This window comes from Microvirga sp. (genome assembly GCF_014699075.1).
Classification (GTDB): domain Bacteria; phylum Pseudomonadota; class Alphaproteobacteria; order Rhizobiales; family Beijerinckiaceae; genus Microvirga.
The window spans coordinates 57039-114709 of the sequence record NZ_JACXAB010000002.1 but is presented as its reverse complement, the minus strand read 5'-3'; the positions used below and the strand labels follow the sequence as shown (position 1 = coordinate 114709).

General features: G+C 58.3%; 56 protein-coding genes (2 of these 56 cut by a window edge). 36 read left to right on the top strand and 20 right to left on the bottom strand.

The annotated features are described in order from the left end of the window. The 5 genes from IC232_RS03610 to IC232_RS03590 form a co-directional block, all read left to right on the top strand. Window positions 1-250: the final stretch of a CpaF family protein gene (locus tag IC232_RS03610; RefSeq protein ID WP_190843552.1), read on the top strand. It extends 1265 nt beyond the left edge of the window; 250 of the gene's 1515 nt are visible here — the last part of the coding sequence; the start codon falls outside the window, past its left edge; the stop codon is at window positions 248-250. 13 nt (window positions 251-263) lie between these two features. After that, complete coding sequence (locus tag IC232_RS03605; protein WP_190843551.1) at window positions 264-1238, top strand: type II secretion system F family protein; 975 nt, start codon at window positions 264-266, stop codon at window positions 1236-1238. Window positions 1239-1249: 11 nt separating this feature from the next. Further along, complete coding sequence (locus IC232_RS03600) at window positions 1250-2191, top strand: type II secretion system F family protein (RefSeq protein WP_190843550.1); 942 nt, start codon at window positions 1250-1252, stop codon at window positions 2189-2191. 198 nt (window positions 2192-2389) lie between these two features. After that, window positions 2390-4333, top strand: coding sequence for a TadE/TadG family type IV pilus assembly protein (locus tag IC232_RS03595; protein ID WP_190843549.1), 1944 nt, complete (start codon window positions 2390-2392; stop codon window positions 4331-4333). Between the two features lie 241 nt (window positions 4334-4574). Then, a complete protein-coding gene (locus tag IC232_RS03590) occupies window positions 4575-5129 on the top strand; it encodes a hypothetical protein (RefSeq protein WP_190843548.1) in 555 nt (184 codons plus the stop codon). Window positions 5130-5489: 360 nt separating this feature from the next. Here the strand turns inward: IC232_RS03590 and IC232_RS03585 are convergent, their stop codons facing one another. The 3 genes from IC232_RS03585 to IC232_RS03575 are packed head-to-tail and all read right to left on the bottom strand — an operon-like array spanning window position 5490 to window position 9025. Then, a complete protein-coding gene (locus tag IC232_RS03585; protein WP_190843547.1) occupies window positions 5490-7706 on the bottom strand; it encodes a putative Ig domain-containing protein in 2217 nt (738 codons plus the stop codon). Window positions 7707-7730: 24 nt separating this feature from the next. Next, window positions 7731-8354: a TadE/TadG family type IV pilus assembly protein gene (locus IC232_RS03580; RefSeq protein WP_190843546.1), complete on the bottom strand. Its 624-nt coding sequence runs from the start codon at window positions 8352-8354 to the stop codon at window positions 7731-7733. A gap of 2 nt (window positions 8355-8356) precedes the next feature. Then, window positions 8357-9025 (bottom strand): pilus assembly protein N-terminal domain-containing protein, encoded by a 669-nt coding sequence (locus IC232_RS03575; RefSeq protein WP_190843545.1) that lies wholly within the window; start codon window positions 9023-9025, stop codon window positions 8357-8359. 314 nt (window positions 9026-9339) lie between these two features. Here IC232_RS03575 and IC232_RS03570 point away from each other — a divergent pair, with 314 nt between their 5' ends. The 3 genes from IC232_RS03570 to IC232_RS03560 all read left to right on the top strand — a co-directional run bounded on the left by IC232_RS03570 (window position 9340) and on the right by IC232_RS03560 (window position 10389). Continuing rightward, entirely contained in the window at window positions 9340-9552 is a 213-nt protein-coding gene (locus IC232_RS03570; RefSeq protein WP_190843544.1) for a Flp family type IVb pilin, read from the top strand. 56 nt (window positions 9553-9608) lie between these two features. Further along, window positions 9609-9821, top strand: coding sequence for a Flp family type IVb pilin (locus IC232_RS03565; protein ID WP_190843543.1), 213 nt, complete (start codon window positions 9609-9611; stop codon window positions 9819-9821). 82 nt (window positions 9822-9903) lie between these two features. After that, window positions 9904-10389, top strand: coding sequence for a prepilin peptidase (locus IC232_RS03560; RefSeq protein ID WP_190843542.1), 486 nt, complete (start codon window positions 9904-9906; stop codon window positions 10387-10389). 93 nt (window positions 10390-10482) lie between these two features. Here the strand turns inward: IC232_RS03560 and IC232_RS03555 are convergent, their stop codons facing one another. Together IC232_RS03555 and IC232_RS03550 are read right to left on the bottom strand one after the other, a co-directional pair. Continuing rightward, entirely contained in the window at window positions 10483-11289 is an 807-nt protein-coding gene (locus tag IC232_RS03555; protein WP_190843541.1) for a hypothetical protein, read from the bottom strand. Further along, a complete protein-coding gene (locus IC232_RS03550; protein ID WP_190843540.1) occupies window positions 11289-12146 on the bottom strand; it encodes a hypothetical protein in 858 nt (285 codons plus the stop codon). Before IC232_RS03550 ends, IC232_RS03555 begins: the two co-directional genes overlap by 1 nt. 187 nt (window positions 12147-12333) lie before the next feature. Here IC232_RS03550 and IC232_RS03545 point away from each other — a divergent pair, with 187 nt between their 5' ends. After that, complete coding sequence (locus tag IC232_RS03545; protein WP_190843539.1) at window positions 12334-12774, top strand: hypothetical protein; 441 nt, start codon at window positions 12334-12336, stop codon at window positions 12772-12774. Here the strand turns inward: IC232_RS03545 and IC232_RS03540 are convergent. Continuing rightward, on the bottom strand, window positions 12750-13313 hold the full coding sequence (locus tag IC232_RS03540; RefSeq protein WP_190843538.1) for a PH domain-containing protein: 564 nt from the start codon (window positions 13311-13313) through the stop codon (window positions 12750-12752). The two genes, IC232_RS03545 and IC232_RS03540, sit on opposite strands and share 25 nt — an antisense overlap. Window positions 13314-13439: 126 nt before the next feature. Here IC232_RS03540 and IC232_RS03535 point away from each other — a divergent pair, with 126 nt between their 5' ends. Beyond that, entirely contained in the window at window positions 13440-13826 is a 387-nt protein-coding gene (locus IC232_RS03535; RefSeq protein WP_190843537.1) for a hypothetical protein, read from the top strand. Between the two features lie 272 nt (window positions 13827-14098). On the opposite strand, the gene IC232_RS03530 is transcribed toward IC232_RS03535, so the two are convergent. Continuing rightward, window positions 14099-14875 carry a hypothetical protein gene (locus IC232_RS03530; protein ID WP_190843536.1) on the bottom strand — a complete coding sequence of 259 codons (777 nt, stop codon included), beginning with the start codon at window positions 14873-14875 and terminating at the stop codon, window positions 14099-14101. A gap of 9 nt (window positions 14876-14884) precedes the next feature. Next, window positions 14885-16420: a hypothetical protein gene (locus tag IC232_RS03525; protein WP_190843535.1), complete on the bottom strand. Its 1536-nt coding sequence runs from the start codon at window positions 16418-16420 to the stop codon at window positions 14885-14887. Between the two features lie 247 nt (window positions 16421-16667). On the opposite strand from IC232_RS03525, the gene IC232_RS03520 reads away from it, so the two are divergent. From IC232_RS03520 to IC232_RS03505, 4 genes are all read left to right on the top strand, one after another. Next, window positions 16668-19181: a DEAD/DEAH box helicase gene (locus IC232_RS03520; RefSeq protein WP_190843534.1), complete on the top strand. Its 2514-nt coding sequence runs from the start codon at window positions 16668-16670 to the stop codon at window positions 19179-19181. Between the two features lie 93 nt (window positions 19182-19274). Then, window positions 19275-19967: a YcbK family protein gene (locus IC232_RS03515; protein ID WP_190843533.1), complete on the top strand. Its 693-nt coding sequence runs from the start codon at window positions 19275-19277 to the stop codon at window positions 19965-19967. Window positions 19968-20877: 910 nt separating this feature from the next. After that, window positions 20878-21519, top strand: coding sequence for a hypothetical protein (locus IC232_RS03510; RefSeq protein WP_190843532.1), 642 nt, complete (start codon window positions 20878-20880; stop codon window positions 21517-21519). Between the two features lie 540 nt (window positions 21520-22059). Continuing rightward, window positions 22060-23400 carry a polysaccharide lyase family 7 protein gene (locus IC232_RS03505; RefSeq protein WP_190843531.1) on the top strand — a complete coding sequence of 447 codons (1341 nt, stop codon included), beginning with the start codon at window positions 22060-22062 and terminating at the stop codon, window positions 23398-23400. A 23-nt stretch (window positions 23401-23423) separates the two neighbouring features. On the opposite strand, the gene IC232_RS03500 is transcribed toward IC232_RS03505, so the two are convergent. Next, the gene (locus IC232_RS03500; RefSeq protein ID WP_190843530.1) at window positions 23424-24179 is read right to left on the bottom strand and encodes a hypothetical protein; all 756 of its coding nucleotides are present in this window, start codon (window positions 24177-24179) and stop codon (window positions 23424-23426) included. A gap of 650 nt (window positions 24180-24829) precedes the next feature. Here IC232_RS03500 and IC232_RS03495 point away from each other — a divergent pair. Then, window positions 24830-25999: an Rmf/CrpP family protein gene (locus tag IC232_RS03495; protein WP_190843529.1), complete on the top strand. Its 1170-nt coding sequence runs from the start codon at window positions 24830-24832 to the stop codon at window positions 25997-25999. A 24-nt stretch (window positions 26000-26023) separates the two neighbouring features. Here IC232_RS03495 and IC232_RS03490 read toward each other — a convergent pair whose 3' ends face one another. The 4 genes from IC232_RS03490 to IC232_RS03475 form a co-directional block, all read right to left on the bottom strand. Then, window positions 26024-26422 carry a hypothetical protein gene (locus IC232_RS03490; RefSeq protein ID WP_190843528.1) on the bottom strand — a complete coding sequence of 133 codons (399 nt, stop codon included), beginning with the start codon at window positions 26420-26422 and terminating at the stop codon, window positions 26024-26026. A gap of 151 nt (window positions 26423-26573) precedes the next feature. Continuing rightward, entirely contained in the window at window positions 26574-27455 is an 882-nt protein-coding gene (locus IC232_RS03485) for a hypothetical protein (RefSeq protein ID WP_190843527.1), read from the bottom strand. Between the two features lie 43 nt (window positions 27456-27498). Beyond that, window positions 27499-27900: a hypothetical protein gene (locus IC232_RS03480; protein ID WP_190843526.1), complete on the bottom strand. Its 402-nt coding sequence runs from the start codon at window positions 27898-27900 to the stop codon at window positions 27499-27501. Next, window positions 27897-28313 carry a hypothetical protein gene (locus tag IC232_RS03475; RefSeq protein WP_190843525.1) on the bottom strand — a complete coding sequence of 139 codons (417 nt, stop codon included), beginning with the start codon at window positions 28311-28313 and terminating at the stop codon, window positions 27897-27899. Before IC232_RS03475 ends, IC232_RS03480 begins: the two co-directional genes overlap by 4 nt. Window positions 28314-28482: 169 nt before the next feature. On the opposite strand from IC232_RS03475, the gene IC232_RS03470 reads away from it, so the two are divergent. Next, window positions 28483-28785 (top strand): hypothetical protein, encoded by a 303-nt coding sequence (locus IC232_RS03470; protein WP_190843524.1) that lies wholly within the window; start codon window positions 28483-28485, stop codon window positions 28783-28785. Window positions 28786-28857: 72 nt separating this feature from the next. Here IC232_RS03470 and IC232_RS03465 read toward each other — a convergent pair whose 3' ends face one another. From IC232_RS03465 to IC232_RS03455, 3 genes are all read right to left on the bottom strand, one after another. Continuing rightward, window positions 28858-29445 carry a hypothetical protein gene (locus tag IC232_RS03465; RefSeq protein WP_190843523.1) on the bottom strand — a complete coding sequence of 196 codons (588 nt, stop codon included), beginning with the start codon at window positions 29443-29445 and terminating at the stop codon, window positions 28858-28860. 485 nt (window positions 29446-29930) lie between these two features. Then, a complete protein-coding gene (locus IC232_RS03460; protein WP_190843522.1) occupies window positions 29931-32867 on the bottom strand; it encodes a hypothetical protein in 2937 nt (978 codons plus the stop codon). A 167-nt stretch (window positions 32868-33034) separates the two neighbouring features. Further along, entirely contained in the window at window positions 33035-33415 is a 381-nt protein-coding gene (locus tag IC232_RS03455; RefSeq protein ID WP_190843521.1) for a hypothetical protein, read from the bottom strand. A 906-nt stretch (window positions 33416-34321) separates the two neighbouring features. Here IC232_RS03455 and IC232_RS03450 point away from each other — a divergent pair. Then, window positions 34322-34564: a hypothetical protein gene (locus IC232_RS03450; protein ID WP_190843520.1), complete on the top strand. Its 243-nt coding sequence runs from the start codon at window positions 34322-34324 to the stop codon at window positions 34562-34564. A gap of 65 nt (window positions 34565-34629) precedes the next feature. Here IC232_RS03450 and IC232_RS03445 read toward each other — a convergent pair whose 3' ends face one another. Further along, entirely contained in the window at window positions 34630-35550 is a 921-nt protein-coding gene (locus tag IC232_RS03445) for a helix-turn-helix domain-containing protein (RefSeq protein ID WP_190843519.1), read from the bottom strand. A 730-nt stretch (window positions 35551-36280) separates the two neighbouring features. Between IC232_RS03445 and repC the strand changes: the two genes are divergently transcribed. The 13 genes from repC to IC232_RS03380 all read left to right on the top strand — a co-directional run bounded on the left by repC (window position 36281) and on the right by IC232_RS03380 (window position 49913). Further along, complete coding sequence (repC, locus tag IC232_RS03440) at window positions 36281-37714, top strand: plasmid replication protein RepC (protein ID WP_281413336.1); 1434 nt, start codon at window positions 36281-36283, stop codon at window positions 37712-37714. A 571-nt stretch (window positions 37715-38285) separates the two neighbouring features. Beyond that, window positions 38286-38657, top strand: a complete 372-nt coding sequence (locus IC232_RS03435; protein ID WP_190843517.1) for a hypothetical protein — start codon at window positions 38286-38288, stop codon at window positions 38655-38657. A gap of 60 nt (window positions 38658-38717) precedes the next feature. Further along, a complete protein-coding gene (locus IC232_RS03430; RefSeq protein WP_190843516.1) occupies window positions 38718-39473 on the top strand; it encodes a tetratricopeptide repeat protein in 756 nt (251 codons plus the stop codon). A 112-nt stretch (window positions 39474-39585) separates the two neighbouring features. Continuing rightward, window positions 39586-40857, top strand: a complete 1272-nt coding sequence (locus tag IC232_RS33045; RefSeq protein WP_190843515.1) for a DUF192 domain-containing protein — start codon at window positions 39586-39588, stop codon at window positions 40855-40857. A 344-nt stretch (window positions 40858-41201) separates the two neighbouring features. Further along, on the top strand, window positions 41202-42860 hold the full coding sequence (locus IC232_RS03420) for an AAA family ATPase (protein WP_190843514.1): 1659 nt from the start codon (window positions 41202-41204) through the stop codon (window positions 42858-42860). Between the two features lie 391 nt (window positions 42861-43251). Further along, window positions 43252-44211, top strand: a complete 960-nt coding sequence (locus tag IC232_RS03415) for a GcrA family cell cycle regulator (RefSeq protein ID WP_190843513.1) — start codon at window positions 43252-43254, stop codon at window positions 44209-44211. 96 nt (window positions 44212-44307) lie between these two features. Next, a complete protein-coding gene (ssb, locus tag IC232_RS03410) occupies window positions 44308-44736 on the top strand; it encodes a single-stranded DNA-binding protein (protein WP_190843512.1) in 429 nt (142 codons plus the stop codon). A gap of 101 nt (window positions 44737-44837) precedes the next feature. Beyond that, a complete protein-coding gene (locus IC232_RS03405) occupies window positions 44838-46163 on the top strand; it encodes a site-specific DNA-methyltransferase (protein ID WP_190843511.1) in 1326 nt (441 codons plus the stop codon). 44 nt (window positions 46164-46207) lie between these two features. After that, complete coding sequence (locus IC232_RS03400) at window positions 46208-47479, top strand: hypothetical protein (RefSeq protein WP_190843510.1); 1272 nt, start codon at window positions 46208-46210, stop codon at window positions 47477-47479. Window positions 47480-47509: 30 nt separating this feature from the next. Further along, entirely contained in the window at window positions 47510-48700 is a 1191-nt protein-coding gene (locus tag IC232_RS03395) for a site-specific DNA-methyltransferase (protein ID WP_281413335.1), read from the top strand. A gap of 27 nt (window positions 48701-48727) precedes the next feature. Beyond that, window positions 48728-49207, top strand: a complete 480-nt coding sequence (locus tag IC232_RS03390; RefSeq protein ID WP_190843508.1) for a hypothetical protein — start codon at window positions 48728-48730, stop codon at window positions 49205-49207. Window positions 49208-49228: 21 nt separating this feature from the next. Beyond that, a complete protein-coding gene (locus tag IC232_RS03385) occupies window positions 49229-49603 on the top strand; it encodes a hypothetical protein (RefSeq protein WP_190843507.1) in 375 nt (124 codons plus the stop codon). Further along, window positions 49569-49913, top strand: coding sequence for a hypothetical protein (locus tag IC232_RS03380; protein WP_190843506.1), 345 nt, complete (start codon window positions 49569-49571; stop codon window positions 49911-49913). The genes IC232_RS03385 and IC232_RS03380 overlap by 35 nt, the downstream gene beginning before the upstream one ends. Window positions 49914-49971: 58 nt before the next feature. Here the strand turns inward: IC232_RS03380 and IC232_RS03375 are convergent, their stop codons facing one another. Beyond that, window positions 49972-50529: a dihydrofolate reductase family protein gene (locus tag IC232_RS03375; RefSeq protein ID WP_190843505.1), complete on the bottom strand. Its 558-nt coding sequence runs from the start codon at window positions 50527-50529 to the stop codon at window positions 49972-49974. Between the two features lie 118 nt (window positions 50530-50647). Next, on the bottom strand, window positions 50648-51769 hold the full coding sequence (locus IC232_RS03370) for a calcium-binding protein (RefSeq protein WP_190843504.1): 1122 nt from the start codon (window positions 51767-51769) through the stop codon (window positions 50648-50650). 232 nt (window positions 51770-52001) lie between these two features. Here IC232_RS03370 and IC232_RS03365 point away from each other — a divergent pair, with 232 nt between their 5' ends. The 3 genes from IC232_RS03365 (at window position 52002) to IC232_RS03355 (ending at window position 53808) form a co-directional block, all read left to right on the top strand. Beyond that, window positions 52002-52385, top strand: coding sequence for a hypothetical protein (locus IC232_RS03365; RefSeq protein ID WP_190843503.1), 384 nt, complete (start codon window positions 52002-52004; stop codon window positions 52383-52385). A 391-nt stretch (window positions 52386-52776) separates the two neighbouring features. After that, complete coding sequence (locus IC232_RS03360; protein ID WP_190843502.1) at window positions 52777-53070, top strand: hypothetical protein; 294 nt, start codon at window positions 52777-52779, stop codon at window positions 53068-53070. 177 nt (window positions 53071-53247) lie between these two features. Further along, window positions 53248-53808: a hypothetical protein gene (locus tag IC232_RS03355; RefSeq protein ID WP_190843501.1), complete on the top strand. Its 561-nt coding sequence runs from the start codon at window positions 53248-53250 to the stop codon at window positions 53806-53808. 120 nt (window positions 53809-53928) lie between these two features. Here IC232_RS03355 and IC232_RS03350 read toward each other — a convergent pair whose 3' ends face one another. Continuing rightward, entirely contained in the window at window positions 53929-54819 is an 891-nt protein-coding gene (locus IC232_RS03350) for a hypothetical protein (protein ID WP_190843500.1), read from the bottom strand. A gap of 529 nt (window positions 54820-55348) precedes the next feature. Here IC232_RS03350 and rseP point away from each other — a divergent pair. The 3 genes from rseP to IC232_RS03335 form a co-directional block, all read left to right on the top strand. Further along, window positions 55349-56497: an RIP metalloprotease RseP gene (gene rseP, locus IC232_RS03345; protein WP_190843499.1), complete on the top strand. Its 1149-nt coding sequence runs from the start codon at window positions 55349-55351 to the stop codon at window positions 56495-56497. A 392-nt stretch (window positions 56498-56889) separates the two neighbouring features. Next, a complete protein-coding gene (locus IC232_RS03340; protein ID WP_190843498.1) occupies window positions 56890-57189 on the top strand; it encodes a hypothetical protein in 300 nt (99 codons plus the stop codon). Between the two features lie 293 nt (window positions 57190-57482). Then, window positions 57483-57671 carry the 5' end (the start) of an SAM-dependent methyltransferase gene (locus tag IC232_RS03335; protein WP_190843497.1) on the top strand. It continues 393 nt past the right edge of the window, so 189 of the gene's 582 nt are visible here — the first part of the coding sequence; it begins with the start codon at window positions 57483-57485; its stop codon lies off the right edge, out of view.

The window sequence follows — 57671 nt, the reverse complement described above, 5'->3', positions numbered from 1 at the left end:
GATCGTTCAGGTCAACCGCCTTCCTGACGGCTCGCGCAGGATCACTCACATCACCGAGATTACCGGTATGGAAGGTGACATCATCTCAACCCAGGATCTTCTCCGGTTCAAGGTGACGGGCGAAGACGAGCGGGGCCGCATTGTTGGCCACCACGAGTTCCAGGACATCGTGAAACCTCGCTTCTTCGACAAGGCTGTCTTCTATGGAGAAGGCGACCGGCTCCAGCGCATCCTTTCGCCCCGTTCATAAGATTGAGCCTGTCATGGTCCTCTCCCAACTTCTAATCGGCGTTTGTACCTTCGTGGCCATCGGCACCGGCGCTTATGCCATCTTGGCCCCCAAGATTGCCGACGAAACCGTCTCAAGCCAACGGCTGGCAAAGCTCACGAAGGAAGGTGCAGCAGTCAGCGCCAGGGCCGTCGTCGACCGCAGGAGGCGACGTGCGATTGCTCACAACCTAGAAGACCTCGAGGATGAGGAGAAGAAGCGCAAGAACATTCCAATCGAGGTGCTCATCAAGCAAGCCGGGTTGGATTGGACCAACCAGCGCTACTACCTGATGATGGCAGCTGGCATTGTGATGACATCCATTGCCGTCTATGTGATCTCAATGAGCCTGTTTGCGACAGCCGTTGCCACACTCTTCGCCCCTCTGGTCTGGCCGAAGATGTATGTAGCTCGGGCCCGAGAAAAGCGGATCAACAAGTTCCTTGAGCAGTTCCCGACGGGCTTGGATATTATCATCCGCGGCCTTAAATCCGGTCTGCCGATCCGAGCCTGTTTGCAGACGATCGCCAATGAGGCCGAGGAGCCGATGCGCAGCGAGTTCCAGGCTGTCATGCAGGCTCAGGGCCTCGGACTGACCGTGGCTGATGCAGTGGCGAGGATGCGTCTGACAGTTCCGTCCCCGGAAACCAACTTTTTCATCACCCTGATCGAAGTCCAACAGGCGGCAGGATCGAACCTCGCCGAGACCCTTGCCACCCTCTCCAGCATGATGCGTGCCCGAAAGCAGATGCGTGAGAAGGTTAAGGCGTTGGCAGCCGAACCCAAGCTATCCGCTTACATCATTGGGGCAGTCCCGCTCGTCGTGATGACAGCGATCTACTTCATCTCTCCAGACTACCTGGAGCCGTTGCTCTTCACCACCATGGGTCACGTCGTCATCGGCGGTTGTGTGCTCTGGGCCGGCATGGGCGCTTTGATCATGCAGATGATCATGAAAGTTAAGATTTAAGGGGACGGGCCATGCAACAGTTCATCTTCATTGTCCTGATTACCGTCACCCTGACCTCGGTGGGTATGTACGTCCTGCAGCTTCTGGAACCGGAGAGCGTTGCCAATCTGCGCCGCCGCAGGCTCGAGGAGACGACCCCTGACAAACTTCGGCTGGCGAGCCAGTCAGATGGCCCGGCCAAGGCAAAGTTCATGCCGGGTCGGCAGGTCCGAACGATCGTGACCCGCCTGCAGCTCGCCCGATTCCTGGGCACCACCGATGTCCGGGATAGGCTTGTCCAGGCGGGCTATCGATCATCGGCCCACGAAGTCAGCTTCCTGTTCGCGCGGTTCATCACACCGGTGTCCCTGATCGTCCTCTCGACCGCCTATATGTTTCTCACACGAGCATTTGACGGGAACCTGCTCTTCCAGGTCGCTGCCATCGCCGGAATCGCCTTCCTGGGCCTACGCCTACCGGATGTCCTTCTGAGCAGTGCGATCGATAAGAGGCAGGAGTCCATCCGGATGGCTTGGCCTGACGCTCTCGACCTCCTCAACATCTGTGTCAGGTCCGGTATCTCCATCGAGCAGTCAATCCGTAAGGTCTCTGACAAAATCGGCCATCAGTCCTTCGCCCTGGCAGAAGAATTCCGCATCCTCCTTGCGGAAATGTCGTATCTGGCAACCCGCCGCCAGGCCTACGAGAACCTCCACAAGCGGGTCGATCTTCCTCCGGTCCGGAACTTCGCTTCAACCCTTATCCAGGCCGAATTGAATGGAACTCCCATCGGCGATGCGCTCAAGACCCTTGCCGACGAGGGCCGCACCCAGCGCATGAATGAGGCTGAGCGACGCGCCGCCCAGATGGGTCCAAAGCTAACGATCCCGATGATCCTGGCACTGCTCCCGGTCCTGATCACCCTCATCGTGAGCCCCTTGCTTCTCAAATATATGAGCGGCGGTGGCTTCTAGGCAGCCACTGGCCCAAGCCAGCGGACAACGCCGTCTGATATGCGAACAACCAGAGGGGCCCCGCGCCCCTCTTTTCGCATTAAGAGGGCGAGAATGGGTTTTATAATTCGCTAACCTTGGCTTATAGTCATGGTTGGCGAAATCGCTGGCGAGTGACCTGGCCGGCCGCACCCTCCACTTAACCTCCAGGGAAATCCCATGAGCATCCGCCCGAAAGGTGCGGGTTCGGGAGCCAGTGCTATCCGAACTTTCGCACAAGACAGCCGAGGCAACGTCGCGATCATCTTCGCCCTCAGCCTTTCAGTTCTCATCCCGGCAGCCGGGATCGCGTACGACTACTCCCGCCTTTCCGCTCTCCACAATGACTTGCAAGGGTCAGTTGACTCAATCAGCCAGACGATGAGCCAGCGCATCAACGCCTGCCTCGACACCATCCGGACAGACAACGGGTCGGGCGGCTATACGCTGGATAACGGCTGCCTCAACGCGGGTCAGTATGGCGCGGACCGGCGTGCCTTCAACCCGCAGACCGAAGCGCAGACGCTCCTCGGGACGAATTTTACCCAGAGCGGTTATGATCCGGCGAACCCACCCACGGTGGTTGGTTCGGTCGAGATCGACAAATATACCGGCCGCTACCTCGTCAATGCTCAGGTCGGCTACAAGTGCGTGTTCATGTCCCTGCTGAAGCAGGATTGCACGGTGACGGCCTCCTCTGGAGCTGTGACCTCGAATGCTTTCGCCCAAGCTGATCGGCTTCAATTGACGGGCCCGACCGCTGTCGAGATCTGGGCTGGACGGGCCTCCCCCTCCCTACCGTTTACCCTGACCGCCTCGAAGGGCTGGCCTGGATATACCTATAGCGTAGGCCCGACGCTTCCGAGTGGGCTGACACTCAACGCCGCGACGGGCCAGGTTGCTGGTCAGGCGAACGTCATCCCATGCACAGCGCCGTGCAATCCCCAAGCACTACCGCCTACCCAGTTCGGGGCGACGGACAGCGGCGATCAAAACCGCGGCGGCATCAACAAGCAGACGGCCTACCACAACATCACCTTCACGATCGTCCATCCGTTGGAGCTCACCTACACTGGCGACAACTTCAACACGGTTGTGGGTCCCGGCCAGTACACCTACACCAAGACGCCAGTACGCAGCGGTGGCAAGGGCCCCTACACGTACACCTGCTCCGGGCTGCCGGCAGGGCACCCGAGCAATCCGTTCACCTGCGACGCGAATACCGGTGTCATCAAGGGACAGCCCTACCTCACCAGCGGTCAAACCGCTATCTCGGGAGTGATCACGGTCACGGTCCGTGACGGGCGCGGGATTACCTCTCCCCCTCACCAGATCCCCTATAACTTCAGTCTCCCCGCTCTTAGCGGGCGGGCGCTGAAGGCCGTGACTGGCAAGATGCATACCGCAATCACCCGCACAGGCGTCTTCGAAGGATCCGGCGGCTGGGGAACGCTCCGAGCCTACTGCACCAATCTACCAACAGGCATGAAGTGTGCCGGTGAAGGGCGCGATAGCTACTTCAACGGTACTGTCTACGGTGTTCCCTCGAACGACGCAAAAACCAAGGGCAGTTTCAATGTGACGGTCGTCGATGACACGGAACGAACGGTGACGTTTCCTGTCAGCTATGATTTTACCCCGAACAATGATCCGCCAGAATACGATTGCCGCACCGAAACCTGGATCGCTTACGTCGACACGCTGTACAAGTCCGTTCACGACAAATACGGCAGCGGTTACACCAGGCGGATCTATGTCTCGTGTGGGACCAACTCGGATCTCAACATTTATGCGCCGGGGCCGTACAATACGGACACCGGACCGTTCGGAAAGATCTACGATGTCCGTTATCTGACCGCGGCTCGTTATGACGCTGCTCGTGAGCATGCGAGAGGGATCTGCGATGCTCTTTGGGAGCAGCATATGCAGTGGGACGGTCGCCAGGGCTCATATTGCACCTCAAATCTGGTGTTCAACGACGTCTCCGATCGAGGTGTATTCCCTTCGGTCCCTGCACCACCTGCGCCGCCCTACTGTGCCTGGTGGAAGCGGGACAACGGTTGGGGTATGACACGGGCCCAGGGCGTTCAGTGTTACGACGGCAACGGGAACCCGACGAGCTAAGTGCAGAGAGGGTGTCCGAATTCTCAGATATCCTGACACTGTGCCTCTAGGTTTTCACATATCGTGACACTACGACCAGAAAGGCCGCCCCCGGGCGGCCTTTTTCTATTCTTGTCCCGTCGCCACCGCCGGATCCCTCTCGGGACATCATTGTTGCCGCCCCGGTTGGCCAAGTGGGTGATGCACTGTATAGCCGGTGTCATTACAGGTCCTGGCATACGCTGGACACTGAAAATGAGAATTGTCGCTGAAAGAGGATTATCAGATGCCCAGTTCAGGAGATAAAGAGGGGACCGTATATCTGGGAACCCCGCAAGGGATGTACTTCCAGAAACAACATCGTCGGCCGCTTCCCCAGACCGTGATCGATAATCAAAATCGGACGTGGACGGTTGAGGAAGGTAAAGGCGACAAGGACGAACGAAACTTCGGTCTCTTCGAGAACGACGAGCTCATCGCCCACTTCAAGATCTACTCCGGCGCCGAAGCATCACCGGACTGTCCTACCGACTACTGGTGGACCGGCAAGATTCAACTTCTCGATCGCTTCCATAAGGAGGGGATCGGAACCCGCCTTCACGACGCGATTATGAACATACTGCAGGAACCCCTGGCATCGGACCTCGACCAAAAGATTGCAGGCACCAATCTCTGGAAAAGGCTTATCCGCCAAAACCCTGGGAAAATCGTACTGCTCGACGCGAGTGGGAACACGACGCCGGTTAATTATCAGAACGGCTCTTACCAACCGAACCCCTGGGCCGTCCGCAACACGCGCCTCGTGCGGCTCCCGTGAGATCCAGTGCCCTGCTCCTCTTGGCCGGCGACACTACCAGGCACCCAGCTTGATCAAACGTTGAATGTAAGAGCGCCCTCTCCACAGTCTGATCTATCCTCAAGACAGGAATATCACTGGTCAGGAGCATCCCGCCGGCCATCGGGTTTCTCATCTCCCGCGCAGCGCCATTCTCTTCCCATCTCTCATTCAATTCAGGCCCACTCAGGCGGATCCAGGCTTTAGGGAGCGTCCTGCAAGCTCCTTCCGGTTAGAGGATCAATCACCGAGCGTGTCAGAAAACAAAACAGCGGGCACTCAGCCCGCTGTTTTTCCTTGGTTACCTGGTGAAGACCAATCTATGCCAGTCTGAGGAGTTCCTCAGCACCATTGGAACACACAATCGGACGGCGGCGGCTGCTCCGGCAAGGTTGTCCTAGACCACGTATAAGAGGCACTGTTTGTCAGCCCATTGGCGTCCTTCCAAGTGAAACTAAACGTCCGCGGGTTTCCCGGCGTCGTTGAGGAGAACTGATGGTAGGTGCCGTACCTGTTTTTAACTACACTCACCCGGGAGCTTGACGTACTCACGATCGCCACGTTGTCCCAGAAATACACGCCCAGGTAAGCTGCCGTATGGTCCGCGCCTTCCACCATGGTCCTGATGGTTACTGGGGACACTGCTGGCGTGAAGTTATAGTTGAGACCCCTAACGCTGGTCTGGCCAACCGAGTCTCGGACCGTCACTTGGATCGTCCCCGAGCCTGCTGCTGACGGCCGGCCGGAAATCGTCGCCCGCTCGCCATTCCAGCTCATGCTCATTCCGGCGGGAAGGCCCGAAGCCGAAGCGGTTTTCGCGCCCCAGCCGCCGCTGGAATAGACATACTCTGTGTAGGTTGAGGTGCAGCATACTTGGGTACCGAAGTGGCCACTCGTCGACGTGCTCAAAGGCGGAGCAGTATAGTTGTACCCAACCACCGCCGTCGCTCGCTGACCCGCCTGATCGCCGATCACCACTGTGATGTTTCCAGCCGCTGGGCTCGGCGCGGTGCCGGAGAGCGCCCACTGCCAATATCCTACATGCGACAGCCCAATGCCCGACGGGGCGCCGGAGACACTCACAACCCATAAGTTGCCCCAACCTCCCTGAGCCGCAACGTCACTGCGGACGTATGAGCCGGCTTGACCATTCATGGCGCCCGTCGCCCAAGCGGAGAGAGCCGGAGGCTGAATGTTCCAGCTCATATAAGTTGTCGCGACTTGGCCAGTGGCGTCGCGGAAGGTGATCGTTCCCGTCCCGCTGCCCAACTGCTGTGCCGCACCCGAAACCGCGCCATCGTATGGCGTCGCCTTGCTGGCCGGGCCGCAGGTCAACCCCGCGGGGAATCCGGAGCAGCTAACCGTGATTACACCCCAACCGCCTCGAGCATGGATCCCAACGGCGTGGTTTATACCGCCTACCCCATTGAAGCTGCCGTCGACAAAGGCCGTTAGAGCAGGAGGCTTGACCTCGTAGACCATCCTGTCGTCGGAAACGGTGCTGCCACGCGCATCTCGCAGCGTTACGATGATCTGATCGTAAGTACCGGGTGTCGTCGGCGTTCCAGAGACGATCCCTGTCGTCGCATTGATAGCCAGGCCGGCTGGCTGCCCGGAGATCGAATACGTGTAGCCTGGTTTTCCGCCCTGGCGGTTCGGAGCGGAGCTCTGAAAAGGAGTTCCAACCGTCGCGGTCTCACTGCCCACCGTGAGGCGCAAGCTATGGATCAGGCGGATTTGGAAATTCTTCTGGGCTGAAACGTTCCCGCTGCCAGCCCAAAGGGCACCACTTGAGTCCTGTGCCGCGATCGTTACGTTGAACGTCTCAGGGTTACAGGGGCCCGTGGTGCAGGTCTCCGGGATTACGCCCGACACATCCGCCTGCATCCCGTCTGTGGCGAAGCTCAGATCCGGCGGCAGCGCGGATGCCAGATTGATCTGATACGCGGGAATGCCGTCTTCTGCCTTGACCGTGAAGCTGTTGTGTTCACCGACGACGAACTCCGTCACGGCCGGACCTTCCAGACGCAGCACTCCGGCTGGGCATGTGGTTGCCGGGTTCTTCTTAACTGTGACCCCAGGAGAGGTCATCGTAAAGTTGAACACCGAAGGAACCATCCCCGAGCCGTCGGTCGCACCGGGAGTGTGCGCCGCGACGCTGTTCACGACACCCCAAAAGCCCGTGTTTAGCCCATACCGCGCAGTCGCCCTGACGGTCACTAGGTTATCAACGTCGGGGGCGCTTTCGGTGTACTGGATCATCATCGGCTGCTCGGCAACCGAATAAGGGGCGAGAAACTCACCCATCATCTGTTTGGCACCGCCCGATGCGTGGAAGTTGCGAGCAAACGCTCTATAGCTGCAGTAGTCCCGAGGGTACGGAACGAGGTTATTCACCGCATACGAGGCCGCGTGCAGCTTTTTGTTGAGCGCAGCCAGCGAGGATACGTAGGAGCCGCCCAGATAGATGAATAGCATCGCCGGAAGGATCAGAGCGAACTCAAGTCCGGCGGCTCCCTTTTCCGAGCGCAGGAGTTTGCGTAGGATGCGTTTTACCATGACGAAGACTCTCGGAGCGGCGCGTTAATTAACGGCGTTCGTGTAGTTGTTGAGTTGACGCATGCGGAAGGCAGAAGCCGACATCACAATGCGTTTGCCCGAATCCGCAGCCATTCCAGGGCCAACCCAGGCAAGATTGGGAACCTCCATAGCGGCCCGTATCAGCACGATCTTGCCTGGGACGGCCCCAGGCTGGTCCGCGAACGCACCCGAATTGATGGCCCCGCCCACAACGAGAGAGGGCATCGCGTCCGTCCCATCACCGTTGAGCACCCGAAGGTCGAAAAACAGAGCTCCGGACTTGCACTTGGCTTCGCTGATCAGAACAAGGGGGCTCTGCTCGCAAACCCGGTCTTTCAAGCAAGCTTGATTGTAGGGAGAGACAGCACCAGGCGCAGCACCACACAAGGGCCGCCCCTCGTACATCAACTGAGCAACCTTCTCGAGGCTCTTATCGAGCGTAGCACTGGTCCAGTAGAGAAGGCCGATGTAGATCAGGCCGATGATTGCCATGAAGAACGGAAATGCGACCATCGCGAACTCAACCGCGACAGCCCCATCAGTTCCTCGAATCATGTTTCCCTTGCCGAGGCGCTTCGAAAAACTCTTCATCTTCGACTCCGGTCCTGATCTACCCGACTGCGCCACGCTTATTGTGCCTCTACAGATTGCTCTTCAAACCTGAGCCGGCGCCGGGGCTGGGGAACCTCTTCAACGCCGCCCTCTCCAGCCGGGCGAGACATGCTCGGCTCTGGAGCGCTCGCTGAAGGCGGGGCGGATACAACAGCCGCCGCCACTGGGGCAGAGCCGGCTGATGCCGCTGCGGCTTGCTGAGCCGCGCTGGTGAGCTGGTTGAACTGTCCGCTCAAGCCAGTGAAAGCGCGATCGTCGTCTCCAACCGCTGCCACCGGCTGGCATCTTGGGTCACAGGCAACGGTAACCTTGCCGGAAATCCCCGATTGAACGCTGACCAGTGATTTCCGATCGTCGCTGACCACCAGATCCGTTTCGGCGATAACATCGCCGTTGTCGTCCAAGACGATCATGTTGGTCTCGCCGAAGCTGCGCCCCGAAACGACCGCAAACCCGCTCTTGTCAAAGCTCACGTGAGCAACTGCCGGATTGCCGATGACGATGGTCCGCATTCCGTCGGGCATCCGCACCAGGACGGCTTTATCCAGGGAAGCACGGAGCTTCGGGCCAAGGGCCGCGACCTTCCCTTTCTCCTGCGCGTGCGCTCCGAGTGCCGAAACGCAAATCATGAGAATGCTTGCAACGATTCGAGTATTTGCCCGAGGCTTCGGGAGGTAAGCCTTCATAAGAAAACGCCTTTTCATGCTGGAACCCACTAATGACGCGCTGCTTTCCTGCAGCCGTTAAGCTGAGGGGCAATCTACACGACGAAATATAAGGGGGAAAGGGGAAGGAAAGCGCGAAAAAGCGAAATGAAACGTTAAACAGCCTTGCACCGGCAACGGCCGGAGATTAAAACCGCATGGTGAGCCGGTCACAGGAACCAAGAGCAAGCGCTGCGGCGTGACGGCACCCCACTCCAAGCAAAACCCCAGGGAATGATTCCCGTCGATAACGGGCAATGACTCCCGTCAAAAGCCACATAGGACGTCGTAGAACCATGAAGAATCTCATCACCCGCACTGCTGCTGCCACCAAGCGCTTCACCAACGACGAGAATGGCCTTGCTGCCATGGAATATGGCATTCTCGCAGGCCTTGTCGCCGTCGTGATCATCGGCGCCGTGACCACCCTCGGCTCGAACCTCAAGACCGTCTTCACGACGATCAGCGGCGCTCTCTCGACCGCAACCGCCAGCATGAAGGCGAGCTAATCGCCTTTCACTCCGCCACCTAGAGTGATCTCCATCTAAAAGGACGAGGTACAACAATGAACCTGTCAGTTACTGGTTCTGCCGCAGCAGCGAAGCGCTTTATGAGCGACGAGAACGGTCTCGCGGCCATGGAATACGGAATTCTCGCTGGATTGGTGGCAGTGGTCATCATCGGCGCGGTCACCACCCTAGGGTCCAACCTGAAGACGGTCTTCACGACTGTTGGAACGGCCCTGTCGACGGCAACCGCCAAGATGGTCGCCAACTGACGAGTTCGGCACCGACTACCCAGAGCCCGGTCTTTGAAGAAAGGCCGGGCTTTCTTTTCGAACGCATATGGAGGCTGACGCCATGCTCCAGAACGTCCAGATCGGCACATTTGTGATCTTTATGTGCGCAGCAATCTTCACGGATCTCTACCGGATGAAGATCCCCAACGTTCTGGTCGGCATGTGCCTAGGCGGGTTCTTCGTCTTCGCGATCCTCAACGGCATGGCCTGGTCAGACATTCTCCTGCACGTTGCGGCCGCACTCGTCGTTTTTCTCGTCGCCCTGATCCCCTACAACATCGGCGCCATGGCCGCGGGCGACGTGAAGTTCATTGCCGCGATCGCGCTGTGGTTTGGTTTCGGCGGTGAGCTCATCGCCTTCGTCATTCTGCTCTCCCTCTATGGAGGGCTGCTGGCCTTCGCGATCCTCAGCTATCGCCAGCTCCCGCTGCCGGCCCTTGTGAGAAGCTGGACCTGGGCGGCAAACCTCTACAATCCGGCCAAAGGCGTACCTTACGGGGTTGCCATCGCTGCTGCAGCGATCTCCCTGCGCACTGCTGTTCTATGATTCGAGAAATCAGGGGTGTATCCAGAGGATCTAAACCCCGGAAGCAGTCACAAGCACTAAGGGCGGCCCAGGATCTGGTGCCGCCCTTCTCATTTACTCTGCAGCCGCGGCGTCGACCGCTTCTTGCGGAACCCCGAAGGACTTGCCTTCCATGGACATCAGCCGCTCCTGTACAGTCGGAGGATGATGCTTCGATATCCTCTGGAGCTCCCCGGGCAACAACCGGGTCCGCACTTTGTAATGCTCTGCCGCATAGAGCAGCGCTCGTGCGACATATCCATGCCACCGTTCATTGAGGGCGAACGTGCCTTTGTTCGGGTCAATGACCACGTCGCACCCAGGAACCGGCAGGGTTGGCTTCTCGACTGGCCCAAGCTTGAGCCCATCGAGGGCATCGGCGACCGGTGCCGGCGCAACAAAGACCAAGTGAGGATCGGCGAGGGCCCGCCGGAACTCCGGGTCCTTCCGACACACAGAGATCCCTTCCTTGAAGCAGGGCATCCGGGCCGCCAGGTCCTCCTCGCCTACTAGCCGAACGGCTTTCAGGGTAGACGCAGCTTCGCTCCCGGCCTCGATCACCGGCTTACACTCGAATGGCTGGGCAACCCTCCCCTCCCGGGCATCGATCTGGCATCCGCATGCCATGTCCTTCAGGGAGCCAGTAATGTCTTTGCGCTTCGCAATCCGCTCCATGATAGACAGTGACACCTCGAGGGGGTCCGACGAATAACGCTGGACTCCCTGCCACGCGTCCTTCGGCTTGGGTTGCTGAGCCAGCACCTCAGCGGTGCCCACTGCCGTTGAGAACAGCACGCCGACCAAGGCAAAAGCCCTATGCCTTGCCAATTGCCTCGCACGGGCGGCTTGGCCAATGTCTTTTGTGATCTCCGGCAGGTCCATTATGAACTCCTCTCCATCGAGCCGTCATTGGCCTCAATCTCTGGAAAGAGCATGCGGTAGACCCGCAGATTATCCCGGGCCTCTTGGATCCGGACCTCAAGGTCTCCCACGGCTTCCATCCGGGCCGCCAGAGCCGAGCCGTCGAAGCCCCCAGGCCGGATCAGGGCCTCTCCCCGGCCAACGTAAAGGTTGTCGACCTTGATGCGCGCAGTCAGCTCCCGTGCCATCGGCGCCAGAGCAGGATCGGCGAGAGCCGGAACCCTCGTCAGGTCCACCTCCATCACCGTCTGCACGCCAGGGGCGAGTGCGATCGGCGGCTCATGCCTGACCCGCCCAAAGGCGACTACCTCGCCCTTGCGGTTGATCAGATCGACCGAAACCTCGACTCCGGTCATCGGGACGTCCAGGACATTGAAAATCGAAAAGCCGACATAGGGTTTGCTCTTGGCGGTCTCCGACCAGAAATACCGGGTCCTCAGCAACGCCACCTTCTCAAGTAGGCTTCGCCGGCGTTCGGCATCGAATTGCTGGCTGCTCACGTCCCGGCGTTCCCGCCGACGATACTCCCGGATCCAGTCGAGTTGCTCCTTGAGGGCGCGAGAATCCTGAGCGACGTAAACTGACACAATGGCCGCAGGGCTCATTTGGTCAAACCTGCCCACTGCCTTGAGGACACCGTCCAAGTAGGCCGGAGTGCCAAAAGCCGGCTCCGTACCCCGATCACTGATCAGGCGCAGCCCCTCTTTGCCGTTAAAGTCGTCCGGCGGAGGCTCGAATCCAACTGGATTGGCGGCCCGATAAAGGGCTTTGAGGAAAGCCTGGGCCCGCCCCCTGTCCTCCTTATCGTTGGCGGCCAACTCTTCGATGACCTCATTAACGCTCTTGGAAAGCTCCTCATGATTTGTCCCCGTGATACTGGGATCACCACATCCGCAGAGTATCGCGGAGGTCAAACAAACTGCTAAAAGCCGAATTGCACTGCATGATTTGCGAATCATAAGTGTAGGTCACTTTCATCTGCATCTCTTACATAAGGGCTGTATCATGCGTATTCCGACCAGTCATCGCACACTCACCCGGGTTGCCGGATTTTCCCTTGTGGCGACTACTCTCGCCCTCGGTGGATGCCAGACGAAGACCGTCTCGATCCCGTCCAACGAGCCGCTAGTGACGACCTCCCCCAAGGTTGGGAATATTGGGCAGAGCCAGCTCCCGGCTGTTGCCGCTGCTACGGGCAAGTCAGAGGTAAGTGTTGCGGCGAGTTCCAATTCCTGGGTTCTGCGCCACCTCAACGCTGGGAAGCGCCAGTCACACACAGCCCCTCAGACAGCCGTCCCGCAGATCGCAAAGTCCGAGCCGCAAACGAAAATCGTCGCTCCCGCAGCATCGAAGCCAGCTGCTTCCGGCAAGCGGCTGCGCGATGTATCCCTCGCGGAAGTTCCTCTAATCGATCCGAACCACTATGATCCACGGCGGCTGCGATAACGGAGGGTCTCTCCCCTCCGCTGATCCGCTTCGCTTTTAAGCCTCATCACCAAGTTGACCGCCTCTCTCGCGTCACCAAGCAGCCGCATCCGAATATTCACGACGCCGCTCGTGTCCAGGGCGATGTTTCCGTACCCCATCATACGCCCGTCGATCGACTGATCGAGCTCAGCGCCAATCACCTCACCCAATGAGGCCGATTGAGCGTGCCGGCGGATGAAGCCCGATCTGGCAACTATCCGATCCGGATAGACAATGAACTGGGTTGTGTGCCAGCGGACATAGGCGAGAAGAACCGCAACGGCACCTGCCATCACACACGCACAATAGATCAGGGTCCACGTCCCAGGGCCCAAAAGCCTCCAGGGCTGGGTCAGCGCGTGGGCATAGGTGGCTGCTAGAAGTGAAACACATCCGATAGCAACGGGGCTGAAGAAGATAACTTTCGAGAGCCGATAGTCCCGCAGGGGGCGGCTCGTGTCATGAAACTCCTCATCAACCCCGTATTCCGGGAGTTCTGCATCAGGGTTGTGTTGCATGGAGGTAGGTTCCTATGGAGTTTCGAGCGAGCACCGTTCACAATTCGAACTATAATTCGCGCTGCTTGCTTGTGCGAGTATTATACCGCCTGTTAAATCGGGGACAACATTGAGAGCAGGATTCCAATGACTGTTTTTCCTAAACGCAAATCACGTCGAGGCCTCTACGCCTCACTTCTGGTCCTCGCGCTGACGACCTTCGCCAATGATGCCTCCAGCGTGGAGGTCGCAGCATTCTTCCAGAGCGCTCCGAAAGTCGCTCAGGCTCCGGGTGCGAGCGACAGCCAAACCAAGGTTCCGGCCCGGGCTGTTGATGAGGCGGAGTGCCAGGACGCCTTGAAGCTGTATCTGAGCCTCTCACCGACACACAATAAGGCGCAGCCAGCGGCCGAAGCTCTCATCGAGACGATCTACCGCCACGAAACCATGCAGCGCCTTGTCATGATCGCGGCTGCTGCCGGCTGCAGCATGAGACCGTTCATTGATGAAGAAGTCCGGCGCAACAAGCGCTGATCGGAAGCTCCACTCACTAACTCAGGATCACCCCTCCCCATGCCCCGTCTTCTGACTGCCGCCGCTATTGTCCTTGCCTCTCTAACCCTGTCCGCCTGCGCCGACCGGGTGCAACTTGAAAATCACGCTATCTATGTGCAGTCAGGTCCATACACTGATTACTGCTGGATGTTTGGCCAATGTTACCAGGCTCCCGTGACGAGACAGCGGACGGTCAAACGCACCACGGTCCGCGAGCCGGTTCTCGTCAGGAAAAACTAAAATCGCCGGTTCTATTTCTTTCGGCCAATCAAAAACCGCGACAGGAGTGAGCCCTTCTCCTCCTGTCGCGTTTGCCCGCCGTCCCCAGATCGAACATCAAGCTTGTAGATCACGCCGATCGATGCCCGTTCGTGCACGACCTCATGGATCGGGATGGGTGGCTGTGCCCGGAACACGGGCTTGGGAGCGTCTTTCAGAACGGGCTCGGCTTTAGCCCTATCAGAAGCCGGACGCGTGGCTGGAGCGTCAGTCGTTTTAGGTGGAGCCTCAGGGACTTTAGGCTGCACCGGAGCGGGCCGGTCCTCACGAAAGATGTCCTGCTGCACCCGGTACCCCGACGACAGTCCGGTATCAACCTTATCCTTGCGGTATTGGTCGGAGAACCGCTTTGCGGTTGCGGTGACGTCCTTGCCCATCTCGGCCGCCGTAAAGGCGCGCACGATCAGGTCACTGGCAAAGCGAGGCGTCATCCGGTTCGCCAGGCGGATTACATGCTGGGCATCCGGCTTTCTCACCCGACCCCTGGTAATCCGCAGGTCGGCATCGCTGACAGAGATCGGCTCGACCCCCATCATCTCCGTCCGCCAAAGAAGGGCTGCTTCAACAGCAACCCCGAAGTGGCCAAAAGGCAGGATCGTCAGTCGGGCCGGAGCGACACCCTGACGACGAAGTTCGATCGTCAGGGAAAGGTCCGGGCCGCTCTTCTTGATGTAGTAGGAGGCGCCAGCCGGTTGATCCCGGCACATGGCCAGATCGCCTGTCTGAGTATCGAGGATCCAGTCCCGCATGATCGCCTCTTACCTGATCAGTCGGCCAGCAGCGCCCATGACGGCGGAGCCGCCCATGCTGAGCCCTTTACCGGCCACCGACTTACCCATCTGGGCCTTGTCGTCGAGATCCTTCTCAGCTTCCTGACCGGCGCCCGACAGACCGCCCTGGAACTCGACCAGTTCACCAGCCAGCTGGAATACGATCGTGGCCGCTTTGGTCGCTAAGCCCCAAGCCCCCATCAGATAGAAAAACGACAGCCAATTGGCTTCGCCGCCATTGGAGCCTGCGCCCGTTCCGATGAACCAGTTGAAGCCGCCACCGCCCATAGAATTCATGAATGCCTCACTGGCATTCGACGAGACGCTGCTACCAAGTGCCTTGGCAAACCCATAGTTCATGATCTCATTGCAGATCACAAAGACGAAGCCCGAGGCCGCGAACACGGCCCCCATATACAGGATCGATCGCAGACCCGCATGGGCGATGCTGCGGGTTGATCCAAACACCCAGAAGAACAGGAATACGGGTAGCAGCGCCAACGTTAGACCTGCCCGTACAAGAGCGTCCAGGTAGCGTAGGCCGAAGGTGATCGTGAACCACAGGAAGGCAAGGGTCATCACGAACCCCGCCAGAATTACTGAGATCAAAGCTCCAATGCTTGGATTGTTCATGCTCACGGGAGCCTCAAACATCAGCCATGTTCCAGACGCGATACCAGCCACGCCCATCGAGTGGAACGACCATAAAAGATTACAGGCCGTCTTTAGGTGATCTGTTGCAAAGGATGACAGGCTCCCTGATCCGGTCGTAGGTGCCGCGCAGGTCTTGTTCTGGATCTTCGCCTTGGTGATGGCGCTCGTCTCTTCCACCAGAAGACGCCCAACCTCCGTCCCGAGCATCAATGGCCCGTCTACGAAGAGAACCTTTGCGGGATGTTCGCTGTCACCGGACTTCAAAGCTGAGGCCGTCAAAGGGTTAAGGAACACCAGGAAGACTACGGCCACACGCCCCATGTACTTGAATACGTCGCCGTAGGCTGAGTTGAAGTCCTGGGCTGCAGGGGCGCTGATGATCAGGAAAATTTTGATTACCAGGATTATCGACAGTACCACCACCGCGAGACCTATGATCTCTCGGCTTTCGACAAAATAAGAGAATGTCTCGCCGGCGAGGCCCATAAGGGCCCCGAAAATCGCCACATAAGTGTCGCAAGACCAGCAAGAGTTGTTCAGCTTCTTGACGACCTCAGTAACTTTGCTCCCGACAAGACCCATCCCCTCCTTCAGGCGGTCCGCAGCGATCTGGTCTTTCACCTTTTCAACCGAGCAATCAGCAGCTCCGCTCATCTGGCAGCTGGCCCACCCAGACGCGAAATCCGTCAGATCCTTCCCTTGGCTTGTAAACCAGTCCTTATTCTTCTCGAATTGCTGAGTGAGCCACTCCATTGTTCCGGTTTGCGGTGTCTGAGCAGGCTCATTCGCTGCATATGCGCTAGTGACCCCGGTTGGCCCACTGAGCCCAATGACCAAGGCCACCATTGTCAAAAATCCCCAGAAGGTCATGCGGCGATCCCTGCGGCTACTCCGCATCGTATGAGACGGCATGACGAGATCCTTTCCGGAATGCAAAAACGATTCGATTTTTAAAACGCTTATCCGACCTATAATACATGATCCGCAAAAGCGAGAGAGATAAAGCCACTCCTCCAGACGCTTGCTCCCACCGCGATCGGATCATCCCCAGCCGAATTGGCTGATCTCACTCTGCAGCCGGGCTGATCCCCTCTGGCCCGCAAGGCGCATTTCCTTCATGCCGCAAGCCGCCCTCGACCACATTCAGCATTCTGTCACCCGCGACGCCATCCAGCACGCGCTGGGAGCGCAGGACGATCTGCCTGCCCTCTACTCGGCGACGGAGTGGAAAACCGGTAAAAATTACGGGGCCATTCTGCTGTGCGACGGAAACCCAGAGGACATTACTGCCTGGCGCGTGGTTCTTAAGTCCGTCCGCTTCGCGCCTTTGGCTCAAGCGCTCGGCCTTCGGTTCGATGCCCAGCGAGGGGCATGGCGCATACCAACCCTGCGTGAGGTTGGACTACTCTGTGGCTTTGCCCCTGATGCTGACCGGCAGAAGTTGAAAGTTCGGTGCCCGCAGATCGATGTCCTCGAGGAGCCAATCGCTGCGCCTTGCGTCCACTATATCAAGGAACGCGACCTTTTTATCTTCGTCGGAGGGGTCGGCCATCGCGCCTGGGCGCGGAACACTGGGTGGCAGTTCAGTGAGAGCGGCTCCCTCTGGTACACTGGCTCCGCACTGAAAGCCGCGGGTCTTTATAAGCTTGCCACTCCCCAGGCTCGGACCAAGATTGACGGGGACCTCGCCGATCTGAAGCTTCTCAGCGCCGTAAAGAAGGGCCTGACCTTCGGCCGCCCCTGGATGACCTTTGATGCCCGGAAGGGCCGCCTTGTTGTCCATGCGGATGCGGAGATGGCATTGGCGCTTGAACCCTATGGACTTAAGGCCAGAACCGGTTCCGGGATACGGCAGGACTTCAACGGTCGGTTTACCACTAGAAACCTTGCCGCTGCACGGCTACTGGCTCCACTTGCCGATCCCATCCTCGCCTTAGGGCTGACTGCGATCGAGTCCAAACTGCAATTCCTCGACATCGGCTCTATCGACCTGTCGACGCTGCTTGGCGAGATCGTGTGCACCGACGACAGCCCGCGCAGAAAAAAATCCGAAGCTGATAAGGCGCCGAAGATCGAGCTCCGATACGTCAAAAAGCGGAAACGCTTCTTCACGACACGTGCTGAGGCGGCCAACGATAACGCCTGGACCCCGGCCAATGCCACGGTCTGGAGCACCACTGACCCGATCGCGGCGGCCCGGTACCGAAGATGGGGCGACGACGAAACTGAGATCGCCATCCAGACGCTCATCGCCGAGGAGTATGCCGCTGCAGCGGAAGCCAGAACCCCGCCTCCCGTTCCTTCCCCGTTAAAAGGGCAGAGCTACACCCCGGATCAGATCATCGGCATCAATTTTGCCACCACCCGTCCGTGGGCAATCTTGGCGGACGACATGGGCTACGGGAAGACGATGCAGGCCCTCGGCATCATCGATGTCCTTCGCCCCCGATATGTTCTGATCCTCACCCTTGCTTCTGTCACGCCTTCCTTTGCCAAAGCCGTCAGGGAGTGGGTTTCGTACCAGCCGGGCGTCAACCTGTTCACCAATCTGACCAAGACGCCGGTCAGGCCTGGCGTTACCGTGGCCTCGTACGAGTCTGTTCTCAACAATCCCGAACTCCTCGACTACCCTTGGGACTACGCGGTTTTTGACGAATTCCATAAGCTCAAGAACCAGCAGGCCAAACGGGCAAGGGCGATCATCCAGAACCTGGGCTACAAGCTGCCCGGTGGCCTGTTCCTGTCAGGCACGCCCCTCACCCGCCGGCCGCAGGATCTGTTTACGCCGTTGCATCTGGCGTTGCCGCAGGCCTTTGACGATTTCGGCCGGTTCTCCAAGGTGTATGGCCTGGGCGATCTCGACTCCGACAATGAAGAGCGACGTGAGCGCCGAAAGACCCTCGGACGTATCATCATGGGCAGCATTATGCTGCGGCGCCTTAAAAAAGGGCTCCCGCCCAAGAGGCGATGTTCGATCGAGCTCGACGTCATGGATGCGTCCCTCGTGGACATCCTCAAGGAAGAAAATCTGATTTTCGACTCCTTCAGGAACACGGAGAACAAAGTCGAAAGAAAGAAGATCATGACTAAGCTCAATGCGCTCAGGCGCAACACGGCTTCGTTCAAGATCCCCTATGCGGCCGAATGGGTGATAACCAAGTATGAGCAGGGCGAGCCTGTCCTTGTCTTTGCTCATCACCAGGAGATCATCGACCAGCTGGCCGACGTCATCTCGGCCTTCGGCCCTAAAGTCGCAAAGCTCCACGGAGGCGCCAACACCCCACGTAAGCGGCAAAAGTTGATCGACCAGTTTCAAGCGGGCCAGATCGACGTCATCGTCGCGGGCATTCAGGCCGCGGGGACAGGGTTAACGATGACTAGGGCGGCAGAAGTTCTCTTCTGTGAGCTCGATTGGGATGCATTTGCGCTCCTTCAGGCCGAAGATAGGGCCCACCGTCACGGCCAAACTAGGCCGGTCAATGTCTGGTACATGGTCATCAAAGGCTCAATTGACGCCTACATCTGCAGCGTCGTCGATACGAAGCTCAGGATTGCCAATGACATCTATGGTGATGAGGAGAAAATCCACAGCGCCGTTGGTGACGATTTGGCCATGGCTGCAGCGGCTTAATTGCACCCGAAATAAAACGCTGGTAGTTTCCGGAATAATTCAACAACCAAAAACGGGAACCGAAGTTCTCGAATCATGAAACCAGGACGTTCCATGCTTAGTCGCCGTCAAATGCTGGCTGGCCTCGCAGCTTCCGCCAGCTTGGGTCACAGCTCGCTTGCCCGCGCTCAGGTCGCTTTCCCGGTGGGCACCCAGTTGATCCCACCTCTGGCCGGGCCCGAGCACCTCGAGATGCCCTCCTTCCAGTTCGAGCCCTCGGCGGAGGCGCCCCAACTGTCGAACGATATGAAGAACACCGATCTTGCCTCGATGACGGCAAAAGCCCCATTAACTCAGGCAGGCCTGCCGGCGCACCGCGGCCTCTGGCTGGTCAACTACGACACCAACGAGGAAATAAAGACGGTCTTCTGGAAAGAGGGCGTTTACGACAAACCGGCCTACTCCCAACTCTGCCACATGCTGCGCGACTGGCGAGAAAAGGTCACGATGGCAATGGATCCCAAGCTGTTTCATCTACTCTGGGCGATCCAGCACCGCATCGGTTTTGAACAGCCTATCATTATCACCTCTGGCTTCCGCACCAAGAAGACTAACGACATGCTCCGGGATGAGGGCTCAGCTATCAACTCGCTCCATATGCACTCGCAGGCCTCGGATATCGTTGTGAACAAGGTGCCGGCCGAGACGATCGCCAAATATGCTAAAGCTATAGGCATAGGAGGAATTGGAAAATATAGGAATTTTACCCACGTCGATACGGGCGAAATCCGTAGTTGGGTCGGGTAACATCTCCGAATGATTAACCCAAAAGGGGTATGTGCTTGCAGGCCGCAGGCTCATGCAAGGGAATAACGGCTTCGTTATTAACTCTCTACTGTACAGATTCTGTGTCGCATCTTAGAAGATGTCAACCGACCCGTTTGTTTGCCCCTACAGGTCGCATCTTAGAGCGCCCAGCTGATCAAGCGGGCGCTCTCTTTTTGGGTTCACCGCGCATTGCCAGAATGGTGCTCCTTACGTCCCGAAAGGCCTTTGGGGTTCGGCCCGGCTACGCCAGAGCCGTCCCTCGTCTCGTTCCCACCCACTGCAACCCCAATCGCTCCTCATTGGCGGGGTGCGCGATCTCGACTAGCGTGTTCCTTATCGCCTCTAGGCTGAAGAGCGTTCCGTGAGATCATCGATCCGAATTGCATCCACCATTGCCGCCGCCTCCCTTTTTGCATCCACAGCAGGTGCCGGCGAAACTGCCATGGAGTTGGTGGAGGCGTTCCAGCAAACCCTTCCTGACACACAGACGCAAACCTCCTTAACCAGTGCTGAAGTGCCTCTCATAGGATGTCCTCAGGACGGACAGATGGGCTTGCGTGAGCCGCCTGCCCTTCCAAAAACAGCAAGGCTCCTCATTCCCGGAGGAACGGCTCAGAAACTGGCCTATTACACAGCCAATCCATCGGGCCGTGGCGGCGTTCTCGCCCCAAGAGGCTGGTCCTGCAGAGCCGTGTCAGGGAGTGACGGAGACGCTCTATACGTCACCCCTCCCGACGCCCCTGCGAACTTAGACGACCCCTGGACGGGACCGCAGATCGTCCGACAGTTCTCGGAAGGTGGGACCTCAGGACGCTTTGCCGTCGCTCGGATCGCTGCACGCGTCTTCCCACAGGCCCGCTCATTCGCCGAAGGTGTCAGGGATGAAGGCATGGACGATGCGACCGCCTATGTCTTTGCACCCTGGCCATCAGACCAGGTCCGGCATCTCGCTCAGGATGTGGTGAGCTATACGACTCCGAGCGGACGCAACGGGCTCGGCTCGGGTGGCGACGGACCTGTTTCATCCCTCACTACCCATGGTCTCGTGTTCCTGATCGGAGATCCTGCCGTCGAGCCTTCCGTCCGCCTCCTGAAGGTCCGACTTTCTGGCAACGATGCCGCACTTTACCCAGCCATTGCCGCCGAGATGCTTGCTGGATGGACACCACCGGAGAACCGGGGATCCTCGGCCTCTGAGCCGACGGCGTCCGGATCGGCAACGGCTGTGGGCCTGGTGAGCGAATTCTACGGAGCACTCGAGCGAGGGGATGGTCGAGGAGCGTCGGCTCGAGTGATTGCGGAGAAGCAGGAGAGTGGCCCATTCACAGCTCAAGCCCTGACCAAGTTCTACGGTTCCCTCGACGAGCCACTCAAGCTGCTGTCGGCCGACCAGGCAGGTCCAATGCAGGTGAAGGTCCGGTACCGCTATCGAAGTGGGCGAAAGCCGTGCAATGGCGAGGCAACGGTGAGCGTTGTCCAAACCTCAGAAGGCATCCGGATTGAGAGGATCCGATCCGCGTCTGGATGTTGATAGAAACCTGCATGCCTAGAAAGTTCCACCTGCCCAACCCAAATTGTGGCTTGATTGTGGCGGAGACAAAGCAGATGCTGATCTTGGCCAGCTAGTCTCTCCTGGCACTTTCGCACGTTCACTCCAGCCCTTCAGGTTCAATCTTTATGAAACTCCTCCTCGCCTTTGCCTTCGGAACGGCTTTCATCTTCTCGCCTATCGTGTCCCTCACCCCTGCGAATGCCTGCACGAATTCGTATGATTATGCGAAGGACGGGTCCCGCTGCGGCGGCCGCGCTGCAGGTTGCAAGCAGGGTGGCCGCAGCGGCAACTGCTAATTCGCGCTGCTCTCTCCCTCAACCGAGCCTAACGCACGTTGAAAAGCGCCTTCTAAGAGGCGCTTTTTCTTTGCCGGGCATCGGATCTGAGATTTAGACCACTGGGACGGACTGCTCGACGTGGATAGCGCCCATCCGTGCGCCAGTAACCTTACTCAAGGGAAGGACAGGCTCGCGAAACGCTCATGCCGTAATCTGAATTCAATCAGCATCCGGCGTCACCATGACTCTTAATTCTCAAACTGCTCCTAGCGGGAACTTCGACCTCACGAACTGGAAGATCACCCTTCCCGTGGACTCCACCGGTGGCATTGGCGGCTCCGCTTACGAGGTAAAGAACCTCGCCGGCTATCAGAATGGCAGTTCCTACTTCACCGCATCCGACGGCGCCATGGTCTTCCGGGCCGCGGTCGATGGCGCGACCACCAGCGGATCGAAGTACGCCCGCTCGGAGCTGCGCGAGATGAACAGCACCAGCAATGCAGCCTGGAGCATCGCGACGGGTGGCTTCATGAAGGCGACGCTCGAGATCGACGAGGTGCCGACCCTGTTCAGCGGTGCTCATGGCAAGGTCGTGGTCGGCCAGATCCACGGCAAAAGCGACGAGCTCGCCCGCCTGTACTGGGACAATGGTACCATGTACTTCGTGAACGACATCGCGGGCGCGACAGGCAAGGAAACCAAGTTCTATTTCAAGGACGTCGACGGGAAGCCCCCAAGCGTCTCGCTGAACGAGAAATTCTCCTACAGCATCAACGCCACTGCCGAGAAGATTGTCGTCACGCTTTATGTCGACGGCAAGGTCTACACCGCCTCGGACGCCATCAACAGCGCATGGCTAACCGACACCCTCTACTTCAAGGCAGGCACCTACCTGGGCACGAACGAGACCCAGGGCACGGGTTACGGTCAGACCTCCTTCTACGCCCTGTCGTTCAACCACACGGGCGACACGACGCCCCCGGACTTTGGCGGGTATGTGCCCCCAGTGCAGCAGCTTGACGTGCCGCAGCCTCCCGCCGTCCAGCTCCAGCCGAAAAGCGAGCCGGAGCCTAAAGCCGAACCCCAGCCTAAGCCTGAGGCCGGCAAGGTGCTAAAGGGCACGAACGCCAAGAACACGATCAAGGGCACGGATGGCAACGACACCATCGATGCGCTCCGCGGGAACGACACGGTCAACGGGAAGAGCGGCAACGACAAACTGACGGGCGGCACCGGGTCAGACATCTTCGTGTTTGATACCGTGCTTGCCTCGGCATCGGAGAACAGGTCCTTCAACTTCGACAAGATCGTCGACTACAACGTGAAGAGCGACCGCATTCATCTGGACAACGCCATCTTCACCAAGCTTGTATCCGGCACCGGGTCCAAGCCCGCCCAGTTGAAGAAGGAGTTCTTTGTCGTCGGATCCCGGGCGCAAGATAAGAACGACTACATCGTCTATAACAAGAAGACGGGTGTGCTCTCCTATGACTGTGACGGCTCGGGTTCCAAGCTTGCTGTCGAATTTGCCCAAGTCACCAAGGGTCTGGCCCTGACGCACAAGGACTTCTTCGTCATCTGAGAACGGGAGGGCAGGCTCCTGCCCTACCCCTGACACCCGTGTGGAATGAACTGATATTCCTTCAGCGGGCCGCCTGTCAGCTCCTTCACGATCGGCATATCGTTCTTGAGGTCGATGACGAACATCGATGCGTTTGCCTTAGTTACGAACGGCAACTCACCCGCCGGAAGGACGGCATCATCAGGATCCTGCGGGTTCGTCTCACGGGAGGCTGTCCCCTCGGCGGGACTGCCATCCATCCAGTGGCGGACGACCGTATACGACTTCCCATCCAGTTGCCCCCTCACTGAAACCCAGCCGACGACATTGGGGCTGCCCTCCTTCAGTGGCCGAGGCTTGGTCTCCACCGTCTCGTCTGTCGGATCGAGGTAGACGAACACAAATTCGAAATTCCCCCCGGTTGCCTTCAACTGCTTGCCGCTCTCGGGATCTCTAAAAATCATTCGATCCAGGCGGCATCGGAACCCGGCTGGGAGGTCCAACTCGGCCGGAGGTTCATCAAAACACGGGACGCCCGTCAGGAGATGCTCGGCATATTCGAAGGGCTTTGGGGCATAGCCTTCAAGTTCCGCCGGATAGGGCTGGTCGAAGAACGCTCGCTTCTCGTCCTTACGCTTCTCTGCCTCTTCAAAATTCAGTTTGTGCAACTCACAGGTTGCCTCCACCCACCCTGGTTTATAGCGGATCCTGCTCTCTGTGCCCGGCGCTGACACGCCCTGTGCGTTCGCGGTGGCAACGAAGAGGAGAAAAGCGGCACTAGCCGCGAGCGCGGTGTTCATGGAGGAGCCCTAACGGAAACCTTGCCATTTAAGCTCTTAGCCAAAGGATTTCAAACCGGCCGAGTCCCACGGAGGGCACGAAAGAGCCTGCTAGCGCCGTCGCCAAAACCTGTTCCGCAGAACAGCAATCACGCCAAAAGCGAACGCACCCCCGGCAGCACCTATCACCATATCGGTCTCTAGCGCCCCGGTTATCTGGCGGAGACCTCTATTCGTGAGAATTCCACAGGCATGGTAGATTCCGATAGCGATGCCGGCCGCTACTGCGCCGACGACAGCGGCAATCCACGAATTCCAGGAATCGTCTTCCGGGCCCTTGTTGTGCATGGTGGAATCCGAAGTAAGTGCCTTAAGCTTAGGCATACTCCTTAATTCGGGTTACTTAAAGCCTAATTCCGCGAATTACGGGCAACGGCTCAGTCCGCATTTCAGCACGTTGCAGGCCGGAGATCTCATACTCTACACCGGCCGTAGCGAGGCAAAACTCAAAAGATTTCTCCTGAATTCAACTGAATATGACCAGAGCAAACCCCTGAAGCGCTTTGGCTCTTCTGCGAGTTTCAACTCGGGAGCAGGCGTAGGCAAATCCCCTTTCCTAAGCTCACTGCACGTAGCGAATTCTCTCAATCCCCAAAACTAGGGAGTAACACATGAATAAAGACATCCTGGCTCTTGTCTCGCAGGGTGAACAGTCTCACATCGCCGTCCTGTTGGCCCAGAGGCATCTGGATCGCCTCCAGCGCGAGGTTGCAGCGGCTCAAAGCAATCTGGCGAGCGCCGAGCACAGCTATTCTGAGCTTGCGCTTTCCGTGACGACCACAACTGGCCTCGCCCGTCCGGCTTTCGACGATCTCATCCAGAAGCGAGTGACGGTGCTTGTCGACCTTGGGCTCATCGGCGACATCGAGATCACCACAACCGATCTCCCCTCCGCACAACCAACCGCTATCACTGGCGAGGCTTCATCCACCGCTCGCGTTTCGGCGACCCCGGCCCCGAACAACCCCTACGGGGAGGACCAGCCCCGTTCCCGCAGCGCCTATCAGAAGGGTTACGATGACGGAATCGCCGGCCAGGAGCCGGACCTGAACCTGTATAAGCGCCCTTCCGCCCAGGAAGCCTACCTCAAGGGGCACAAGGCTGGCGTTGAGGGCACTGCCGAGGAGACCAGCGGGACGGCTGACGCTCCCGCTGACTCGGTCGGCTCCGTCACTTCTCCGGTTCAGGATGCCGTTGTGTCCACGGGCGATGTCTCTGCGAAGGAAGCTCAGATCCCCACCGCCGTTCCGCCGGCCGAGGACGCTCCTCTGTCGGCTGCCCCAGCCGAGCTTACCTCTGACACCTCGAGCGACGTCGCCGATTTCAATTCCCCTGATGAAGAACTCGGCTCAACCACTGCGCCTGCTCAGGACGAGGCGCCCTCCTTCTCCCCTGACGGGATTTTCATGCAGAAGGCGCGTGCCGAAGGTGCGCAGACGGCACTTGCCGGTGAACCCCTCACCGCTTGCCCTTATGTTGAGGGGCCGCTTCGCCAGGCCTGGGAGGGTGGCTATCATGGCGCCCTCGATCAGCGCCTTGAGCAGATGACGTCTCCCGAGACAGAGCTGCTCGCTGCCGATCACGGAACTGTGGTTGTTCTTGAGACGGCCTCAAGCCTCTCGGCCACTAATTTCGCACAGTCGGGCCAGCCGGACGCAAGCATCTTTGACGACGAAGATCCATTCGGTCCTGCAGCGCAGATCGCGGATCACGTGACGATCGTCAGCCAGGACAACCTTGAGATTCCGCCCTTCCTGCGTCGCGAGAGCGGCGTTCACTGACCGGAACGAGAAGAGCCGGAGCCTTCAACAGGTTCCGGCTCCTTTTTTTAACCGTATGTACCAAAACCACAGCTGTCTTCGGACCAGCAGCCCAAGGATGGCCAAAAGTCCCCTCTTTTCGGCTGCCGCCCGGGCGCGGGCCGATACCAAGCCTCTCGCCCCCGTAATACTGCCTTTCTGAGCCAGCTTGACGAGATCGGGAAGACTGATCGGGAACCTATTGGGTTCCGGTGTTCCTGGGTCTTCGACGGCATCCCGAGCTTGTCGAATAATCTCGATTGCGCGGAATGCAGCTCCCAAATCCAATCCCGGACCTGGTGCGGCCCGCGCGGTCGTGGCGGTCAGCCTAGAGAGGAGATCGGGAAAACGCTCGACTAAGATTTCCCGATCTTCCTCGGCCAGTTCCTGGATGACGGCCGCCACTCGTGGCCCCCCGCCCTCCAGCACGGCCTGCTCTAGGAGATGAAGCAGGGATCGTTCCCGTTCCCTGCACATCTGCTCATGCCGGGTCGCTGCCTCCTGATGATCCCGAGCTAGATCGTCGAAGAATTTGTGTCCTCGATCCATGGAGGCGCTAGGCAAATACGCTGACTTCACCTTGGCTGGCCGACGCCTTCCCACCATGGGCCGGAATGAGCTTGGCCTCGAGGAATGCGTCCTGGGTTGCCAGGAGCCAGCCGGTAAAATCTTTCTCGGCCGCAGAAGCCATGAAGGAACTGAGCCCAAAACGGCTGCCATACTCCCGGAAACCCAACTTCCTCATCGCCGTGAGGGAAATGTAATTCCCCTGAATCTTCGACCAAACGGAGGTCTTGCAGCGCTCGAGTTTGACCTTTGTGGTGTTCTCCGCCTCCAGCAGGCTCATCAGGTCCTGGTACTCGGCGGTGTCTTCCAGCGTTGCGAACTTCCCCTCCTGCTCATTGAACACGACGTAGTAGTGCGCGATTGGCAAGTAACTGCGGTTCTTCTCAGCAAGCCGGATCAGATCCGCTGCATCAACCAAGCTCTGTGCCTGTGCGGTGACGGGGATAACAAGCCAGATCGGCGGCGCCTCTTCGAAAACACGTCCGGCATCAATCTCGACTGCCCAGTTCCAGATAGACGGAAGAACATTCGCCCCCACATCGACAAGAACGTTCCCTCCCTCAAGCGCGCGGCCAAGAGGATCCCAGTATTGAAGTGCTGCCGTTGCATCGGAGCGAATGGAGTTGATCTTTACGCCGATGCCCAATTCCTCGACGGTATCCTCACCTTCGAGGAAGCGGCCGAGTTTCGACTTTGTGGCGCTACCCTCTTCGCCAGCTGTGTCGGCGGCCATAACCCTTAGAGAAGCGCCTGTTCCTCTGATCAGGTGATGGAGAACTTGCGATACGAGGGTTTTACCCTGCCCGCCTGTACGGGTCCCTACGATGATCGAGCGGTTGGAGGATTCATTCTTGAAAGCAAGGGTATCCATATTAGGCCTTTCTGAGTGATTGGGGTTACTCGCGCCGGGTAGGCTATTCTTCGTCGACCCATGCAATGAGGTTCTGGAACTGGAGGGGATCTTTCGTTTGGTTGTAGATCAGCACATCGAGGAACTCGTGTACCCGGCAGACCTCCAGGAGTTCGGGCTTCGGATCGGGACACTCGGCGATCAGGACGATTGCCTCGTCGTACGTCTCGTCAACGTAGTGGCGGACAAAGATCCGCACCCGTCCGGGTGATGGCGTGAGCACAAGCCGGCCGCCTAACAACGTCTCCAGCGGGATGTACTCACCGAAGAGCACAATCATGAATCGCCCATCGACACGGGTTTGGATCTCAACACGGTTCGTCACCGGATAGGGAGCAAACTCCCGGCTCAACAGTGATCCGACGACACTGACACCCACTTCACTGGCAACAGCATCGGCCTTCATTGTGGCCCTCCACTCGCCTGCTGAGCCTGTGACGGGACGCGAATTCGTGAGCTCCCGAGACGTACCATCCTCTCGACATGCATCCGCTGACGCAGCGCCAGAACGGCCTCATGGGCGCGATCTCGGACATCCTTCCAAAGACGGCGGCAGCGGATATCGGACGGTTCCTCCGCCTCGGAGGACGCCACGTGCACAAGAGCCATGAAGTCGGAGTTCATCCCTCCCTCGATTGCAGCTTCAGGCAGTGCTCCAAGGGAGAAGTGCTTCGGTATCTCCGAACTCTTCTGATGTCGTGACAGCGGTGTGGCATAGATCCGATACATATCGGGGCGGCTCAGGCAGCCTTCGAACATCTGCACCAGGCGGCTGCGCCTCACTTCCAAGGCCTGCATCGTTTCTGGCGTCATCAACATCCACGCTCTCCAAATTCTCGAATCGTGCAAAGTTCGGTTCTTGAAACACACTGCATTCTAACCCGTGTTACCGTGCTTTAAAGCGGTAAAGAAGTGCTTCATCTCGCAAATTGCTAAACCGTCCACTCTGGTCTAATCCATAGACAGCAACCATAGGAGCCTTAAGACCATGCCCTGCTTCCTTATCCAGCCGACCGGCGAGAGAACGCCCTTGGAAGCCGCGCCCCGGAACCTTGATGAAGCGTGCGCTGCGTTGAATGCAGCTGGAATCGAGTTCGTGAGCGGTGTCGACCACTACGAGGGCCAGGCCGCGCAAATGATCGTTGACGAGGATCATGCACTGAAGAACCTGCCCCTTAACAATGTCGCCATCGCCGTTCGGGATACGGCTTATGCCGCGCAAGGCATCTCCTCCGCCGATCCCATCTTCGGCCCTGCCCTTATCCTGACGGGCGCTGATCAACTCCGCTAACGACGTCCGGGCAATAAAAAAGGAGGCGCCAGATCTCTCTGGACGCCCCCTATTGCCGGGAAGAGAAGCCTTTTAGGCGGCCATGCCTTGCTTGGACTGCTGCTGCGAACGCTGGAGAGCTTGGATCTCAGCGAACTTGAGCCTGGTCGAGTCGATCGCATCCTGCAGAGCAGAGGCCATCGCATCCCGCTGCGGGGCCTTCGTGAGAACCTTGACGTTCTCCTGAAGAACCTTCGCGTCGAAATACACGACACCGTCCTTATCCTGGACAGCATCCTTGCCGGCCTTGCTTTCCGTGCGATTGACCGCTGCATTCATGTTGAAGGCCAGGAAACGAACCTTCGAGGTGGGCTTCACCCCTTCAGGAACGCTCCGATCCTGAAGCTGTTTGGCCAGCTCCACTTCGGACTTCGCGTAATGCAGCTTGAGGTCACCCTCCTTGGTCATGACCGACTGGAAACCCGCAAGACCCTTCACGCCAGCAGCACCCTTAAAGTCCCGCTGATAGTCGAGCTTCTCGCTGATGGCTTTCGCCACAGCTTTCCGCCCCTCGAGGCCTTCCGGATTACGGTCCGACATCAGCGCAGCGTGCGAGGTCGCACCTTCGAGGATCTCGGAAACCGTCAGCTTCTTCACTTCCGTGTTCTGGTTGTCAGCCATTGCTGGACACCTTTTCGGCTAGAACCGAGCATCTGGCCCGGTATGTTGCGCAGGACGCACCCAGCGGACGAACCTCCACACCAGGCGTACAAGCGCGCTCGTCAGTGACGAGCAAGGGAAGCGTAGCATAAGAAATTAGAATTACAATTGCCAAAAGCGCAGTTTAATTCTCTTGACAGTTCGTTGTCGGTCACGTGGAGCCCTTTGTTCAGCACAAACCACCGGCGCGCTCGATCGCGTGACGCCTTACGCGCGACCAGATCCGGTCTGCTCTGACTTTCGTAACGGCCCTCCCCTGCCTTGCCTGACGGAGGATGCGCAGGTGAACGTTGCGGAGCCGGATAGGGATCTCCCTCCAGTGCACGGCGCACATCCATTCATCCCATCGCTTCTCGTCCGCCTTTGCCTTGCTCACCGTGCGACGGCAATGAGGAACGCAGCACAGAATACGGTCGGCCTCTCGGCCGACCGCCTTGCCCCCAATGTCAGGCATTCGCCGCAATCGCCACTGGCGTGCCAACATCGTCGTTCGCCTGCAGTCGCTCCAGGCCTCGGTCCAGCTCGCTCGACCTGAGGAGCGTATCCGGGCGTTCAAGCGCCTGCTTTGCCGAGAATGCCATGCCCATCCCGGATTCCACATTTCCGTGGACGAGAATGAACCGCATTTTAATTTGCAGGTCCTGCACCTCGGGGAGATCGCCAACCTGAGCCCGTGCTTGTCTCAACGAGACACTCAGTGACGTGGACTTGCAGATCAGTTGCTCGGCATCCTTGATATACCAGTCATTCCGGTTCTGGCCGTAGATGAAGCAGAACACGAAGGCTGTGTCCTTGCTCCGGTAGAGCGCCTGAGCCGGACCTTTCTTGAGGCGGATCAGCACCGTGTCGGCGTCCACCACCATATTGTGGTTGCCCGCACTCTTTCTGGCCGAGAAGACTTCCGCCAAAAGATTGATGTGGGCCTCAATGCTGTCACTGGTTAGATTGGCGGCTGACTGGTTTAGCAGTTCCCGCTTCTCAACCTCATGTTCGCTTGTCAGCCTCTTGAGAGCAGCCATCTGTGATTCCAGGCTCGCCAGGAGGGCGTTCTTGGATTTTCCGTCAATCCGGTAGTTCTCCACCTCCTGAGCCGAACCGAGGATCTTGCCAAAGACCTCGGCCGCGTCCTCGCCTCCCGAAAGCAGCATGTTCTTGAGACGTGTCTCACCGCCCCCAGAAATGGTCACCCTGTCTTGCAGCGCCCGGGCTCGGGCCAGCGCTTCCTGCTTGAGCAGCATGACCGTGTCATAGAGCGGATGGATTGAGACATCAGTCTGCCGGCGCATGGCCTCCATGATCACCCTTTGCTCCAGGGATTTGACGGTTTTTGCCACGGCGATAAAGCCGTCGAGCAGGTCCCGATCGTGCTGGTCGAGACCGGAAGCCAGAACATGCCCCATTCCCCGCTTGATCGAGTTGGCATCAATCGCCTGAACGCCCGTCAACTCCGTCACCACAGCGGTGAGAGGTTCCGCATACACTCTGCCTGACGCATCGAGCTCGTTGCGGAACTGCTGGCCCAGATCCTTAAGGTCATCAACGACATCGCCGAAGGCCTCGGACAGGCTCTCCACCCGATCGCGGCAGGCGAGCAGGTGCTCATAATCCTCCCGCGTCTGAACCCCCGCTTTGAGCTTCTCGCCGATCTCCAGGAGGAACGTCTCGGTCTCTTCGGGAACAAGCGCTGTGGTAAACCTGACAGAACAGGTCGCACGGCGAGCTCCCACCCTCTCAAACAGGTCGTCCTCAACCCTCTCCAGAACCGTCATGAACACCCTCTGGAGTCGCACATCGGCCAGAACCTCGCTCCACCTAGCCCGAAGCAGTGCTCCGACCCGGCCGCTCAGGAGGCTAAGGGCCTTGGGCTTGAAATCGTAGGCCGCGATTGCGCGTAGTCCGTTCTCGAGGAGGTCCTGATCCTCAAGGATAGAGTCCAGAAGGCTCTTCTCGTCCTCAGTCAGTTCCGCATCCGCGAACGGCGTTGGGGCCGCCCTTTGCTCCACGTCTGGCTGAGCAGCTTCGACGGGAGCTGAAACAAGTACAGGCTCTGGCTCCGCCTCTGGTTTGGCCTCTTCCTGTAGGGAGGTGGGAAGCACAACCGAGGGAGCAATCTCCCATTCCATTGAAGCCGTGACCGTTGGCTGGGGTGGCGCCTGCTCCTCCTCGCCATCTAATGCCGGGATCGCGAACTCGTCACTTTCCACGGACGGGCTCATGAAATGCTCATAGATCACCCGCTCGATGTCGACTTCCTCGTCAAGGATTCCCGCCAGTAGCCACTCATCAATAACGTCCGGATGCTCCATTTCGCTCAGGCAGTCGCGGGACAACTGGGTCGTATTAGTGATCATATCCGCCAGAGTGCTCACGGCCTCCCGGACGGACACTGGATCATCGCTCGTGGCAGCCTGCTCGACCAACAGGTGATAGGCTTCGACCAGTTTTCGGGCCTCCATGTAGGCAGTCCGGCGATCCTCTTCATCGACACCCATATCCGCACCCAGTTCCACCGTCTCAATCTCCCCTTGATCACCCTCTTCACTTGAGGCGGCCGTTGTCGTGTCACTTGCATAGAATTCGTCGCTGAACGCGAAATCCTGCGGCAGGTCGGACGTGTAAGGTGCAGCTCCGTCGCCCTCCTCATCCTCAACCCCATCCCACACGCTTGGGTCAGGTGTGAGGTCCTCCGTCTCATGCGCCACAGCCGGAGCGACGCTCGCGGGAGCTACATGGGGGACCGGAGTTACAACGGGCTGGGGCGGGGCGACCGGAGCTGGAGCAGTTTCTGCCCCGTTCTCGTCCTCGCTGAAGTCAAAAGCCTTCGGCCTCCCGCTTTGGCCGAGCGCAAGAACATTAACGCCTCGGAGACTGCTTCCCTCCTGACGCGCCTCGAATGCCTCGATTTTATCGTCAATAGTGGTAAGGCGGCCAAGAACCTTACTTTTAAGATATGTGTACATCAGACCTATAATCCCGCTGAAGAAAACAATGACGGCTGTGATTTCGAGGGGTGCGCCCAGCACGTTCAGGCTGACGACAGCGGTCGTGCTTGCGGCCAGGTAGATCAAACCTTCGACCACCAGCCCCCCAGCCCGCTTAGAAAGTGCCACGAACGCTTTTCCCGCTGGACCTGCGAACCCAAGCCAGACGGCCGGAGCAGCCAGCAAACCGGCTAGGCCCTCGTGCGTGATTGCGTCGTCACGATTCCACTGCTCCAGAAGGCTCAGCCAGAAAGCATGATCCACTGGCAACGCTGATTCCGAAGCCTGCACCGCAAGCGACCAAACAATGAGGGCAGCGGCCGACCAGAGCCCGAAGGCTCGTCCGGAGCACAGCCAGCGATCCGCGATAGCCACCAGCAGCACCGCGAAAACAGTACCCAAGAGCCAGCCTAGCGACAGGATGAGCGCAGGGGCTGTTACACTCCCGATCAAAAGTCCGAGGTAAAGTCTTCGTAGCTGCTCGAAGCGAGGGAGAAAGGTGAGCACTGATAAGACTGGTTTGACCATGCTAGCCGCCATGGGCCACCCACCGGTGGAACCGAGAGCGCTTAACCGCCGATTTCATGACCATCCCGTGCCCTAGTACGATCTCGGCCGTTCGCTCCGCGGGAGAAGATCTCCTCGGCGCCCCGCAGGGCCTGCTGCTCGAAGCGCGGACCCATCAAGGCATCCAGTCCCTTGGATCCTGCTTTGGACAGGACCCCGTCGACATCTTTCAAGCTCGCTGGAGCAGTCCCGTTTTCCCCATGTAGCCGCATGCGGCCGGAAAAAGCGTTGAGACCATCCGGCGTCACCAGATCCATTGCTCCGTTGACCGCCTGCTTGCCCAGATCGGCGGCTGCGTCCGTCAACGAGTCCAGAAGGCCTTTTGGCTTTGATGCCTTTTCGCTACTATCGGGTTGAAGATTGGACATCGCGCCCTTTTCCATGAAAGCCTCCGGAACATTCTCACAGCTGGTTGCCGCCTGGCCGACGGCCCGAATTACGATTCGAGAAATCGGACGGCGACTTAAGGAGGTAAAATACTCCCGTATAATTCGCATTGCTATGATAATGTGGATCGGCTCAGCGTCCCGTTCCGCCAGCACGGAAGTCACGCTTCCCTTTCGCCTGGTCGAACCAGATCTCCAGGTTCAGTTGCGCGTCATATTACAGCGGTATGGAATACCCTTATGCCGTGCCCTTCATCCATCGGACGCGGACCGCTGCCGCAATCCTGTTTCATCAACTGACGTCATTGAGGTCAGGGGGCTGGATGATCTGGGGTCGGCACACTCTATTTTAGGAGCCGTCATCGACACCGATCGCTTGTCTGTTCGGAATGGTCTTCCGCCGGTGACATTGACAAATCCAGGATCGCCACTCTCGGTCCAGTCCGCGGCTCAATCCGTTTGGGAGGGAGACACCATCATTGGCAGGCCGGTTCGCAGGATCGTCATCGTCCCGAGCTCAGGCGATCTTGCCAACGATAAGATAAGGTTGATTGAGGCCTTGGTCCGCAGTGTTGGGACCTCTCCCCACCGGGTCTCACCAGCCGCTCCGTCTAATGTCGAGGGAAGATCGGATAAAGATAAGGAGGGGAGTGCAGGGCAGCTCGATGTTTATTTCGGGATGCCCTGGTGAACGCTGACCCGGGCCGGTTTCGACCGCCCCGGGAAATCCTTGTTGACGCTCTGGGTTTTCGGAGTGTGAAAGGGGAGAAACCAAAATCCCCAAAAAATGCGGCAGCTGAAGCGGCCGTGCCAAGAACAAAAATAAGAACCAGCACGGACTAGACGCTAGCCTAGACATAACCGCGCTGGATCCAATAAAAAGAATAAGAAACGGATCCTGCCATGACTCTCAAGGAAGCTCTCCGGGTCGAGCTAAAGGCCCTTGCTCCCACCGTCGCCTTCATCTGGCTCGCTTATGCGATGATCATGTGGGTTTACGAAAACGGCCCGTTTGGCGTCCTTGGGGTTGTTCTGGTCCTCGGCGCCATCAGGATGGCCATTGTTTTCGGCTGGACGGTCGTGAAGATCGGCGCGTTCGTCGCTGCCTTTTTGGCGATCGTCTATGTGCTGACCATGGTGTTCTGATCCCGAGGGCAGAACAACCACCCTCCTCTGAAATGGAAAGGCCCGCTCTCAGAGCGGGCCTTTTTTTATTTCTTCCCGTTGTAGGCCCGCTTTGGGGCCCCTGCCCCTTTCGGGGCCTTCGATTTTTTCACGCTCTCGGTGCCGCGCGATTTGAGAGCAGCCTCTCGGCCAGACTCACTTGTTCTTTCCGCATTCGGGGGGCGGCCACGACGCTTCGCGGGCGCGGGCGCGCTGCGGTCGAACAGGTCACCCTCAGCATCCTTCGCGCTCGAGGCTTCGCCCGTTACTGAGCTGGTCGCTCCGGCAACTGAACGTGCAGCTCCGCCCCGACCGCCCTTTCCAGTCGATGCCGTAGCGCTGTCCCGTTCGGTCCTGGCTTTCCGCGGACCTTTGGGACCCCTCTTGGCTCCCGCACCGGAAGCGGCTTCCCCACTTCCGCCTTTGACTGCGCTCACCAAGTTCTCAACCTGAGTTGAAAGCCTGTCGACCTTTGCGTTGGTCTGACTATTGTCTTGGGCCAGCCGATCCTGGACCTCGACGATCCGCTGCAGGATCCCTTCGAGGCCAGTTGGAGCCTCAGCCGCCTCAGAGGCCCTCGCGACTTTCGCCCCCTTGCGGGTGTCTACAGCCTTCGACGGCCGGACAGGCGGGGCCGGAGCATCCTCGCTGCTGATTTCCCACGTTTCCTTACGCAGTTCCCTCAGGAAATCTGCGCCAGCCTGGTGACCCTTGACCACGATCCGCGTGCCCACGAGGCGCAGGAAAGGAATCCCGAGCCCGTCGGCGATCTTCTCAAGCACCAGGACGGTTACGTTCGACGTCATCTTAAGCAGGCTGTCCAGGTGCCGGTCGCTGATGCCGATATGCTTCGACATCTCCGTTACCGACCATCCCTTCATCCGCTTGATGGTCTCGAGATTGGCACTCACGTTCTGGAGCGTCATGCTCTCCGAGAAGTCATCTTCCGAAAATGACTGGCGGCTCATCCGTTACCCCTCAATACAAACACAGACCGTAAAACTCGCTTGACCCAGGGTTGAGCATCACCCCTCCAACCCGTGAGGCGAGGAGGCCGCTTCAGGTTGCCGACCTGAGGCCATCCGCCTCCGGTCTGCATCTGACACGTGATTATCTGCCCTTGTTCCCATTTCGTGAACACGAATTGTGATTTGAGAACAACTTTACGAAGCACAGGAATTGCGAAAAGGCAAGCAAGGACGCAGGGAAATTTCCGCCCCTCCCCCTAAAGAACCCTGAATCGTCATGTGAGGGGTGATCGAATCTTCAGGAGCAGCTTTTTAACTCTATTTCGGCCATTTAGAGTTTTAATTCGATTGCACTTGACTCGACCGGCCCTGCCGGTGTGAATCGATTTGGCCCATGAGATTCGAAATTTAGGCATTGGCGCGCCTGGAGCAAGAGTCCTGGGCCGGAATTCACACCAAAAAATCGGCCCGAAATGCTTGGCGGCATTTTCTCGGAACGATCAACCACATGAGGACATCAACGGCTTGAACAAGGCCTGAGAATCAAAAACCCCGCCATTGGCGTGGCGGGGGTTTTGAAGAGGCCGGTGACGAAAGGACAAACCCAACGGGACCGGACTAAGAGAAATCAGCGGTGATTTCGTTTTAGTTCCCCCCGACATCACTGTCAACTGGCAACGTCGTTTCGGCGATCGGTCTCGCTTGTCCAAAAACAATCGGGGTCAGACCAATGAATCCGCAAGGATTGCGGCCGATGTCGGCTGCGCATGCCCGTGTCGAACGGGTCGTGAAAGAAAAGTTCGTTAACGAAAAGCCAACGTCAAAGTCGGCTGTGCTCTACGCCCTCAAGAAGGCCGCTCCCGCCCTAAAACTCCGCCCGACCACCTGGCGGTTGCTCAGCGTATTATGCGACCATTCTCAGGCAGTTGACTGGGAAGACCGCAGGATCGGCCCGGTGGTCTGGCCGTCCAATGCGGCTCTGGCCGATCGGGTCGGTGTCGATATCAGGAGCATCCAGGTTCACCTGCGCCGCCTGGTCCAGATGGGCCTCATCACCCACAGCGACAGTGCCACCCGCAAGCGCTTCGGCACCCGGGTTGAGGGTCGGATCGTTCAGGCCTGCGGCATCAATCTGTCCCCACTTCTGATCCGTCGTGAGCAACTCCTCGAATTGGCCGCGGCCCATGAGACGGGAATCGCCGAGCGCAAGAAACTCGCTCAGCTCATCTCCGAGGCCCGAATTAAACTGATCCGCCTCATCAGCGGCGGTCTCGATCTTGAGATCGCCGGCCCGTGGTCGTCCCTTTCAGACACGCTCGCCGCGCTTGGGGACCAGTACGGTCTTGCCCTCGTCCGCCCGGCCCGCTCGACCAAAACCCCGCTGTCCACTCTCCATTGCCTGCTCTCCTCTTTGATTTCTCTCGAGGTTTCGGCACAGGGCGCTTGGGATCAGCATCTCAATTCAGCTTCTTTGGACGAGATTCCTTCGCCCGCGGGTGACGAAAGATTCACCCTTAAAACTAAGATCCAGAATAATAGGGAATCTTTGAATCAAGGGGCTACCGAGGCGGAGCCAGGCATCGAGGTTACGCCCTCATCGGCATGCGAGCTCAGGCAGGACCGTTCTAAGGCTTCGACATCTCTCAATCAGGGCGTCACCAGGGAACGGAGCCTCGATCTAAACCTCCTCAAGAAGGGATGCCCTGCCCTCCTGGCCTATTATCCAGACGCCTACTCATCGGTGCAGAAGCTTGCCATTACGGTCCACCAGCTCCGCGGGATGCTGGGGATCTCCAGCAAGCTCTGGGAAGAGGCCCAGCGCTCTCTCGGCGCGGTCGACGCTTCCCTTGCCTTGCTCGTTATTCTGCAGGGTCACGAGGAAGGCCGGATCTCGAGCCCCGGCGGGTACCTCCATCGGATCGCCACGTCAGGCGCCTCCCAGCGAACCCAGATGCTCGACGTCGTGCTCAAAATGGCTGCAGCCCCAGTGAACCACCCACTGAAGGTGTCGTCTCCCTCGATGCTGTTCGCAAAAAAAGAGAGGCGGAACGACATGTCGGATAAGCATCAACGACTGTCAGTTCCGCCTAGTGTGACGGGCGTAGACCCGTTTCGACAATGTTGGCTCAACCAGGAAAGAGCCGACACGCCGGGTTCGTCGTGAACATGCCAGCCGAATTTAAGAAATGCAATGGCTGTCCTCTTGACGCCGGGGCCCTGGGTTTAAAATCGCTCAGTCCATAGTATGTAACCATCGGTTCTCAACTTGTCCTGAGCTATCGCAAAAACCACCATATCTATTCAGGTGATAGAACTCCCTAATCCCCTGCCACGATCAATCTTGAAAGCGGTGGGAACTACAAATTTGTTACTTTCCTGTGGCCAGAAATCAGCAGAGTGAATTGGCAGTTCGACCCGCGCTTCTGCACGGCTCCACCTTCAGGCAAGCATCCCAATTCTATCGGAGAGGAAATTGGCAGTAGCCCGAAATAAAATGCGGAAGACCAAAATGAGGTTGCAGGTAGATGTGAGCGAAGATGGCTCGAAATCCTGCTGCCCTGCAAATAACCAGTAGATCGCTGCACTAGCTTTCGCAAAGATCAGCAGCCGCGACAATTGCCGTTCAGGAAGTAGATCTTTTTTTCCCGCTGGCTCCAATGTCGAGCCGATTTAGTCCCATCTGCTCACTTTTCCACGTCCGATAACTAGAACCAACAACAGGACATTCTCGAATCATGCTCGCGTATCTCGTCTCGCTGGAAAATTCGGCAGGCAGCTTTCCCCTCTTTGCTTCCTACGAAGGTCTGTACGCACAAAGGACAGCCGTCAGTCTTAGCCAAGACTATCCCGAGGCACTGATCATGATGACCCCGGTTCAGTTCTCGGAATCATCGTTAACTCGCCCGTCGCTTTTTGTGCTGCCATCGCCGCTCATTGTGGAACAACCCAATGGGCTCATTGAAGTTTTGGCATCTCATGGCAACGCCGATCGTCACGCAAACAGTGCACTAGACCCCCACCTTTGGCCTGAACAGGTGATCGTCCCAGCAATCCTTAGCTCGAATTACGGCGCAAGCCAGCCTCAAGAAGTTTCCCTTCGCGCCTGAAAAATGCGACAAGGGACGAAATAGAAAAACACGAATCGTCTATTTAACCGGGACAATTCCATGAGACACAGCCTCCTTCTCCGCGCCGCGCTGGTTGCAGCTGTCGGAACACTCGCGTCAGCCTGCACCACGACGACCGGCAGCCTGGGCTTCTCCAGCCAGACCTCGCAGGAGCAGATCCGCTCGGAAGCCGAGCGCCTGGGGGATGCCTATCGCTCCCAGCCCGACAACCCGGAAGCCGCCCTCGCCTATGCAAAGGTGCTGAACTCCCTCGACCGCAACGAGGAGGCCGCAGCCGTTCTCCAGCAGACGGCCCTTCGCTTCCCAAATGATAAGGGGGTTGTGGCCGCCTACGGCAAGTCTCTCATCGCCGTTGGCAAGCCAGATCTCGCCTCTAATGTGCTGAGCCGTGCCCATACGCCCGACAACCCAGACTGGCGTGTGCTCTCTGCTCAGGGCGTTATTGCCGACCAGGCCGGGGACCACAACCGGGCTCGTTCTCTTTATACATCGGCACTCAAGATCCAGCCGGATGACCCTATGGTCCTGACCAACATGGGCCTGTCCTTTGCCGTGACCGGCGACATGGCTTCGGCGGAACAGTACCTCCGTAAGGCTTCTGCGGCTCCTGGTGCCGATCAGAAGGTCCGGCAGAACCTCGCGGTCGTTCTAGTGATGACCGGCAAGGAGCCAGAGGCGAAGGAGCTTCTCAAAACCGATATCGCGGATGCCGAGATCGACGCGCATATCGCCTACCTCAAGAGCCTCGGCTCGCCGAATGCCCGTTCTGAGGGCAAGGCTGCAAAGCGGGCCTGATGCTATGAACCTCAAGCGATTTTTCCCGTCCTCCTTTGGCTCTGCTGCTGGTCCTTCGGCCAAGGAGAGCCTTGTATCCTCTTTTTCGGAGGCGGATGTCGATGATGCCTTCGTGCAGCTCGCCGGCGGCCATCTCCATGAGCCTGCTGATGGCAAGAAGCCTGATCCCGTTGACGAAGTTCGGGAGAATGAATTCGTTGTCCTGGCCGGCGGTTTCTCCGGGGTCCCCCTGCGGTTGCCAAGTGAAACGGCAACCGACACGCCAAACGCTTCCGTGACAGACATCGCCGTCAACGATGCTGCCCCGAGCCTTGCCCTCGAGCCCGGGTCTGAGACCACTGCCGTTGATCCGGATAACCCGGTGATCGACGTTCATGATCCTCACCTGGAGTCCTTCGGCCCCCTTCCGGACTTTCTTATCCAGGAAGCGGCCACGGACGAGGAGGGTCAGAAGGACGAGTCCGTTGGCCAGGATCCCGCTCTAGAAGCAGGGACTGCCCTTCCTGCTCCCCTCCCGGCTGTACGTGAGCGAAAGGCCCGTCGCTGGCCCTGGCGCCGTCGGTCTCAGCACGACGTTCATGTCTCCTACGATCATGACTGGGGCACCGGGATTTCGGTCGGCGAAGAGGAAGCTTTCCGCCAGCGCCTCATGAATAAGAACCAGCCTCCGAAGAGCCGCAAGGGGTCGATGGTGATCCTTGGGATGATGAGCGCTGCAGCTGCTGTTGCGCTCACAATGGGCAATCCAGGCAAGATCCTTGAGGCCGTTCCGGAGGCCAAGAAGATCGTCTCTCATGTCCAGAACGATCTGATCAGCCGCGTCTCGCTGACGACAGGCTCGACCGAGCCCAGCAGCGACGGCTCGATCTGTGCCCAGCAGCCCTCGATGGACGGATGCTTCACAAACAACGTAATTCGGGCCGCCGCCTTTGTCTGCCCGACCGCCATGCATCCGATCGCCGTGGAGTTCGCCAGTTCCCCGGTACGGGCCGCTGTTGGCCTGTCCCACCGCGCGACAATGGCGCCGTCGACCGGCTTTGCCACGGTGCTGAGTGCCGAGACCACCTTCGACTTCATGACCCGTGATTTGAATTTTGCGGTCGATCTGGTTTCATTCCGCCGCAATGGCACCATTGCCGGTATGCTGAAGAACGTTCAGCCTCGCCAGCAGCTGCCCGTGCAGGTCGCAAAGGCCGACGGAATTATCGCTCTGCGCGGAAACGAGGTCGAGCGTCTAGCCCTTACCCCAGACTGCCGGATTGCCATCTTCGAGAACGGCATCCCGCCGGAATACTTCTCGCAGGATGCCAAAGTGAACAACTCGCCTCAGCGCATCAACACCATCAAGCCTCAGACCCAGGCCAAGGCGGAGTTAGGTCGGTAAGACCTAATTCCGCACCTACCTTCTTTCCAAACCCCAAAGAAACCCGCTTCACGCCAAGGGTCAAAATGACTTTCGCTTTTTATCTCGTCGCAATGTTATCTCGTGCGTTCAACGCGCAGCCCGTAGGCCAGGACTGGGCCAGCCTGCATCATGAGTGGTCCGGTCGCGTTGCGACCGATGAACTCTTCGCTGCTGATCTTAAAGCTATAGAACGCCTTGCTGTCATTCTGTCCGATGGCAAACCCTCCCTCCAGTGGCCCGTCCTCACAACCCTGATGGATCGCCGCTACCCGCAGTTTAGCAAGCTGCTCACGGCTTGCAGGGATGAGGACGGCGCAAATCCGATGTTCCGCCCTCCCGAAGCGGACGAGGTTTCTTCTGAGGCCCTGCTGATCTCCGCTCTTGCGGTCCTCCAAAACGAAATTGACGCCGCCAATTGGGCAACGGATGCGGAGACTTTGGGAACCGAGATAAACGCTCTACCGGCGGCCATGCTCAAGATCCTGCACGTCGACAACGGAGTCGTCAGCCTTCGCCACAACCTTCATTCGCTCTCGATCGCGCTCGATGGCGCCGCAGTCCAGACGCCAGGCGTGGTCCCCGACATCCAGGATAAGCTGACGGCAGCTCTGGTGAGATATTATTCGCTCCGAGAAGCTTCCCGGGACACTGTTCCTGGATTTGTCTCGACCTACCATCCGGGCGAGGATCTGGCACACGCCGCCTCCCGGGTTCAACACGTCCTCGCATCCCACGGCATCATTCCCATCCCCGTCTTCCGTCTTGGGCGGGAAACCCGCGACGTCATCATGGAAATCGCGATCCTTGCCGCCGCTTACGGTGACCAGCCAGCCGCTATTCTCGTTCCGGATCACCCCGCCCTGTTCGAGGCTGCTCCCTCGAATGAGCCGATGATGAGCGCAGATGATCCTGAACTCATCAAAGGCTATGACACTGGGCCGAACCTCGCCCATGCCACTCTCGGGTCCATCATCAGCTTCGGCAAAACACCAATCATTGGTCCGGCTCGCGCCCAGGTCCCCTTGATCGGAACAATCGCAAACCGCCTCACCCTTGCCTACCAGATTCCACAGCCGTCCTTTGACGATAAGATTGCCGAGATCAGGGCCGTGGCAGCCTCCATTCCTGGTCAAACGATCCCAGAAAGCGGAATCGTGGCAATCGCGCGAATGGATCTATCCCCTTCCCAGCGGCGCCAAGCCGTCTACTCGACGGTGATGACCGGCTCGGCCCAGGCCGCAATGGAAGTCCTTGCCCGCTCCTCTGCCTCGCTGGCTCCTGCGATCGCGGTCGCCGACCTGGATTTCTCGCTATATGTCTGCAAGGAGAACCTCGCCGAGCTCCTCGAGCGCATGAAAGCCGCCCCTAGAGGGCAGATGCCTGTTCTCATCGACGGTGTCGCCGGGACCGGCAAGAGCGCTTTCGCCCGCTATGCCGCCCATGCCATGGGGTATCAGTCGAAAGTCTATCGCTACGCCGATCTGACCAGCCGCTGGCTGAGCGAGTCGGAAAAGGCCATCGACAAGATGTTTGCCGATGCCAGAAGGCACAACTTCGCCATCGTCATGGACGAGGTAGAGTCGATGTTTGCCGATCGCGAAACGGCCACCCACGACTACCAGAAGACTCTCACCAACGCCTTTCTGACCCACCTGGACAGCCATGACCTCCCGGTCTTCTGCTCCACGAACCACAAAAGGGACATCGATCCGGCAATCCTGAGGCGCTTCGTTTTCAAGCTCGATTTCCAGGCCCTCACCCCGGAACTCGCCGCGAGAGCCTTTACCCGCTTCTTCTCACTGCCGGCCCCGCGGGAGGTCCTCCACCTTGAACACCTCACTCCTGGCGACTTCGACGTAGTCCGCAAGCGGGCCAATATCCTCGGGATTAACGATGACCCGAATTGGTTTGTGGATGCCCTGCGTGATGAACTTTCACACAAGAAATCCCAAAGTCCGCGCATCGGCTTTGTAACCCATTGATTCCTTTATAAAAGGAGCAGAGGAGCCGTGCCGGTGCCGAGGCTCCATTGCTCACGACTCAATTCGGGCATGCACGATTTAACGGTCGGCATTCCTGTTTTTAATTCGTTTTGTCTTGACGGTTCGATAGCTCCTCGGCATAGTTTAGCCACATTGGAGCTCGGCTAACCGCTAGATGATCCGGCGGATTTGGCAAGCTTACCATTCGATGACCGAGTGGGAGCCAAGGAACCGGGCCCTTCTTGTGACACCAAACAATAACAACGTCACAGGCTTAACCAGGATCAGGCCTCGCCTCGCGCGCAGTTCATGATCATCGATGAACGACACAAACGCCCGTCTCAAGCGACGGAATGCGAAAGCGGACGTTTGGGTAAACAAGGTCGCTACGATGAAAACCTTGCAACACTCGGCCACTCGTTACCCCACCGGATTTCCGGCCGTCGTCGCCTCCCAACAATCTGTTGTTCCGGACACCCCGAAGAAAGTCCGAGGTATCTGGGACGATCAAACAGTCGAGAAGATCAAAACGCTCGTCGGCAATAAGCTTTCGGCGGAGGCGATCGGTGAACGGCTTGGGTTAACACGGTCCCAGGTACTCGGGATCTGCTGGCGGCGGGGCATCCAATTGGGTGACCAGAGGCCCTCCCACAGTCATGTTCCCAAGGCGCGATCAATCGGCAAGCGCCTCCTGGAACGAGGCCAAGCCGTCCGGGAAGTCGTTCTGGCTCTGCCCGACACCCGCGAAGCCCGGTCCCCCGATGCACCCCGCATCATCCGCAAGCCGGCTGTCCGGAAGACGAAGCAGGAAGCTGCTCCTCATCTGCCAGGCCTCTTCGATCTGCCGGCAACCCCCGACACGACGCTCAACTCGGCAGGTGCGGCCTTCATCCGTCAGTACAAGAAGCGCGCCCAGAAGGCCAAGGCCTCTCCGGAAACGGCCGCCGAGCCTGTCGTGGTCGCTGTCGAAGTCCCCGTTCTGGAAACACTGTCTGCTCCAATCGCTGAGATCATCCTCCCTTCTATCGAGGCTCCCGCCCCTGCAGTGGTCATCGTCGAGGAGTCCGCTCCTGTTGTGACCGAGGAGGTTGTTGCAGTTACCGAGCAGGCGACAGAGCGCGACCTCTCCAAGTGCCCCATGATCTTCGAGTTGCGTGAAAATCACTGCCGATACCCAGTCGAAGGAACAGGCGTCTCAATGATCTATTGCGGCGAGCCGGCCATGACCGGCAAGCCGTACTGCGCCCATTGCGCCAAGATCACCTACGAGAAGCCTGAGAAGCTCGACGCCAAGCCGGCTCGTCGGAAAATGTCGGCCTTCGCAATGCGCAGCGGGATAAATTTCCGCTGACTTTCCAAACCAACCCTGTTGGTCAACGTCTAGAGCAATCCCCGAAAACCCCTCAGATCCGCCCGGCAGGGCTAAATCACCAGGAAAGAGATCAAGATGAAGAACATCAATGAAGCAGAGATCCTCGGCAACGTTGGCCGCGATCCCGAGATCCGCACGATGGGCAACGGCGAGAAGGTCGCTAACCTTCGTGTCGCCACCAACGAGACTTGGAAAGCCAACGGCGAAACCAAGACCAAAACCGAATGGCACAGTGTTGTGATCTACAATGCCAACCTGATCGACATCGTTGAGAAGCACGTGAAGAAGGGCAGCCCGATCCTGCTCAAGGGCCTGAAGATCCAGTACCGCAGCTTCAAGGACAAGGATCAGATTGAGCGCCAGGTGACCGACCTCGTCCTGAACCGCTTCAATGGCGAGATGATCCTCCTCCCGAGCGGCAACGGCGGCGATGCCGGCGCTGACCATGGTGGCAGCACCGATGGCCTCGGTGGGCAGGACGACGACGATCCCTTCCGCGACTAATTCCTTCCTCTTCTTCCTCCCGAAGAGGCTACTCAAGCCGGGCGAGTTTCGCCCGGCTTTTTTCATGTCGCAGTACAGGCTGGTTAAACAGGGTACCGGACATGAAATCGCAATCCGTGGCAGCAGCTCGATCCCGCGCGAGGCGCGTTGAAAAGGGAATCGAGACCGAAACGAGAGCTCGCCAGTTTACGACAAAGCCCTCGCTTCAGGGGCTTCTGCAACTGCCGCTGCTCGAGGAACTTGAGGCCCACGGTGGCCGAGCCAAGCCCAGCGATCTATACGAGCGCCTCGCCGACCGCCTCGACGTCCCAACCGAACTGCGATCTCAGAAGAGAACCTGTGCCGATGGGCAGACCTACTCGGTCTTTCCACAGGCGGTCCGATGGGCTCGGCAGAATGCCGTCATGGCCGGTCTGATCCACAAAGGGGATCGGGGAATCTGGGAACTCGCCGATCCTGGTTTCGCAAAACTGAAGAAGGTTCGCCGCGGCGTTGCCGTCCTAATCTACTCCCTTGATGATGGGATTGCGCTTTGGGCGCATGCGGAAGATGCGGCACGAGCCATAGAACCCGGCTCATTGGATCTTATCTTCACGTCCCCGCCATACCCAACCGTGGCAAGAGAGTACGGGCGCTTTTCGGTCCCTGAATGGCTTGCCTGGATGAAGACACTCGTCGGCCTCTGGAAGAATATGATCTCGCCAGAAACCGGAACCATCTGCGTCAACCTGATGGATGCATTCGTCAGCGGCACCCCGAACCTGTCTCCGTATATCGAGCGCTTCACGCTTAGCTGCGTCGACGATCACGGCTTATACTTGAATGCCCGGTCGGTTTGGCACAGTCCAACCAAGATGGGAAACATCCAGTGGGCCTCAAAGGAGCGTGTGCGCCCCAGGAACACGCTTGAACACCTGCTGTTCTTCTCCCATGGCCCAAATCCAAATTGGGATACTCGGCGGCTTCCGCCCGAGCCCTATGCCGCTTCAACCATCGCTGGCTGGGAACGAGCCCAGAGGCGACCGAGCAGCAAACGTCCCTGCGGGTACAACATCAATGAGTTGGCCTTTGCTCCGACCGGTACAGGCCCTCTTCCAGGCAACCTCATCGTTGCGGCCGGTGCACCAGGCAATGATCGCTACAGCCGTCGCTGCAAGGAGGCTGGGATCTCGCCACACCCGGCTCGCTTTCCGGATGCGATCCCGAAGCGAGTGATCCTCCTGACCACAGAGCCCGGCCAGATCGTCTACGACCCGATGGCCGGATCGAACACGACCGGCAAGGCCGCCCTCGATCTCGGCCGGCGCTTCATCGCCTCTGAGCCCTCGCTGACATACCTGACGGCCTCAAGCTTTCGCTTTGATGACCGTCCCGATTTCCAGCGGCATCCCCTGCCCGACGGGCTCTCCCTTCTGGCCGCTGCCTAATCAAAACAATCCGCTCCTCAACCGTCCTTTCGGAAGTGCACCTCATGACCAGAAAATTCGCCCTCCAGGGCGACTATGACCTCAACGATATTGCCACCATCCTGCAGGCCCTCGACGACTATGCCAAAAGCGCGAAGGCTGACGCCCACGTCTTCCGTCAAGATCTCCTCTCGGCTGGAGCAGAGGGAGCCGGAGCTGCTGTCACGCCCCGCCGCATTCCAGCTCTGATGGAGAAGCTCCGGCGCTCTGCTGAAATCGGCACCAGAGAGGATCGTGAGGCATCCTCCAGTCAGTTCGACAATTGGTACGAAGCCAAAGTCGATGCCCAGCCCGACGCCATGAAAGCCCTTGTCCAACAGTACAGCCTCGACATCGACCACACCGGAGGGGGCTGCCTCGCCTATGCTAGGCACTACGAGGATAACTGGTACTGGTGGCTGACAGCCGATGACGGCACGTCGCTTCCGATAGATCCCGATGACAAGACCTGTCAGATCGGCGCCTACCATCCCGATGGCGAGTGGTGGCTCAATTCGTCTGCAACGCCCCATCAGGCGCTGAGCGTCATCGGAACCTTCGTGGCAGTTGCCAAGGCCCGCTTTGCCGCCGGCCACCCGGCGACTTTCGCGGAGTTCAAGGAGATCCTGACCACGGCTCAGACCTCTGGCTACTTTGTGCCCGACGAAGCCACCGCGATTGCCGAAATTCTGACCGCCACGGAGGAGATCTCCGACGACAGGCCCCTGTGGCAGCGGGAGTTCCCGCGCTTTGAGGCCGATTGGATTCCCGATCTACCGGAAGGCTTCGAAGACTACTCCTGGCACAACGATGCCTGCCCTCGGTTTCACAACATCATGCGCGACCTCGTCCTTTGGGTCGATTACCCGGACCCGCAGGAGCGCGAGATCGTTGAGAACCTCCGCTATTCCGTCTGCCGCGAGCTCGATGATGGATCAATGGAGGACCTCTACTCAGCTGACGAATGGAGCTTGGTGCAGGACTTCATCGACAACTACACCCCTCCGGCAGGAACGGCGCCGAACTACAACACGCTTCTGATGCTTGCTGAAGAGGCCAAGTGCAAAAGCGACAACGATTGGGGTTCGGAACGTCAGGTCGAAGCTGAGAACCGGTTCTTCAAGGCTGCGAGGCAGCGGTTCCCCGACCACTTCTCTGACACGAACGACGACTGGCAGGAGGCGATCCACAAGGCAACCTCCGATGAGATCATCGAGGAGGCGATGCGCCGGATCGTCCAGGAGGTTGTGAAGCAAAACCCCAACCTTGCTGCCTTGCTCGCTCCCAAGACCAACTGACGCCTTCGTCTCCCCTGTACCGACCTCACGATGCACCCAGCCTCTACCAACAAGCCAACCCAGGCCCAGCTTGTCTTTCCCTTGATCGAAGCCCTGCAGGAAATGGGCGGTAGAGGCCGGGCGAAAGATGTCGGAATGGCTCTTGCCAGTCGATTTCGTCTCCCTCGCAACGTACTGGCGGAGACCGTCACAACCGGGGACGGCCAGGTCGTCAACCTTTGGCAGCGTCACGTCCGGTTCGCGCGCCAGAAAGCCGCTGCCATGGGATACCTCGCCTCCGCGGGCACCGGCGTCTGGCAGGTGACCGACGAGGGACAGACCGGGATGGCGAACGCCTCCGCTGCCATTCGGGTAATCGTATTCGTCGACCCCAAAACCAACGAGCCACGGTCGGCCACCATCGATCTTAACGTTGGACTCCCCAGCGTCCACACACTGCATTGCGCCGACAGTCGTGATCTCTCCTGGATCGATGATGGGCAAATTCCACTGATCGTAAGTTCAGCACCTTACGCTAACCTGGTTGAGTACGAGACTGCACCGGGCCAGCTCGGGGAGATCGAGTCCTATGAAGAATTCCTTCGGCAACTCGATGCAATCTGGAGAGAGTGCTACCGTGTGCTGGAGCCCGGCGGCCGCCTCGCCTGTAACGTTGGTGACGTTCTCCGCTCCCGAAAGGCCCATGGGCGCCACCACGTTCTACCCCTCCACGCCGACATTCTCGTGCGGTCCCGCAATATTGGATTTGACGCACTGACGGGGGTGATGTGGCAGAAGCTCACAAACTGCCGCTATGAGGAAGGAGCAGGTGGCGTCCTCGGCCGCCCCGGCATGCCAAATCAGGTGATTAAGAGCGAGCTCGAGCACATTTTGCTCCTCCGCAAGCCCGGCCCGTACCGAAGCCCCACCCCGGCACAGCAGGAAGCATCACGCATCTCAAAGCAAGAGCACTCAGATTGGTATCGCCCAATCTGGGAAATCCCCGGGGCTAAGGCCCACAAAAATCACCCGGCTCCCTTCCCGGTTTCGATCCCCTACCGGCTGATCCGGATGTTCAGTTTCGCAGGAGACACGGTTCTCGATCCCTTCAGCGGGTCGGGTACAACGACACTCGCCGCCATGAAGGCAGGGCGCAACTCGGTGGGGGTGGAGGTTGCGCCCTCATATTTCCGCAGCAGCGTCGAACGGCTTTCTAAAGAGGCGGCCGCTCTCGCTGCATAGCCATATCGTTCGGAGGACAATTCGACGATGATCCCACATATCGACTTAAATGAAATCGTAACCGAAGCTGGCGGAGCCGGGCTGCGCGGCGAGGAGCATCTCAAGGCTACAGCCTTACTGGCGAAGTGGCACCAGATCGAAGCCAATGCCTCCGGCGTCGTCGTCGACCACGAACTCGTGGTCATGGCCGAGGTAGGACAATCTCAGGCCAAAGTGAAACTCGTCCAGACGGGCCGCGGACATTGGCTCACAGGCTACGACTTCCGAAACAATATCGGTGGGGCCTGTTGCGCCCCTGGTGTTTGGGACCGGATCGCATTTCGTGAGAAAGACGACGCCATTCGGTTTTACGCAGACAGCGCGCGGACCTGGTTCCGTCGGCAGATTGAGTCCGGGAACAGCTGTCTTTCGGTGCGCGCCAAGGAGGAGGCCAGTAAAATGATCGATCTCCTCGCTCGCGTGATCAATCCGCCAGCTCCGGCTCCCAGGCAACTAAGCCTCTTTTGAGGCCACCTACGGAAAGCAATAATGAATCCGATCACTCCACGTTCTAACAGGGTTGAAGTCCGCAACCCTGTTCTTGGCCTTCCTGCCTTCAGGCGGATCCTCGACCTCCCGGCGCCAGAAAGGGAGGCTCTCAGCGCTCTCTTGGATGACCTATCCAAAGATGCGTTAGAGAAGGCAGAAACCTCCTGGCGAAAGAAGAAGGGGCCGATGGCGGCTTACTGGAAGGCCACTTCGGTCTATAGCCAGCACTGCGCGAGAGCGATCCGCAAGTCCGGCCGTTCAGCGATCGTCAGTTCGGCAAACATCGAGAAACCGACCACGCCGGTTCCCTACAGTTCTATCCCTTCCTCCGAGGCTATGAATGAAAACCAAGACAATTCCGCCCGTGCGGCTTGATTTCCGTAACGAAGCCTATGGGTTCGTTTATCGGCCAGTCGCATTCCGCTTCGGATACATGGGGGAGTTCTCTGAAACCCGGCGCAACAAGATCTTGGCAAAGGTTAGAAAGCAGGGCTTTGCCTACAGCCACCTACGGGAATCCTGGATCAAGGAAGACGTCTCTGATCCGGCGGCAGAAGCGCAAAGACTTGTGGTCGCCCTCGCCGGAGCTGGGCATAAAGTGGAAACCAATATGTTCTTCGCGAACCTAGTTCCAGATCAACGATCTGGAACGAAGGATGACGGTACTCTCTTGACCGACGGATGATCCTCCGCCTTTCGCCGAAGCGCAGATCCCCAAGCTGTGCGCGAGAGGCTGCTCGAGGTCAGTGTTCGCGCCGGTAGTGCATGGCGACCACGCCATTGCGGAGCGGCTTCGCCGAGATCAGCTCAAGCCGTCGTGTGCTGAGCAGCCCGCCCTGGTACAGGGTCGGGCCGTGGCCAGCGATCCTGGGATGGACGAGAAGTTTGTACTCGTCGATCAGATCCAGCCGGTCCAGCTCGGTCGCGAGTCTACCGCTGCCGAGGAGCACGCCCGCCGGAGTCGCGTCCTTGAGCCTCTGCACGCCTGTTCGCAGATCCTCTGCGATGTGGTGGCTGTTGGTCCACGGGAAGTCCTTTCGCGTCGACGACACGACGTATTTCGGCTTGGCCTCCAGCTTGACCGCCCACTCGCGTATTGCCGGCGGCGCCTCCACGTCGCCACGAGCGACCGCCGGCCAGTAGCTCTCCATCATCTCGTAGGTGATGCGGCCCCACAGCATCGCCCCGCACTCGTCCATAAGGCGGGTGAAGAACGCGTTCGTCTCATCGTCAACGATTCCCTCCTGGTGGTCGACGCAGCCGTCCAGGGTGACGTTTATGCTGAAGGTCAATAGTCCCATGTGGCGAGCCTTTGCCATACGTTTGAAAGGGCTCTAGGGTTTTTGCTCGCGGTTGAAGTTCAACTTTCGTGATGGGTCGAAAACGGAACCCCGCCGCTCAGGTGGTTGAGTCCAGACCCTAGAGGAAATAAAAGTCTGAGGCTTTGAGGGTAAGATTAGGCTTCAGTTTGAGAAGCTTGAAACCATCGCCACCCTCGCTGCTGCTCCAACTCGTCGAAAACCAAACATCGCCGGTTTTGTTGTTGTAAGCAACTTCCGTGTCAGCGTTCCAGTTCTTTAAGCCGTACGCAAACTGCTTGGATTTCAGACGTCCCGGCTTGGTGCTATAGCCATTGAAATCAATGTCTAACTTCACCGTGTCAAAGCGGGAGGAGAAATCCACGATGGTTGCTACCTTGCGAGGATCGAAACCCTCCTTCACGAGGAAGGTGTCACTCCCGGCGCCGCCATAGAGCGAGTCCCGGCCGCCGCCTCCATCGATCAGATCATTTCCGGCGCCCCCGTAAATCGTATCCTTCCCATACGAGCCAGTGATCTTATCGTTCCCCCGCTCGCCAGAAACGGTAATCTTCTCGCCCGAGAATTTGAAAACATCGTTCAAATTCGAAAGCTGGAAACTCTCAACGTTCAAGTAGAGATCACCTGTGGCATCGCCTGAGCTCTTGCGCGGATCATTGAAGTCGACAACGACTCTTCCTGATCCGGAGAGGAAGCTCACAGCATCAATCCCGTTGCCGCCGTCGATGGTATCCTCGCCTGCTCCACCGATGAACGTGTCGTTGCCGCTAAAACCGGCCAGAGAATCCGCATGGATCGTCCCGCTGATCCGATCCGCCCCCAGCGTCGGCAGTAGAAGTGCGCCAATTTCCCCGTCGTGGAGAACAATCTGGGTTGGAATACCCATTGCCAATGCCGTTTCCGGCTTGATGGCCGACCAGTTTCCGGCATTGTCAGTTACGGAAACGCCGTTAAGCTGAAAAACGCCACGAGCTGCATAAGGCTGTGCTCCGAACTTTCCGGATGCCGTCACCGTTCCGACGCTGGTGAGGTAATCGAACCTAACGTCGCCGAACAGGTATCTCTGTCCAGCCACGTATGTCAGGCTTAAGCCGCGAACCCCAGAATGGTCATCGGTAACCGACGCCGTAATCGTTGTTACAAATTCACCGACAGCCAGGTTGCCCTCAGTCGCACTGAGAGTAACCCAGTTTAAAGTGGGGGCTGTTGCGTCTGCCGGCATGGGCGAAACTCCTGGCTAGGATCGATTTCCACGTCTCCCATACCCAAACTTTCCTTGCAACTAGGTTTATTTGTCTGCCCGAGCAGCATCTGCTTCTCGCAGGTCGGCGCGCAGCCGTTTCAGAACCCTATCCTACCGGTGACCGTCTGGTCCTCGTTGCTCAAGACAGTGCGCTTTCGTTGAATTATAACTCGGATCGTGGTAAAGCTAATTCGCCCATAGGAGCGCAGACATGGACTTAGCGATGACTACAAAACCCGAGGACTTGGCCGCGGCTCAGGCCCAAACAGCGCTTCTCCAGAACCAGCAAAATCTGGCCGCAGCACAGATCGCTCATCGAGAAGCCCTGACCGCGGTCGCATCCCGAAGCCCCTTCGGCCGTGACATGCTCCGCCATCTCAATGCCGGTAAGTCGATCGAGCAGGCATTTGGGCTTGCGGCTACCCATTATGCCAAGATCAATGCCAAGGCAGGGTTAGGCCCGATCCTGAATAATATCAGCAAATTCGCTGCGGACTTTGGCCTGAAATTCCCGAGAGAGAAGCTGATGACCCTTCGCAAAAACGTCGAGCATGTGGTCAGCCGAGAACGCGAGGCAGGACGCCAGCTCAACTAAGGTCAGAAAACGGGGGAAATGAACACCTGCCCCGGTTCAGATCCACCGTGAGAAAGGCCGCCCTAGGGTGGCCTTTCTTTTTCCGGTTGATCTCGCCACTACCAATACCATTCGATCCGAATTAAAAGTTACCACCGCCTCAGAGCTTTGCGAATCCATGTCCCATCTGGTTCTCCTGATTTACGCCGCTCCCCTCATCATCATCGGGCTATGCCTCCGTATCATGGGAATCGGTACGTTCAGGCTTCCTGGGTTCAGAAGGCGCTCCAAACCTCCTGCTTCAACATCTCCGTCACCGAAGGCGAGCCAGCGCCGACGCGGTCGGTCAGCAAGTGCCTCCGGCTCAGGCACCGCTCCCGCTGCCGGAGGAGGTGCAGCCAGCATCCCCGGGGTGAACACCTCACCACGCCTGAAAGCTCCAGCCCCTGGCAAGACGCCTGCCACTCACGATCGCTCGGCTGACATCATCCGCAAGGGGCTGAATGGTCAGATCGCTGGCGAGCGGCAGGAAGCAGAGCGCCTTCGCAGCGAACAACGGCATCTGCAGGAGCAGAACCTCCGGAATCAGGAGAACACCCGCCTTCAGGAAGAGGCAAGGCTACGGGAAGAACTGGAGCGTGCCGAGCAGGAGCGACGCCGCGAAGAAGAGCGCCTGGAAGAAGAAAGGCGCCGATCTTACTCGTGAGAAAACGCTGGACGCCAGTCCCGGACAATTCCAGCGGAAGAATTAAGCGGGTCCTAAATTTTCGATTTTAACTATGCCAGTCGCGGAAGTTATACGTCCGTCGCGCATCAACATAGGGGCGAAATTTTGCCGAGGATATTAGAGACAACGCACGTCATGCTCCATTGGGGAGCAACTATGGGGAACACAGGCGGCCGAGGTAATAAACATCACGGCACCATCATGCCCCAATATGAAGATCTTCCAAAGCAGGTCGAGAGCATCATTGAAGAACTTAACGAGGAAGCTTGGGAAATAAAATCAGTTACGCCTCTTGTTGAGACCTACTACACGTCCGCTGTGCTTCAGAACCCAAATGATATGTTCGGAGTAACAAAGACCAACGCAGGGTCCGAGACCATCACAGGAACCTATACAGCAGGAGTGTTGATCCTTGCCCAGCGGTGGAGAGAAATTTCTGACGCCGAAGCCGCCGAAAGGAGGCGTCAAAAACAAGAGAAGCTGGACGCCGAAGAAGCTAAACGTGCGGCCGAGGCTGAAGAAGCGAGAAGGAATGCCGGCCCGATCGCCTACGAAAGAGTGATGAACATGCCTATTGAGCGTAATGGTGGCATCATGTCCAACACATGGATCTTCAACGGCCGCGAATACCATACCAAAGGCATGGCGGAACAGGCGCGCATGGAAATGGCAATGCAGGCACGCGTTGACGCCGAACGCGCCCGCGATCAAGCCTAGCAAATCTCCCTAAAGTGCTTCACAGGAAAACACCCGCCGATGGCGGGTGTTCTTGCATTCCGGCAGTGGTCCAGGTCTGGAACCAGTGCCTATACGCAGCGGGGAACCCCTCCCGTATGTCTACAGGATGAAATACGACTTCGAGAGGCTCATGGCATCGTCCAGGTGAATTGAGAAATCCGCGAAGCCGTCGCCATCTACGTCGCCATAGATGAAGGTGTCAGAGGCACCCTTGTCATACCGTAGTTCACCGGCCTTGTTGCCGAAGGCTGAGGTTCCGATGAAGCTGAAGGCACCGTTCCCGGCGGTGGTAACGTCAGCGTCGATCGCTCTCAGGTCGATCCGGTCGTTCTGGGCCTTCGAGAAGTCGAAGATCGTGTCGCGGCCACTGCTGTCGACGGTCGAATCCCTGACGGACTTGAAGACGAACGCGTCCTTTCCGGTCCCGCCATAAAGACGGTCGCTGCCACCGGACCCGGAAATCGTATCATTGCCAGAGCCGCCAGCAATCTTGTCCCGGCCATTGCCGCCATTCAGCCGGTTCGCAGCCGAGTTGCCGTTGATCGCGAACCCAAGTTCAATCGAGATTGTATCTCCATGGTTGAACGGGAGACCGTCCGCATTCACATATAGAGAATTCTTGGTAATGGTTACATTCTTCCTCGTGATATCTAATGAGGTATCGGAAACCACAATGTCTGCGGCATAGAGGGACTTGCTCAAACCGCCTCCAAGCCCATCGAACTTCAAGCCGTACCCGTTGAAGCCGCCCTTATCCGGAACGTTTGTGAAGTACCCCGAGTACCCACTAATGACCGTATAGTTGAACCGGCTGCCGGAGATGTCGAACTGCGCCGGCACGACGTTATAGAGACTACCGTCCAGCTCATAAAATTTCGAGTTGTTGAACTCGATCTTATTGCTCGAGATCTTTGCAGTCGCTGGCTTTGTGATTGGGTTGTCTCGCTCCGGCGAATAAACAGTCAGCCGGACAGTCGTTCCATTAAGCATTGTTAGCCCCTAGCACTGTAGTTGGTAGCCCCAGCACCAGATAGCTTAAGTGTAATGTGTTCACAATCAGATTTACCTGAGCGAACAGACCTGACGGTCAAAACCCCAAAAGGTAGATCTCATGCGCAGCGGTTCCTCTCGTCTCGAAATCTCCCCTATTCCAGGTGGCGATGTTGTCGCCGCACTCGCTCGTATTCTTACGACGATGAACGGTGCACAGCCTTCGGACAGGAGCCCTGACCAACCCGTCGGCGCTGACGCCACTGGTGAGGAGGAAGGCTACTCCATCGAGGCACATGCGATCCTTGATCAACTCTCGGCACAAGGGTTCATCGTTTCTCGATCTGCGAGAGATCGCTCCCTTGGGCCTAAGCTCCGCGACACCCATGCGAGTGGGAATGCAACCTGATAAGGGCCGCCCCTGGCGGCCGGCCCGGACCTCCTTTTCAGGAATTCCCCGCAACGGAGGCTGCCATTTCCAATCGATCCGCATTAAAAGACGGATAGCCGAAATAGGAATTCTCAAATCATGCTGCCCTTTTTGGAATCGATGGTGTCCGCGCTCCTATCGCTCCCGCTGATACTGGCGTCCTTCGTCTTCGTTCTCGGGATTGTTGTCGCCGTGCACGAATATGGCCACCTTGCCGTCGCACGGGCATTCGGCATCAAGGCCGAGGTCTACGCCCTCGGCTTTGGCAAGTGCCTCTGGTCCCGCACCGACAAGAAGGGGACCGAATGGCGCCTGTGTCTAATCCCTCTCGGGGGCTACGTTAAATTCCGAGGCGATAAGAACGCAGCCAGCCTTGCCTCCCATGAGGCCCTCGCTTCGATGTCGGACTCTGAGCGAAAAGCGAGTTTCTTTCATGCGAGCCTCCTCGCCCGCGCTTGCACTATCGCTGCAGGGCCGCTCATCAACATAGCCTTCGCCGTCGTGGTCTTCAGCGGCATCGTGCTCTACCAAGGACAGGCTGTCCTGCTCGGTAGGATCGATAAGGTCACCGAAGGCACCCCAGCCGCACTCGCTGGAATGAAGAGTGGTGACATCATCACCGCGATCGACAGGGTTCCGATGCCAGGCGCTCAGGAGATCGTCACAACCGTCGAGCAGAACCCCAGCAAGACCATGGTTATGACGGTTTCCCGCGGTTCGGAGAGTCTGGATTTCACCGTCACCCCGGTTATGAAGACACGGAAGACCACCGGCGGCCTTGAGACCTCTCCGATAGTTGGCGTCAGTTTCATCACCACAGCCGAGAATATCGGCCACACGCGGATCGGAGTTCTGGATGCCGCTCAGCACGGGATCTCTATCACCTACAAGGTCGCTGAGCTGACGGTCGCCACACTGCACAAGATCGTTACCGGTCAGGAGGGTGTTGAGAACCTGTCAGGCCCGGTTCGAATTGCCGCCATCTCAGGCGATTTCGCTGAAAGCCAGGGGTTGTTTGGACTGGTGCAGCTGATTGGTGTGATTTCGGTCTCGATCGGCCTGATGAACCTTCTGCCCATCCCGGCCCTCGATGGCGGACACCTTCTCCTGTTCGCCTATGAGGCTGTTGCCGGACGGCGCCCGAACAAGACAGTCGAGCAATTCAGCTTCGGCGTCGGCCTTGCCTGCGTGCTGTCGCTCATGGTCTTCACGACCTTCAACGACATAGCGCAACTAGCCTTCCGCTAGTGCCGGGAGGTCCCTATGGAACCGCAGGCAACTTTCGTTCAGGCATGCCTCGCTGATCAGGCCGATCCATCCCAGGTGGACGACTGGGTCGAAAGGTGGCACTCGCAGCCAACACAGGCCGAGCTCCATGAGTATCTCGGTCTGTCCCTCGCCGAATACGGGCAGTGGGTTAAGAGCCCAGACTGCCTCGCTGGCCTCATAACGGCCAAGCGAAGCCAAGCCTAGAAACTGATCGGAGGGCTTGAGGCTCTAGCCTCGCCCTCCACCTTTCACCGAGCCCTAGCCGCACTATCGACGTCGCCCCCGTGCCCGATTGCCGCTGATCACACCGCTCGCCTCGACCCCTTCCATAGATCCCAAACGTCGCTCTTTCCCATTAGGGAGGCTTACCTATGCCTACGACATCGGTTTTGGCGGAGGCCCTCGTTCTCCTCAAGGATGCGGCATCAGGCGTCGCAAACCTGACGAAGCTTGATCAAACGTCCGGCGCCCTACTCGACATCCTTATTGACGATCGAACACTCCCTGCTCCGGTACGTGTCTATCTTGAGATCCAGGAAGTTCGGCGCGGCTTCCACAATCAGAGAAGGATCGCTGGTCTCCTGGCTTCCTACGGGAAGACCTACGAACCGTTCCCGCGCCGCCGACGCACCAGGCCGCGCTCCCGCAAGGGCGCCAAGTCCAATCAATAAACTCAAATCAAATCGGATCGGGTAACAGGATCCTGTCCGATTTCCCATTCCGTCGCCGTCGAGAGTCAGTTCAGGCCATGAGTAAAAGTCCTCGCGGTGGAACCGCAGTCATGGCGCATCGGGCCTCCCAGGAAGCCTACCATCCACTCGTTGATAGTGACCAATGGCGAAAGCTCGATCTGTTCCCGACGCCTCCGTGGGGGACGAGAGCTCTCTTCAAGCACGTCTTTCCGGCTCTGAACCTTTCGCCTCGCATTCGCACTGCGTGGGAGCCAGCCGCAGGCTTCGGCCACATGAGCGAGCCACTTAAAGAGTTCTCCACCTCCGTCCTTGCATCCGATATCTACCCTTACGGCCCACATCTGGATGCTCAGATAGACTTCCGCCTTGCCGATCCTACGTCATCCCTTGTGGATTGGGTCATCACCAATCCGCCGTTCGACCATTCTCATGAGTTCCTCGAGATGGCGATGAAAATTGCC

Bases quoted from the DNA above. Each gene is read 5' to 3' on its own strand.
- IC232_RS03435 (WP_190843517.1), top strand. From the start codon at position 38,286: ATGCTCGCGTATCTCGTCTCGCTGGAAAATTCGGCAGGCAGCTTTCCC.
- IC232_RS03555 (WP_190843541.1), bottom strand. From the start codon at position 11,289: ATGGACCTGCCGGAGATCACAAAAGACATTGGCCAAGCCGCCCGTGCG.
- IC232_RS03380 (WP_190843506.1), top strand. From the start codon at position 49,569: ATGAAAACCAAGACAATTCCGCCCGTGCGGCTTGATTTCCGTAACGAA.
- IC232_RS03540 (WP_190843538.1), bottom strand. From the start codon at position 13,313: ATGCAACACAACCCTGATGCAGAACTCCCGGAATACGGGGTTGATGAG.
- IC232_RS03530 (WP_190843536.1), bottom strand. From the start codon at position 14,875: ATGCGGGACTGGATCCTCGATACTCAGACAGGCGATCTGGCCATGTGC.
- IC232_RS03405 (WP_190843511.1), top strand. From the start codon at position 44,838: ATGAAATCGCAATCCGTGGCAGCAGCTCGATCCCGCGCGAGGCGCGTT.
- IC232_RS03510 (WP_190843532.1), top strand. From the start codon at position 20,878: ATGGACGATGCGACCGCCTATGTCTTTGCACCCTGGCCATCAGACCAG.
- IC232_RS03400 (WP_190843510.1), top strand. From the start codon at position 46,208: ATGACCAGAAAATTCGCCCTCCAGGGCGACTATGACCTCAACGATATT.
- IC232_RS03370 (WP_190843504.1), bottom strand. From the start codon at position 51,769: ATGCCGGCAGACGCAACAGCCCCCACTTTAAACTGGGTTACTCTCAGT.
- IC232_RS03505 (WP_190843531.1), top strand. From the start codon at position 22,060: ATGACTCTTAATTCTCAAACTGCTCCTAGCGGGAACTTCGACCTCACG.
- IC232_RS03455 (WP_190843521.1), bottom strand. From the start codon at position 33,415: ATGGAAAAGGGCGCGATGTCCAATCTTCAACCCGATAGTAGCGAAAAG.
- repC (WP_281413336.1), top strand. From the start codon at position 36,281: ATGAATCCGCAAGGATTGCGGCCGATGTCGGCTGCGCATGCCCGTGTC.
- IC232_RS03535 (WP_190843537.1), top strand. From the start codon at position 13,440: ATGACTGTTTTTCCTAAACGCAAATCACGTCGAGGCCTCTACGCCTCA.
- IC232_RS03525 (WP_190843535.1), bottom strand. From the start codon at position 16,420: ATGACCTTCTGGGGATTTTTGACAATGGTGGCCTTGGTCATTGGGCTC.
- IC232_RS03565 (WP_190843543.1), top strand. From the start codon at position 9,609: ATGAACCTGTCAGTTACTGGTTCTGCCGCAGCAGCGAAGCGCTTTATG.
- IC232_RS03515 (WP_190843533.1), top strand. From the start codon at position 19,275: ATGCTTAGTCGCCGTCAAATGCTGGCTGGCCTCGCAGCTTCCGCCAGC.
- IC232_RS03340 (WP_190843498.1), top strand. From the start codon at position 56,890: ATGCCTACGACATCGGTTTTGGCGGAGGCCCTCGTTCTCCTCAAGGAT.
- rseP (WP_190843499.1), top strand. From the start codon at position 55,349: ATGCTGCCCTTTTTGGAATCGATGGTGTCCGCGCTCCTATCGCTCCCG.
- IC232_RS03575 (WP_190843545.1), bottom strand. From the start codon at position 9,025: ATGAAGGCTTACCTCCCGAAGCCTCGGGCAAATACTCGAATCGTTGCA.
- IC232_RS03365 (WP_190843503.1), top strand. From the start codon at position 52,002: ATGGACTTAGCGATGACTACAAAACCCGAGGACTTGGCCGCGGCTCAG.
- IC232_RS03355 (WP_190843501.1), top strand. From the start codon at position 53,248: ATGGGGAACACAGGCGGCCGAGGTAATAAACATCACGGCACCATCATG.
- IC232_RS03595 (WP_190843549.1), top strand. From the start codon at position 2,390: ATGAGCATCCGCCCGAAAGGTGCGGGTTCGGGAGCCAGTGCTATCCGA.
- IC232_RS03395 (WP_281413335.1), top strand. From the start codon at position 47,510: ATGCACCCAGCCTCTACCAACAAGCCAACCCAGGCCCAGCTTGTCTTT.
- IC232_RS03450 (WP_190843520.1), top strand. From the start codon at position 34,322: ATGACTCTCAAGGAAGCTCTCCGGGTCGAGCTAAAGGCCCTTGCTCCC.
- IC232_RS03445 (WP_190843519.1), bottom strand. From the start codon at position 35,550: ATGAGCCGCCAGTCATTTTCGGAAGATGACTTCTCGGAGAGCATGACG.
- IC232_RS03470 (WP_190843524.1), top strand. From the start codon at position 28,483: ATGCCCTGCTTCCTTATCCAGCCGACCGGCGAGAGAACGCCCTTGGAA.
- IC232_RS03415 (WP_190843513.1), top strand. From the start codon at position 43,252: ATGAAAACCTTGCAACACTCGGCCACTCGTTACCCCACCGGATTTCCG.
- IC232_RS03385 (WP_190843507.1), top strand. From the start codon at position 49,229: ATGAATCCGATCACTCCACGTTCTAACAGGGTTGAAGTCCGCAACCCT.
- IC232_RS03485 (WP_190843527.1), bottom strand. From the start codon at position 27,455: ATGGATACCCTTGCTTTCAAGAATGAATCCTCCAACCGCTCGATCATC.
- IC232_RS03605 (WP_190843551.1), top strand. From the start codon at position 264: ATGGTCCTCTCCCAACTTCTAATCGGCGTTTGTACCTTCGTGGCCATC.
- IC232_RS03560 (WP_190843542.1), top strand. From the start codon at position 9,904: ATGCTCCAGAACGTCCAGATCGGCACATTTGTGATCTTTATGTGCGCA.
- IC232_RS03465 (WP_190843523.1), bottom strand. From the start codon at position 29,445: ATGGCTGACAACCAGAACACGGAAGTGAAGAAGCTGACGGTTTCCGAG.
- IC232_RS03585 (WP_190843547.1), bottom strand. From the start codon at position 7,706: ATGGTAAAACGCATCCTACGCAAACTCCTGCGCTCGGAAAAGGGAGCC.
- IC232_RS03480 (WP_190843526.1), bottom strand. From the start codon at position 27,900: ATGAAGGCCGATGCTGTTGCCAGTGAAGTGGGTGTCAGTGTCGTCGGA.
- IC232_RS03430 (WP_190843516.1), top strand. From the start codon at position 38,718: ATGAGACACAGCCTCCTTCTCCGCGCCGCGCTGGTTGCAGCTGTCGGA.
- IC232_RS03350 (WP_190843500.1), bottom strand. From the start codon at position 54,819: ATGCTTAATGGAACGACTGTCCGGCTGACTGTTTATTCGCCGGAGCGA.
- IC232_RS03390 (WP_190843508.1), top strand. From the start codon at position 48,728: ATGATCCCACATATCGACTTAAATGAAATCGTAACCGAAGCTGGCGGA.
- IC232_RS03520 (WP_190843534.1), top strand. From the start codon at position 16,668: ATGCCGCAAGCCGCCCTCGACCACATTCAGCATTCTGTCACCCGCGAC.
- IC232_RS03600 (WP_190843550.1), top strand. From the start codon at position 1,250: ATGCAACAGTTCATCTTCATTGTCCTGATTACCGTCACCCTGACCTCG.
- IC232_RS03500 (WP_190843530.1), bottom strand. From the start codon at position 24,179: ATGAACACCGCGCTCGCGGCTAGTGCCGCTTTTCTCCTCTTCGTTGCC.
- IC232_RS03495 (WP_190843529.1), top strand. From the start codon at position 24,830: ATGAATAAAGACATCCTGGCTCTTGTCTCGCAGGGTGAACAGTCTCAC.
- ssb (WP_190843512.1), top strand. From the start codon at position 44,308: ATGAAGAACATCAATGAAGCAGAGATCCTCGGCAACGTTGGCCGCGAT.
- IC232_RS03375 (WP_190843505.1), bottom strand. From the start codon at position 50,529: ATGGGACTATTGACCTTCAGCATAAACGTCACCCTGGACGGCTGCGTC.
- IC232_RS03420 (WP_190843514.1), top strand. From the start codon at position 41,202: ATGTTCCGCCCTCCCGAAGCGGACGAGGTTTCTTCTGAGGCCCTGCTG.
- IC232_RS03545 (WP_190843539.1), top strand. From the start codon at position 12,334: ATGCGTATTCCGACCAGTCATCGCACACTCACCCGGGTTGCCGGATTT.
- IC232_RS03570 (WP_190843544.1), top strand. From the start codon at position 9,340: ATGAAGAATCTCATCACCCGCACTGCTGCTGCCACCAAGCGCTTCACC.
- IC232_RS03475 (WP_190843525.1), bottom strand. From the start codon at position 28,313: ATGTTGATGACGCCAGAAACGATGCAGGCCTTGGAAGTGAGGCGCAGC.